The sequence below is a fragment of the Vibrio sabulosilitoris genome, from assembly GCF_055391395.1.
The window spans coordinates 1-57671 of the sequence record NZ_AP029601.1 but is presented as its reverse complement, the minus strand read 5'-3'; the positions used below and the strand labels follow the sequence as shown (position 1 = coordinate 57671).

At 44.7% G+C, this 57671-nt stretch carries 54 protein-coding genes and 1 pseudogene (1 of these 55 running past the window's edge); 35 read left to right on the top strand and 20 right to left on the bottom strand.

Annotated elements, in window-relative coordinates:
• The 5 genes from ACZ5R2_RS23160 to ACZ5R2_RS23140 form a co-directional block, all read right to left on the bottom strand.
• Nucleotides 1-1443 carry the 5' portion of a ParB/RepB/Spo0J family partition protein gene (locus ACZ5R2_RS23160; RefSeq protein ID WP_464900556.1) on the bottom strand. Its footprint begins 381 nt before the window's first position, so the window shows 1443 of its 1824 coding nt (coding positions 1-1443); the start codon lies at nt 1441-1443; the stop codon falls past the left edge of the window.
• Between the two features lie 201 nt (nt 1444-1644).
• Nucleotides 1645-2031 carry a hypothetical protein gene (locus ACZ5R2_RS23155; protein ID WP_464900555.1) on the bottom strand — a complete coding sequence of 129 codons (387 nt, stop codon included), beginning with the start codon at nt 2029-2031 and terminating at the stop codon, nt 1645-1647.
• Between the two features lie 108 nt (nt 2032-2139).
• Nucleotides 2140-2340, bottom strand: coding sequence for a hypothetical protein (locus tag ACZ5R2_RS23150; RefSeq protein WP_464900554.1), 201 nt, complete (start codon nt 2338-2340; stop codon nt 2140-2142).
• A gap of 49 nt (nt 2341-2389) precedes the next feature.
• Nucleotides 2390-4303 (bottom strand): ATP-binding protein, encoded by a 1914-nt coding sequence (locus tag ACZ5R2_RS23145; protein ID WP_464900553.1) that lies wholly within the window; start codon nt 4301-4303, stop codon nt 2390-2392.
• A 383-nt stretch (nt 4304-4686) separates the two neighbouring features.
• The gene (locus tag ACZ5R2_RS23140) at nt 4687-9726 is read right to left on the bottom strand and encodes a DEAD/DEAH box helicase family protein (protein WP_464900552.1); all 5040 of its coding nucleotides are present in this window, start codon (nt 9724-9726) and stop codon (nt 4687-4689) included.
• A 360-nt stretch (nt 9727-10086) separates the two neighbouring features.
• On the opposite strand from ACZ5R2_RS23140, the gene ACZ5R2_RS23135 reads away from it, so the two are divergent.
• The 3 genes from ACZ5R2_RS23135 (at nt 10087) to ACZ5R2_RS23125 (ending at nt 12564) form a co-directional block, all read left to right on the top strand.
• A complete protein-coding gene (locus tag ACZ5R2_RS23135; protein WP_464900551.1) occupies nt 10087-10437 on the top strand; it encodes a DUF4165 domain-containing protein in 351 nt (116 codons plus the stop codon).
• A 30-nt stretch (nt 10438-10467) separates the two neighbouring features.
• Nucleotides 10468-11034: an Ig-like domain repeat protein gene (locus tag ACZ5R2_RS23130; protein ID WP_464902406.1), complete on the top strand. Its 567-nt coding sequence runs from the start codon at nt 10468-10470 to the stop codon at nt 11032-11034.
• 183 nt (nt 11035-11217) lie between these two features.
• Nucleotides 11218-12564 (top strand): Ig-like domain-containing protein, encoded by a 1347-nt coding sequence (locus ACZ5R2_RS23125; protein WP_464900550.1) that lies wholly within the window; start codon nt 11218-11220, stop codon nt 12562-12564.
• Between the two features lie 367 nt (nt 12565-12931).
• Here ACZ5R2_RS23125 and ACZ5R2_RS23120 read toward each other — a convergent pair whose 3' ends face one another.
• Nucleotides 12932-14806, bottom strand: coding sequence for a hypothetical protein (locus ACZ5R2_RS23120; RefSeq protein WP_464900549.1), 1875 nt, complete (start codon nt 14804-14806; stop codon nt 12932-12934).
• Nucleotides 14807-15139: 333 nt separating this feature from the next.
• On the opposite strand from ACZ5R2_RS23120, the gene ACZ5R2_RS23115 reads away from it, so the two are divergent.
• On the top strand, nt 15140-15313 hold the full coding sequence (locus tag ACZ5R2_RS23115) for a hypothetical protein (protein WP_464900548.1): 174 nt from the start codon (nt 15140-15142) through the stop codon (nt 15311-15313).
• Here the strand turns inward: ACZ5R2_RS23115 and ACZ5R2_RS23110 are convergent.
• Nucleotides 15289-15516, bottom strand: coding sequence for a hypothetical protein (locus ACZ5R2_RS23110; RefSeq protein WP_464900547.1), 228 nt, complete (start codon nt 15514-15516; stop codon nt 15289-15291). The two genes, ACZ5R2_RS23115 and ACZ5R2_RS23110, sit on opposite strands and share 25 nt — an antisense overlap.
• Nucleotides 15517-15836: 320 nt before the next feature.
• On the opposite strand from ACZ5R2_RS23110, the gene ACZ5R2_RS23105 reads away from it, so the two are divergent.
• Nucleotides 15837-16031, top strand: coding sequence for a hypothetical protein (locus ACZ5R2_RS23105; RefSeq protein WP_464900546.1), 195 nt, complete (start codon nt 15837-15839; stop codon nt 16029-16031).
• A 760-nt stretch (nt 16032-16791) separates the two neighbouring features.
• Here ACZ5R2_RS23105 and ACZ5R2_RS23100 read toward each other — a convergent pair.
• The gene (locus ACZ5R2_RS23100; protein WP_464900545.1) at nt 16792-17931 is read right to left on the bottom strand and encodes a hypothetical protein; all 1140 of its coding nucleotides are present in this window, start codon (nt 17929-17931) and stop codon (nt 16792-16794) included.
• A 606-nt stretch (nt 17932-18537) separates the two neighbouring features.
• Here ACZ5R2_RS23100 and ACZ5R2_RS23095 point away from each other — a divergent pair.
• The 3 genes from ACZ5R2_RS23095 to ACZ5R2_RS23085 all read left to right on the top strand — a co-directional run bounded on the left by ACZ5R2_RS23095 (nt 18538) and on the right by ACZ5R2_RS23085 (nt 19916).
• The gene (locus ACZ5R2_RS23095) at nt 18538-19086 is read left to right on the top strand and encodes a hypothetical protein (RefSeq protein WP_464900544.1); all 549 of its coding nucleotides are present in this window, start codon (nt 18538-18540) and stop codon (nt 19084-19086) included.
• A gap of 6 nt (nt 19087-19092) precedes the next feature.
• Nucleotides 19093-19344, top strand: coding sequence for a hypothetical protein (locus tag ACZ5R2_RS23090; protein WP_464900543.1), 252 nt, complete (start codon nt 19093-19095; stop codon nt 19342-19344).
• A gap of 308 nt (nt 19345-19652) precedes the next feature.
• Nucleotides 19653-19916: a hypothetical protein gene (locus ACZ5R2_RS23085; RefSeq protein ID WP_464900542.1), complete on the top strand. Its 264-nt coding sequence runs from the start codon at nt 19653-19655 to the stop codon at nt 19914-19916.
• 115 nt (nt 19917-20031) lie between these two features.
• Here the strand turns inward: ACZ5R2_RS23085 and ACZ5R2_RS23080 are convergent, their stop codons facing one another.
• Nucleotides 20032-20235 carry a hypothetical protein gene (locus tag ACZ5R2_RS23080; RefSeq protein WP_464900541.1) on the bottom strand — a complete coding sequence of 68 codons (204 nt, stop codon included), beginning with the start codon at nt 20233-20235 and terminating at the stop codon, nt 20032-20034.
• A 266-nt stretch (nt 20236-20501) separates the two neighbouring features.
• Here ACZ5R2_RS23080 and ACZ5R2_RS23075 point away from each other — a divergent pair, with 266 nt between their 5' ends.
• Complete coding sequence (locus ACZ5R2_RS23075) at nt 20502-21167, top strand: site-specific integrase (protein ID WP_464900540.1); 666 nt, start codon at nt 20502-20504, stop codon at nt 21165-21167.
• A gap of 55 nt (nt 21168-21222) precedes the next feature.
• On the opposite strand, the gene ACZ5R2_RS23070 is transcribed toward ACZ5R2_RS23075, so the two are convergent.
• Complete coding sequence (locus tag ACZ5R2_RS23070; RefSeq protein ID WP_464900539.1) at nt 21223-21351, bottom strand: hypothetical protein; 129 nt, start codon at nt 21349-21351, stop codon at nt 21223-21225.
• 293 nt (nt 21352-21644) lie between these two features.
• Here ACZ5R2_RS23070 and gmtY point away from each other — a divergent pair, with 293 nt between their 5' ends.
• The 10 genes from gmtY to copI all read left to right on the top strand — a co-directional run bounded on the left by gmtY (nt 21645) and on the right by copI (nt 36655).
• Nucleotides 21645-23102: a gamma-mobile-trio recombinase GmtY gene (gene gmtY, locus ACZ5R2_RS23065; RefSeq protein ID WP_464900538.1), complete on the top strand. Its 1458-nt coding sequence runs from the start codon at nt 21645-21647 to the stop codon at nt 23100-23102.
• Nucleotides 23102-25786: a gamma-mobile-trio integrase GmtZ gene (gene gmtZ / locus ACZ5R2_RS23060; protein WP_464900537.1), complete on the top strand. Its 2685-nt coding sequence runs from the start codon at nt 23102-23104 to the stop codon at nt 25784-25786. Before gmtY ends, gmtZ begins: the two co-directional genes overlap by 1 nt.
• Nucleotides 25786-26463: a gamma-mobile-trio protein GmtX gene (gmtX, locus tag ACZ5R2_RS23055; protein WP_464900536.1), complete on the top strand. Its 678-nt coding sequence runs from the start codon at nt 25786-25788 to the stop codon at nt 26461-26463. The genes gmtZ and gmtX overlap by 1 nt, the downstream gene beginning before the upstream one ends.
• Entirely contained in the window at nt 26463-26900 is a 438-nt protein-coding gene (locus tag ACZ5R2_RS23050; RefSeq protein ID WP_464900535.1) for a VPA1267 family protein, read from the top strand. Before gmtX ends, ACZ5R2_RS23050 begins: the two co-directional genes overlap by 1 nt.
• A complete protein-coding gene (locus tag ACZ5R2_RS23045; RefSeq protein WP_464900534.1) occupies nt 26897-29062 on the top strand; it encodes an AAA family ATPase in 2166 nt (721 codons plus the stop codon). The genes ACZ5R2_RS23050 and ACZ5R2_RS23045 overlap by 4 nt, the downstream gene beginning before the upstream one ends.
• Before the next feature lie 229 nt (nt 29063-29291).
• Nucleotides 29292-29681 (top strand): hypothetical protein, encoded by a 390-nt coding sequence (locus ACZ5R2_RS23040; protein ID WP_464900533.1) that lies wholly within the window; start codon nt 29292-29294, stop codon nt 29679-29681.
• Between the two features lie 150 nt (nt 29682-29831).
• Complete coding sequence (locus ACZ5R2_RS23035; RefSeq protein WP_464902405.1) at nt 29832-31178, top strand: TolC family protein; 1347 nt, start codon at nt 29832-29834, stop codon at nt 31176-31178.
• 15 nt (nt 31179-31193) lie between these two features.
• Nucleotides 31194-32906, top strand: a complete 1713-nt coding sequence (locus ACZ5R2_RS23030) for an efflux RND transporter periplasmic adaptor subunit (RefSeq protein WP_464900532.1) — start codon at nt 31194-31196, stop codon at nt 32904-32906.
• The gene (locus tag ACZ5R2_RS23025; protein WP_464900531.1) at nt 32903-36040 is read left to right on the top strand and encodes an efflux RND transporter permease subunit; all 3138 of its coding nucleotides are present in this window, start codon (nt 32903-32905) and stop codon (nt 36038-36040) included. Before ACZ5R2_RS23030 ends, ACZ5R2_RS23025 begins: the two co-directional genes overlap by 4 nt.
• A 63-nt stretch (nt 36041-36103) precedes the next feature.
• Entirely contained in the window at nt 36104-36655 is a 552-nt protein-coding gene (gene copI / locus ACZ5R2_RS23020; protein ID WP_464900530.1) for a copper-resistant cuproprotein CopI, read from the top strand.
• Nucleotides 36656-37078: 423 nt separating this feature from the next.
• Here the strand turns inward: copI and ACZ5R2_RS23015 are convergent, their stop codons facing one another.
• Entirely contained in the window at nt 37079-37378 is a 300-nt protein-coding gene (locus tag ACZ5R2_RS23015) for a hypothetical protein (protein WP_464900529.1), read from the bottom strand.
• The gene (locus ACZ5R2_RS23010) at nt 37375-37629 is read right to left on the bottom strand and encodes a DUF6471 domain-containing protein (protein WP_464900528.1); all 255 of its coding nucleotides are present in this window, start codon (nt 37627-37629) and stop codon (nt 37375-37377) included. The genes ACZ5R2_RS23015 and ACZ5R2_RS23010 overlap by 4 nt, the downstream gene beginning before the upstream one ends.
• 351 nt (nt 37630-37980) lie before the next feature.
• Here ACZ5R2_RS23010 and ACZ5R2_RS23005 point away from each other — a divergent pair, with 351 nt between their 5' ends.
• The 11 genes and pseudogenes from ACZ5R2_RS23005 to ACZ5R2_RS22955 form a co-directional block, all read left to right on the top strand.
• Entirely contained in the window at nt 37981-38244 is a 264-nt protein-coding gene (locus ACZ5R2_RS23005) for a hypothetical protein (protein ID WP_464900527.1), read from the top strand.
• 20 nt (nt 38245-38264) lie between these two features.
• The gene (locus ACZ5R2_RS23000; RefSeq protein WP_464900526.1) at nt 38265-38522 is read left to right on the top strand and encodes a hypothetical protein; all 258 of its coding nucleotides are present in this window, start codon (nt 38265-38267) and stop codon (nt 38520-38522) included.
• Between the two features lie 520 nt (nt 38523-39042).
• On the top strand, nt 39043-39261 hold the full coding sequence (locus ACZ5R2_RS22995) for a hypothetical protein (RefSeq protein WP_464900525.1): 219 nt from the start codon (nt 39043-39045) through the stop codon (nt 39259-39261).
• A 14-nt stretch (nt 39262-39275) separates the two neighbouring features.
• A complete protein-coding gene (locus ACZ5R2_RS22990; RefSeq protein ID WP_464900524.1) occupies nt 39276-40085 on the top strand; it encodes a hypothetical protein in 810 nt (269 codons plus the stop codon).
• A 53-nt stretch (nt 40086-40138) separates the two neighbouring features.
• Nucleotides 40139-40396: a hypothetical protein gene (locus tag ACZ5R2_RS22985; protein ID WP_464900523.1), complete on the top strand. Its 258-nt coding sequence runs from the start codon at nt 40139-40141 to the stop codon at nt 40394-40396.
• Between the two features lie 90 nt (nt 40397-40486).
• Nucleotides 40487-40744: a hypothetical protein gene (locus ACZ5R2_RS22980; RefSeq protein WP_464900523.1), complete on the top strand. Its 258-nt coding sequence runs from the start codon at nt 40487-40489 to the stop codon at nt 40742-40744.
• A 74-nt stretch (nt 40745-40818) separates the two neighbouring features.
• Nucleotides 40819-41256 carry a hypothetical protein gene (locus tag ACZ5R2_RS22975; protein WP_464900522.1) on the top strand — a complete coding sequence of 146 codons (438 nt, stop codon included), beginning with the start codon at nt 40819-40821 and terminating at the stop codon, nt 41254-41256.
• Nucleotides 41257-41306: 50 nt separating this feature from the next.
• Complete coding sequence (locus ACZ5R2_RS22970) at nt 41307-41627, top strand: hypothetical protein (protein WP_464900521.1); 321 nt, start codon at nt 41307-41309, stop codon at nt 41625-41627.
• A 49-nt stretch (nt 41628-41676) separates the two neighbouring features.
• Nucleotides 41677-42129: a hypothetical protein gene (locus ACZ5R2_RS22965; protein WP_464900520.1), complete on the top strand. Its 453-nt coding sequence runs from the start codon at nt 41677-41679 to the stop codon at nt 42127-42129.
• A 70-nt stretch (nt 42130-42199) separates the two neighbouring features.
• Complete coding sequence (locus ACZ5R2_RS22960) at nt 42200-42403, top strand: hypothetical protein (RefSeq protein ID WP_464900519.1); 204 nt, start codon at nt 42200-42202, stop codon at nt 42401-42403.
• A 383-nt stretch (nt 42404-42786) separates the two neighbouring features.
• Nucleotides 42787-43131: pseudogene (locus ACZ5R2_RS22955) on the top strand (transposase); the annotation flags it as partial.
• Between the two features lie 40 nt (nt 43132-43171).
• Here ACZ5R2_RS22955 and ACZ5R2_RS22950 read toward each other — a convergent pair.
• The 4 genes from ACZ5R2_RS22950 to ACZ5R2_RS22935 form a co-directional block, all read right to left on the bottom strand.
• Nucleotides 43172-44902, bottom strand: coding sequence for a DUF2326 domain-containing protein (locus tag ACZ5R2_RS22950; RefSeq protein ID WP_464900518.1), 1731 nt, complete (start codon nt 44900-44902; stop codon nt 43172-43174).
• Nucleotides 44868-45110, bottom strand: coding sequence for an ABC-three component system middle component 6 (locus tag ACZ5R2_RS22945; protein WP_464900517.1), 243 nt, complete (start codon nt 45108-45110; stop codon nt 44868-44870). The genes ACZ5R2_RS22950 and ACZ5R2_RS22945 overlap by 35 nt, the downstream gene beginning before the upstream one ends.
• Complete coding sequence (locus ACZ5R2_RS22940; protein ID WP_464900516.1) at nt 45107-46123, bottom strand: SMEK domain-containing protein; 1017 nt, start codon at nt 46121-46123, stop codon at nt 45107-45109. The genes ACZ5R2_RS22945 and ACZ5R2_RS22940 overlap by 4 nt, the downstream gene beginning before the upstream one ends.
• Before the next feature lie 356 nt (nt 46124-46479).
• Nucleotides 46480-46824 carry a helix-turn-helix domain-containing protein gene (locus ACZ5R2_RS22935; protein ID WP_464900515.1) on the bottom strand — a complete coding sequence of 115 codons (345 nt, stop codon included), beginning with the start codon at nt 46822-46824 and terminating at the stop codon, nt 46480-46482.
• 105 nt (nt 46825-46929) lie between these two features.
• Between ACZ5R2_RS22935 and ACZ5R2_RS22930 the strand changes: the two genes are divergently transcribed.
• The 5 genes from ACZ5R2_RS22930 to ACZ5R2_RS22910 all read left to right on the top strand — a co-directional run bounded on the left by ACZ5R2_RS22930 (nt 46930) and on the right by ACZ5R2_RS22910 (nt 51748).
• On the top strand, nt 46930-47454 hold the full coding sequence (locus tag ACZ5R2_RS22930; RefSeq protein WP_464900514.1) for a hypothetical protein: 525 nt from the start codon (nt 46930-46932) through the stop codon (nt 47452-47454).
• Nucleotides 47448-48833 (top strand): DEAD/DEAH box helicase, encoded by a 1386-nt coding sequence (locus tag ACZ5R2_RS22925; RefSeq protein ID WP_464900513.1) that lies wholly within the window; start codon nt 47448-47450, stop codon nt 48831-48833. Before ACZ5R2_RS22930 ends, ACZ5R2_RS22925 begins: the two co-directional genes overlap by 7 nt.
• A gap of 308 nt (nt 48834-49141) precedes the next feature.
• Nucleotides 49142-50676 (top strand): IS3 family transposase gene (locus ACZ5R2_RS22920; protein WP_464900512.1). Its coding sequence is split into 2 segments (ribosomal slippage): nt 49142-49595 and nt 49595-50676, totalling 1536 coding nucleotides; the frame shifts between segments, so codons are not numbered across the junction.
• A gap of 54 nt (nt 50677-50730) precedes the next feature.
• Entirely contained in the window at nt 50731-50991 is a 261-nt protein-coding gene (locus ACZ5R2_RS22915) for a hypothetical protein (RefSeq protein WP_464900511.1), read from the top strand.
• A gap of 130 nt (nt 50992-51121) precedes the next feature.
• Nucleotides 51122-51748 (top strand): hypothetical protein, encoded by a 627-nt coding sequence (locus ACZ5R2_RS22910; protein WP_464900510.1) that lies wholly within the window; start codon nt 51122-51124, stop codon nt 51746-51748.
• A gap of 241 nt (nt 51749-51989) precedes the next feature.
• Here the strand turns inward: ACZ5R2_RS22910 and ACZ5R2_RS22905 are convergent, their stop codons facing one another.
• From ACZ5R2_RS22905 to ACZ5R2_RS22890, 4 genes are read right to left on the bottom strand one after another with little or no spacing between them, the layout of a single operon-like run.
• Nucleotides 51990-52448, bottom strand: a complete 459-nt coding sequence (locus tag ACZ5R2_RS22905) for a hypothetical protein (protein WP_464900509.1) — start codon at nt 52446-52448, stop codon at nt 51990-51992.
• Nucleotides 52449-52450: 2 nt separating this feature from the next.
• Nucleotides 52451-54511: a hypothetical protein gene (locus ACZ5R2_RS22900; protein ID WP_464900508.1), complete on the bottom strand. Its 2061-nt coding sequence runs from the start codon at nt 54509-54511 to the stop codon at nt 52451-52453.
• The gene (locus ACZ5R2_RS22895; RefSeq protein ID WP_464900507.1) at nt 54511-56247 is read right to left on the bottom strand and encodes a hypothetical protein; all 1737 of its coding nucleotides are present in this window, start codon (nt 56245-56247) and stop codon (nt 54511-54513) included. The genes ACZ5R2_RS22900 and ACZ5R2_RS22895 overlap by 1 nt, the downstream gene beginning before the upstream one ends.
• Nucleotides 56240-57559 (bottom strand): tyrosine-type recombinase/integrase, encoded by a 1320-nt coding sequence (locus tag ACZ5R2_RS22890; protein WP_464900506.1) that lies wholly within the window; start codon nt 57557-57559, stop codon nt 56240-56242. The genes ACZ5R2_RS22895 and ACZ5R2_RS22890 overlap by 8 nt, the downstream gene beginning before the upstream one ends.
• Nucleotides 57560-57671 lie beyond the last annotated feature (112 nt).

Below are 57671 nucleotides of genomic sequence, written 5' to 3'. Positions count from 1 at the left end.
AACTAATTTCTTTAGAAGCTCTGACAAATCCTGAGCAGACAGTTTTACCAATTCTTCAATAGGTTGCTTGATCTGGTTCGCATAACGCAACGATTGTGAGAGCGATTTTACCAACAGAGCTTGCATGAATATGGGCTGTGTTGACACTGCACTGGCTGCTACTTCTTGAGCCATATTCGCATAAGTGCGTTGTAGTTTTTTCGACAACTTAGCTTTTGGCGCAGAAGTCAATTTTGAGGCTTTTGTAGTGTTTTTCTTAGGTTTAGTACTAGTGGTAGTAGTCTTACCTTCTGCTGATGCCGAACTATCAACAGATGCCGAGTTATCAACATCGTTAGTTTCGGGCTTAGGGTTTTGGGCAACCAGATGAGCTGTTTGCATCTCGCGGTAACATGAAGTGTCCAGACAAAGATTTGGAACAGCACTGCCGTATCGCTCTTGGTCGATGGAAACGATGACAACGCAGTGCTCACAGCTTGCACATGATTTAGCTTGTTCCTCACCAAGAGAATCAGTTGAAACAAGCTTACAGTCATTAATGTTCTTTTCTTCGCTAGTAAGAACCGTACCGTAGGTGACTTTAAGCTCTGGTATGCGAACCTCGTTCAGCCATTCCTTTTGCTTTTCCAAAAAACACTGAGGATTTGAACAATGCTCGTCTTCGCCGCCTAAATCAAATGCCGAAAATTGCTGATTTGAATTGAATGGACAATTTGCGCAACCTGCTTTATCAGTATCGAATTTCGCCGTCTTAAGATTAAGCTCAAAGCTCTTAGCTTGAGACTTTAAGAAGGAGACTGTGTATTTCCGTGGATCGGCCTCGATTGCCTTCAAAATGTTTAGCTGAATAGCTTTAGGGAATTGAGAGAGAATGACGCAATGCCCCTTTAGAACTGGACGCTCAGGATCATCAAGCGCGTCTATCAGCTCAGGTTCACAGCGACCGATTTGGAGTAGTTCTCGATACACTGACTCGGACTTGTTCAATTTGATCGCTGCTGTTGCATGATCGCCATTAAAGATGGAAAGGAATCGTTTAGCGTGTTCAACTTCATCTGCAATGGATAGGTCGGAGCGGTCTAAGTTCTCCGATAAAGCCATAGCCAAAGCATCTTGGTCAGAAACCTGACCCTTATTCAGTGCGGGGATCATGAGGTTGTGTTTCTTAGCAATCTCCCAACGACCATAACCTGCAATCAACTCGTAGACACCTTCGCGGTTAGACTCGCGAACTACGACAGCAGACAAAAAGCCATGTTCAAGTACCGACTTCTCGGTATCTTCTTGTGTTGATAGTGGACGGTTTTTTCGGTAGTTACCTGCGAAGTCGCCAACTTGCAACTCAATGATAGAGTCATGTGATAGGGTAAGTAGAACGCCATCTTGCTCAGTATCAGTGATGTCTGTTTTATATTCTTGCTGAGATTCATTAATTAAAAACATACTAGTTATCCTTCGGTCAGTGATACAGCTTTTCAATGCTGCTTTATGTTTCGTAGGTACATAGTAACGAGCAGTGACAATAAACAAGTGATCGTGATTTTGGTGAAGAAAGGGGCAGGGTGGGCTAGGTTGCTTCGAAATAGGAGAAGGTTACAACGGCAAATAGACTGATCTTGCCGTTGGTTATGTTGAGGTGACTGGCTATAACAACTGACTGATGAAGTAGCTTTGGCGCTTTAAAGTTCTAGCTTGGCTAATCTGATGCTTGAGCACAGTTGTATTGAAAACAAGGCTTTGATCATCTACTCGAATATCCTCAGGAAGAATGACCTTGATAGATTGAGTCAGCTCTAAGCTATCTCCGTTGATCTGAATACCAATCACTCCTTTAGTAAACTCGAGCAAAGAATGGTCAGCAATCGCTGATAGGCACAATGACCTGGAGTAAGGACATACCTGGTCTACTATGGCTATGTTAGTTAGATGCTGACCTAACTCTTCTGCCGTGCTGTCTGTGCTTACACGAACCTCATAACTTTGAGCGTAGGTTGGCAACGCTATCAGTAACAACGATAGTAAAATACGCATAAAAAAGTCTCCCAGTTCCTATCATTGAACTAAGAGACTAACATACGCTTTTTAGGTACACCGAAGATTCGATTAATCAAACTTGATGACTTGGAGATATTCAGTAGTTCACTTCTCCTTCAAGTGCTCGCGGATGGCTATCAAAAGATGCTCTGCGCTGATGCTCTCGCCTGCTATTGTACCAATTGCGATAAGGAGATCTTTCTCCGAGTTCTTCTTTATAGCATCAACTACCACTTCGGCGAGAGCCGGTGCGATTTGACTATCCAGTTCACGTGACTTTTGAATGAGTTGGTCTAATTTTTTCATAATTTCCTCAAGAAGCACCTCGAAAGGGGCAGATGTTGAATGACAATGCTTATGCCGCAGCTGGTTGGACGATAACTGGTAATCCATTTTCAATAGTAAAAGTGAGACCGTCCATACGTTCGCGCATGCTGTTATGACTAAGACCATTTAGTGCTTTAGTGATCTGCTTGAGAACGGCTTCCTCAGGTGTCGCAGATAAGCGTACAGCCAACCACTCATCCCAATCTAGTTGTGAATAAATTTCTATATTATTACCCCATTCATCACTGATGTAGATCATATCGTCAAGTTCAATAGGCTCAGTTTTCTCAGGGACAGCCATGGTAAAATCGTTTTCACCACGCAGACCAATCGAGATCGGCGTTCGTGTTGATGAACCGCTCCACAACATTTCTTTCTCATCATTCTGTTCGTCACTAGTTGTGAGAGCATCCGATTGGTGTTTGTACACGTTGATGCTTACCTCTTTATAAAAGCTTGCTGCGATACTCCAATCGGTATCCTGATAGACTTCGCGATTAGTTTCCTCGGATGAGAATTCAACTTCAATGCTCGTTAGATCAATCACATAATCAGTAAGCCAATGGTTTGCAGGAAGGGAAAGGTTGATTGCAAAAACCTCACGCTCGTCCGTCTGAGCAATGAAATATGCTGTGGTCAGAGAAGTTGGTTGGTCATCAACCAAAAGCAATAGAGTATTTCCTTCTGATATCTTCTTGTGTGTTAACTGCACTTCATCCTGAATTGTGTCATCTGAAAAATAATTTTCTAGCGGGAACTCGCAGTTACAGACTGGTCGAGAATCAAGTGGCTTCACATGAAGTTGCGGAAAGTAGTCAATTGAATTTATAACATCGGTCTCAACATGCTGACAAATCTGTTCATAATTTTTGTTCAAAAATTGCCGGTCTTGTACAGTCAAATCCTTTCCAACCAGGCTTAGACAAGTATCCTTCAATTTGGTAATACTGTACTCGCTCGTCGCCTTAACGAGGGACACACAAACTTTTTCTTTCCAGTCAGCGTGTATGTGAGTCCGGTCAGGATGTCGCGCCTTCACATCAGAGTTAAGATGCACGATCACCTTGTTGTCTATTAGGTTTGGAATCCCAGCTGTGATGGCGGCGAAGTGTCTAAAATCGTTAGTATAGTCTTTACTGAAATCGTGTAGATAAATTGGCAGCGATTGTAAATATACGAGTAAATTCGTGCGAGTAGTAAACCCAGTCGTATTGTAAACCTTCTTTGGATGGTAGATTGAACCGAACTCAAACTCAATTTTGTCGTGTGTTAAAGAGAGCTTTGAACCAATCGCGGTTGCTTCCGGCCGCATTACTTTATCAACAATAGTCGCTTCACCATTATCACTACTATCGTTGGATTGGTAGCTAACAGTGATATCCATTGGACAGCCCGATGCGTATCCTGAAATGATACTCAAAGCGTCTTGTACAGTTTCAATTTTGGGATGGTGGATCGTAATTCTCGTACCCGGCTCTGTGAAGTCGCTAACCACAACAGGTGCACCCAATCCGGTTAGAATAGCCTCCTTATCAAACAGAATAGAACGGCTGTTTGATTCAACCTGAGTTTTCAAGCCAAAGTAGAGTACAGAGAAGAAGCCACACCCAAACGCATTTTCACGTTTAATTGTATCTTCTGACCATCCGCTGTTACTAAAAGTGAACAGTTTAGAAAAATCTTCGATTCCTGTACCATTGTCCTGGATGATCAACTTGGTCGGCTTATTAATGCCTTTAGTTACTATTTCAGATTCTATTTTGATGCTCACCTTTGTGGCGTTCGCGCGTCGAGCGTTCTGAATAAGTTCTCCAAGGCATGTGCTTGAATGAGCGAAGATGTGATCGATATTGCGCAGTGTTCCTTCACTGCATACTCTCGCAGTGACTACCTCTGTCTCTATGTCTGCTACATGGTCATTGAGATTTGCTGGCTTGTTCATGGGCGATTCCGTCCTCTGTCTTGTTAGTTTGGAGTAGCTATTATCGGCTATGAAGCACCAGAACAAGTGATCAGGCTTTTGGTGAAGCAATGCGTTGTATTCGAGGGTGAAGTGGCGGATCAAGCATTGCGTTATCTTACCGTTGACTATGATTGATCAAGACTGAGTAATGCTGGTTTCTGGCTTCTTCCAAAGTTTGGTTTCAGTGGTATCTGTTTGGAGATCAGACATACAGTTAAACCAAACTTTGGAAGAAGCATTAAACTAGTGCTTTTCAAATTAACAAGAGTGATCTGATTGGAAGAAGGGTAGGGACTAGTGACAGAGAAAAGCCGCTGATTTCTCAACGGCTAAAATGAAGTTAGAATGGTTATAGAGCTAAATTAGGCTGCTTTTTTTGCGGCATTCTCCGCAGCTTCGAACTCGCGCGTTAATGCGATTTTATCTAATTCCAACTGCTTTAATCGACTGATATCGAACTCACGCTTGCTAACTAAATCGAGTGACTTATTTTGCTCTGTCAAGGTTGAGATACGCTTGCGCATTTCTTGGACACGAAACGGCAAGTTTTTTACTGTGGCAATAATGCTTGGCAACAATTTAGCCTTAGCGAGATCGCCTTTATCAATAAGGTATTGTGACCCTGTTTCGACCCCGACCAGTTTAACGCTACCGCCAAATATCGAGGCGACAGCAACAATGTCGAAGTTTCCAAGTTTGGCAATGACAGCCTCTTGTTCACGGCTTGAGTGTTTTGACACTCGGCGGAAATCGGCAAACTGATTGAATAACACGTTGCCAACCTGCTGATTGATTTCAGTAAGAGCAACGTCACCAATCGTAAGCGCGATACCAGAAGACGCCTGAGCTTTGAAGTTGTCAAAGTCCTTAGTACAGTCGTCAATTGCGTTTTCAAGGTTTTTGATGATCTCTTGGTTTTTCTCAATCTGACGAACAGCATTGTTTTTTGTACGCATGCTATTACGATACAGCACGTCTTGTTCAAATAGCTCTTTCTCAACGGCCATCAATTTGAGCAGAGAATTATTGCCGGAGACCTGCGCTTTAAGCTCAGCGAACGTTAGTACATCTTTATCCATAGTGAGCGAACGGCTTAGATCACTACCGCTCGTGAACTGTCTGATCATTGATGCTTTTGATTCCAAAATTTGAAATAACCAACTATCTGTTGAACGCTCCAAACCGTAGTAGTAAAGGCTCAGCTCGAACGGGTTGATGTCTTGTTGTCCTGATTCTACTCGATTTCGATAGATCACATTGCCTACACGCTCAGCACGACCGCGCAACTGTTCTAGGTCGGATGGTTTGAAAGGAGCGACGAGGACGTGTGTTGCCACAAGGCGATCTTGCACGTTGGCACCCGTACTCATTTTTTCAGCGCTGGTAAGCACGACTCTTACGATGCCTTGGCGCATACGTTCATATAAAGCCATTTTCTTAGCGTCTGTATCAAACTCTTGAGCAATCGCGATTTCACAAGGTTCTATGCCCTGAGATACAAGCTCAGCAATGATGTGGCGATAAAGGTTTACCGAAATTCCGCGTGATTCATGTTGTTTTTTATCAAGCTCTAATCGCGCTTGATCATCCCCCTGAATAGCTCGCTGCCTCAGTTCATGACAATAATCTTCCTCGGCGTCTTTCTTAGGGCAAGGCGTACCCAGATCGACATACAACAACTGCACACCTTTTTCAGACTGAAACTCGTTATAGTGCTTTACTGTGTTTTGAATCATCGCGTGTACTTTTGAGCTTAACGTAGTCTCAGAATGCACATTGACCAGTTGAGGTGAAACACTCGCTTTTTTGGCGTCCGAGATCACTAGGAGAGCGTTGTCATTGATTATTGGGGATTTTTTAAAATTTTTAGTGCGCTCAACAAGTGATTCCATGAAATGGAGAGTTTCTTTATCGATCTGAGTAATAACGCTGATCGGCGCTCCGGTTCTCAGCTTCGGCCTTGCGGGATACTCCTTGCCATCCGGCGATTTGATGGTAGGAAGTAAATGCTCAAGTTCAGCACTCGTAATAGTCATACTGAAGCACCCAAAAATCGCGGTTAGCTGCTCTAAGTTGTTGAATGAGCGTATACGATTAACTAGACCTACCGAACCATCAGCTTTGAGTTCATACTCTGCTGAATTGGAAATGAACGTAGATGCGAAATCATCGAGACAGCCAATTTCCGCCGAAGACAGCAACTTAGGAGCCAACATCCGCAACCATCCATAGCTTTCAACGATAGAATTAGAGATCGCGGTGCCAGTAGACATTAGCACGCCGGGGTTTTTGCGTGTTTCTATCAGATATTGCACTTTGATCTGCACATCCATTGAGCGCTGAGATGCAGTAGTTGAGCCTATTCCTTTACACGATCTAAGCTTGGCTGTGTGATACCCCATGTTCTTAGCTCTGTGTGCTTCATCTACAAGTAGCGAGTCGAAATTCAAGGACGCAAAACAGATAGAACGTTCAATATCATTCATCTTGGAGAGTCGCTTAAGTTCCTCTTTAAAGCTCAACTTCGAGTTCTCGAGGTCACGAACAGTAAAGCGCTCCGTAGCCTTTGTCAGTGCATCCTCGATTTCGTTAAGTCTCTTGCTAAACATTGTCTCTTGAGCCTCGATAGGAGCATTGATTTTCTTAAACGTGCTCTCTGGAATGATTACGTAGTTAATCCCGCCTGTCTTGATTCTCTCGAGTGTATCAATCCTTTGCTTGGGACTTAGGCTAGTAGCATCAAGCACGAGCAGTTTATCTCTATCGGACGGGTAAAGAGAAAGCCACTCACTAGCAATCTGGCCTGTAAGGTGCGCAGGGCAGACCAAACAACAGCGTTGTCTCAAGCCTAGCCTTACCCCCATGTTACACGCGATAGCCATTACCGCAGTTTTGCCAGCTCCAACCGCGGCATTGAGCAAAAAGCCACTATCATTTTGAGTTAGAAATCTGCGAACAGCCGCAATTTGGTGAGGATAAGGCGTAAAGTGAGGGGCTAGATCTGGGAAGTATCCATGCTTGAACTTGGCCTTAAACGAGGCAAAACGGTTTACTTTCTCATTATAGTTTTGCTCGATAATGGCTGAATTGTCAGATGTCGAGATAAACGACAGCCATGCTAGTTCAATCTCCTTGATAGCAGTTTTAAGCAAAGCGGTAGCTTCATTGTCAACACCAATGACCTTGCCCTTGCAGTCACGCAGCTTAACGATAACTTCGCCGTAGTTCATCAGCTTACCTAGCACCTGCTTTGGGTTGTGTGTTGGCGTGCCGTAGGTTGCAATCACCTCAGCATCGGATGGCATAGGAAACTTAACTGTAGTTCGACCCAAGGAACGAGAGATTTCTACTGATTGTCGTGCAACTTTGTATGTATCAGAAATGAACCTCTCCACTAAATCTGTAGGTATCCAATGTGCTGAGATCGAAGCTGTTATGTCTGCAAACTCGACTGGCTTCGGCATAGCCGTTAGTAGGGCGGCCACGTTTGACGCCATACGTGGATCTGAAATCTCGTGAGAACGTGCGATCTTAATCTTCTCCACAAGGTCGCCGGATAGGTAGTCCTCAGCAAGTAGAAACTGTTTCGATGTTGGATCAAAGAACACACTTGAACCCAGAAGTTCGGCGCGTGCGTTTCTTTCTGGTTGCCCCGTAAGTTTTGCGATCAGTTTAAAGTCTATCTTACTCGAATAGGCCAATGAAAGCGCTAATGCATCCTCAGTTGACTTTGCTGTGGTCGGCAAGCTCCAAGGGAGAAACGCGCGCTCAAAAAATATCTTAGCTTTTTCGCACACGTCAGGTTTTTGCTCAACACCCATTTCTTTAGCCTTTGCGCGGCTTATACCTGCTTTGTAGTCTTTTTCTAGTGCATAGAGTGTCGACATGCGTGCATCGCGCCCGAAAGCTAACGTGTTAGCTCGATTAGACAAGTAACCGTACTTTTTCACATAAGCGTCGTATATTTGGTTAAGCTCAGCGCGAGTCTTATCTAGCTCATTTTGTGGGCTGCTAGTGGAGGCCTCAAGCGCCATAAGGCTATTGGCTACCTCGGCAATCTCGATCATTCCGCTGACACGCTTAAATTTCATTGCTTTGTGTGAAGTCTCTACAAGCTCAAACCCATTCAGACCTCTAAAAACGATAGAGTGGTCATCAGATAGGCCAAATGTAAACGGCTCGATGTCAGCTGTGATCGATAAACCAGATTCTTGTTTAAGTCGCTCGTCCTCGTGCACATAAGGCACGTATTGAGCTATATCTTTGAACAGTGATGAACAAGCAGAATAAACGGCAGTGCTAAGATCGCTCTTGTCGTCAGGTTGCGACCATAAGACTTGATTTCGACCAAACAAAAAACCTTCGGTCGGCACTGCTAGATTTAAAAATCTCTCGGTACCAAGCGCGGCGTTGGAGGTATAGAAGCTAGTCCCAAGGGTTTGTTGCTCGACGCCGATCCAGTCAAGGTTCGGTTCTGCTTCGTTACATGCCTCAAACAAGAGCACGTCAACAGACATCTTTGTGTTTGTCTTACTTTCAAACAGCTGATAAGGAATGCGCACCCCGCCGACGAAGTTAGCAAGCTCTGATATTTTACGGCGTGTAGACTCGTCTTCTGAGTCCATTACAGAGCACGGGAGCACTGCATAATATAGGCCACCTTGACGCAGCAATTTTAGACTTTTTAGAATAAAAAGCTCATGTAGTTTCACGTTGTTGACATTCATGCCAGTTCTATCGCTTGTGCGAATAGCGTTAAATGGTGGATTGCTCACAATAAGATCTTGTGTTGGCAATTTAACGTCCTGAAACTCTTTGTTAAGCAAGGTTGCCGCTGGGTATAGCTTCTCGCACGCCTCAAAGCTCACAGAGTCAAGTTCAACCATCGTCAAGTCGATAACATCGCGCATGGCTCCAGGCATCGGGGCAACAAACCTACCTACACCACATGATGGCTCTAGCACACGTGCGTGACTGAAACCAATTGATTCAAGAGCGTCCCACAGCGGTGTGGTGATACATGCGTCAGTGTGGTAAGAAGTAAGCGAAGCGAGTTTTGCTGCTTCTAGCTCTTCCTTAGTTAAAAGAGCCTCGAGTTTTTTCCGGCGCTTATCCTGCGCCTTATTCTCTCTATCGAATACTGAGCGGATAGGGCCGAATCCACTAAAGCGATAGATATCATCAAGGTTTGGCGTCTGGTCCGTTGATTTAATTGCCTCGACTGCCGCTATCGTTTCATCGATGGCGGCTACACCGCTTGAAAGTTCGATCCCTTCGCGTGAGTGGAAGTCGCGATACTCAGCGATGGACAAAGCAGTTGTTGATACCTCGTTAGGCACCTGCTTTTGTTCCTGCGCGAGCGCTGCATTAACAGAGGTAGATAATAGATTGAAATCGAACATTCGAGACCCCAAGAGGTTGTGTTAATTAAGTATGTTCATTCTATCCGTAGCAGCCTTAAAACAAGTGATCATGCATTGGGTGAGAGTGTAACTACGCCATCTGGCGAAAACACTTGATCGTGTAGAAGAAAAGTATTCAAAGAGAATGTGCTTAATGCTGATCATGAAGATAGTGAAGCTCAAGTTGTCTGACTTACAGTGACTTCGTGATCAAAAAATCTGTTGACTACTTCGCAAATAGGAAAGGAAATTGGTTAACAAATATCATGAATAATGTACACTTATTGAGCAACCTCCGCACTATACATCGCTAGACTGCGATCCTAGCACCCAGGTAACCAACAAAGTTGAGCATATTCAATGAAACTAATCTCTCATTGCATCGCATTGTGCATGTCGGTGGTGGCGGCCAGTACAAGTGCCAATCTCGAACTCATTGAGTTTATCGACACGAAAGGCGAAAGCGTAGAACTAGTGCCTCCACGTGGATCTTTCTACACGAACAATGTGAGCGAATTAACCCTCCATATATCTGCCGGTGTAGAAGAGAGCATAGAAGTAAGCTTTCTGTACAATAACCATGATTATCAGGTAGAAAATCTTGGTGTTGTAGGCTCAACAGACTTGATCGAGGTAAATGGCCTTTCATTCTATGGTAAGTCAATTTCACTAAGTTCGACGAATAACTTCCAGGGCGAGAGCAGGATTTAGGTTGTCAAAAGGGACCTAGAGGGCTCGGTCATCGACAGAGCGAATTATGATTACAGCCGGGATGTTTCAAATATAACGATACTTGACACTGACATTACTCATGTTTCCAGGTATTCGAGCAGCTCAGAGGGAATAGAGCATTTTGCAGCAACAGGTAACAATATCTCGATCAAGCTTAATGATATTAGGAAAGGGACTTTCGATGGAGCTGCCGAACTATCGCACGCTATATACTGGATAGAAAGTAGTGATGGCGAACGACAAGAAGTCAAAGTGCCGCTCAGCTTCCCTTACAGTCACAATTACACAGCAAACTTGACTCTACCCACAACAATCGCCGCTGGGGAAGATTTAGTTCCTCCTTCAGCTTCAGGTCTATACACGATTGGCTTTGACGTCTATGACAAAGCAAATAACTACGATACGATTTCTCGAAAAAGTCATATAGATAACTATTGCCCTCCAGATGATTTTTCTTTTTATATAGCGCCAAACGGTACGGGTGTTCAAAGCGACTGGATTCCTTATACACCTGGTATGAACGCTGGACCCAACCCTCTTCACATAATCATTGGCCGCAATAAAACTGACTTTTAAAATGGTGATAGAGCACCTTATGGGTGGGCACTAAATAACTATGCTGGGGCGCACACTGATACTGAAATAACAACTGGTGTAAGTAACGTAAACTACCCTGGTGGATTTCCCAGAAGAAGGTTTCTCACTAGGTCAGGACTGTATTGTCATGAATTTAAAGTAACCGACAAATTAGACTTAGATATGTCTGCTAGCCAAATATCTCCAAGACTTGATCGAATATTGATACAACTCGATGATTCAAACCAATACTACGAATTCGATGATATTACTTTCAAAGTGCCCTCAGGGAGATACATAAAAAGAGTAAGTTTGTATTTTGATCCGCGATTGTATTATCAGTATGTAAGGGTATCTGTAGATGGGAAAGTAGGGGATTGCGAAATATCCTATAGTCAGAACAGTTGTCATGTTGACATTGAGGTACTAAAAGATAGCAAACCTGCCGGCAGTGTAATGCTATATGTTTACGCTTCCACAAGTGGAGGGTCTTATATGGAGCTACATAGAGCTAGAGTGTTGCACGATAATACACCTATAATGGTCCGGAGTTATTCTAAGGTAGACGATAGACTCAAACTACATATCTATGACCCTGATGCTGATAAGAATTACGACACGCCAGGTGCTACAACGGTATATGGCGCGTGGGGATTAGATAGAGTCCTACTAAACCACCACAATTATACCACTGATACCTCTTATGCTGATACGCTTGATGGTGCAACAATAGAAGCAATTGATGAGTGGAATAAGTATGTCTATTTTGATCTCTCAGGAATGGAAGATGGTTTCTATGAGTCATGGGTAACGGTTTACGATACATTTGGTAATGTAAGTGGGGCTCCCTCAACGACATTTGGTATAGATAACACGCCGCCGAAAATAGGTTTCGAGCTTTTTGAGGGCGATTTTTCAGAGCCAATTGCTGATATACGGGACATTAAGATAACGCTACAGGACAAGAGTAAAGCCTACGTAACAGAGGCATCAATCACCGCAGCAAACAATGATAAGACATGGCTGAGCACCATAGACCACGGTAACTTTACCACAGTTGGCTTAACAATCTTGGCGCCAGCTGAGTCGTATAATCTTCATGTCACGGCACAGGATGTACATGGCAATGTATCGAGCAATACAGTCAAATTTAGTCTGAAACAAAGGGAGAACACCATAGAGGTGAGTCAACGTGCATTTCTGACGGTAGACGAAGTATTGCTTGATACCCTTGATCAACCTTTTTTCAAGATCAGCTCTGACGATATACTTGTAACCGAGTACGGAACGACAGCGCGAGGTGTTCAAAAGGCCACTCTAACGAGTAATGCATCTGCAGGATTTCCTATCAAAGTTGTAGGCATGGGTGCAGAATACATTGTCAACCCAGGAGAGGTTAAGTCAATCGACCTTGACTTAGGGCAATTAGGCAGCAAATTAGAGCTATTTGCATATCCGGCAGAAACAGGCAAATCAGGTAACGCCACAATACAATTGGATATACCTAAACTAACGAGTAGCTTTGATTGAATTAGATGACAGTTAGGACTCTCATTGTGTGCCAATTACTTCGGCACCTTTGATATGCGTGGGTATGATGTATCTGTAAAGCCATCTTACCCAACAACTCTTAGAGTTAGCCGTAGATATTCCGTGTCCTAAGTTTCAGCCGTTGAGCTCACACCGGTACCGTGTATCCTGACAATCACTGCGGGGCAAAATGCCGACAGGTTAATGTGTACACTGCATCTCCAGTACCGCGTCGGGAACTGCCACCAATGTAGGGCTTGTAGACTTGGTGGGGCTGCACAAATGGAAATTTGCTCCGGCATGGCTACGATTGCCCTTAGGGTGGAGGGATTCGTTCGCTCTTTATTCGTGCAAACCAGATAGAGATTTAGAAATCAGGATGTTGATAAACAGGGGTAGGGCGGCGTGTGCCGCCTTGTTTATACTCAACCACTGTGAGCTCATACTTTCGTAACATTGCCCCCACCTTATAACGGATATCACCGTCAAATAAGTCTTGAGCAACGTTAATGGCGTCGGTGATCGTAAATTGCGATAGTCCTTCGTCTTTCAGCCGCTTCATTATTTCTGGGTACTTGTTGCGCTTGAAAGCTGTGTTACCTGTATGTTTGTTTGATAGTGAGTATATGCGCTGGCGTTTGCCATCTATGACAGCAGAAGTAACAGGCTTAAAATTTCGGTTCTTAAGTACAGTTCGCGCCTGAGTTACTGTGGTATAAGCTCCATTGGAATGTTCGATAAATTGGACCAGGCTAAATTCAGACAATTGAGATGCCGAAAGGCTCATGAGAACCTCGGTAAATCGGTCTTTGGGTACAGAGTTCTCGTCAATCTCTTCGGATGCAAAGCTGTAATAGGTAGATCTACCTACAGTAGCTACCTTTGTAATGTCGTCAGACTCATGGATGATACGAGAGATCATGGTCCGGTAGTTTCCCATATCAAAGAGATTGACCGCATCTTTGACTCGCCAAGAGCCAGAGAGGTTCTCGCGCATGACTGACTCGACTTTTGCGCGCACGGAGGCGTTGATATTCTCGTAGTTGTCTCTAGGCATTGTGGCCAGTTGAAAGAGATAGTCACCTTTGACATTTGTGTGCAAAGTAGGCTCAAAGAGGCTGCTAGAGAGGATTGTTTTTGCTTGTCTTTGTGATAGACGCCAGCCCTCGACATTTATCAGGTCGTTTGCAGTGTAGCGTTTGATATCCAATGCTTTTAAACGATCAAGAAAGTCATCTTTTTTCGATTCAAAATCGTTAAACTTAAATGCGATTTTTCTATCTAAGCGCTCCATGAATTCATGATAGAAAACACTCCCTAACGGTACGATATCGGAAGTGTCAGAGTTAAAGATGCAGGTATTGAACATACGTTTAGACTCAGCGTCAACACGCTGAAGGAAAGTAGTGAGGCTCAGATTAAACTCTTGAGCTTCACTGTCAAAATCTACATCATCATGAGTGCGCTCTACCTCAACGCGCCAACTTGAAACCATTTGAAAATAAGCGCCAAGGACGAACTGCTGAACAAATGCATGATCTTTGGTTTGCAGGTTTTCAGTTCCTACGGCGGCATAGAAGGCAGTTAAATTGAATAGGCCAAGATAGTTATGAAAAGTGCGTTTTGATGGGATGAAAAACTCACCTCGGATCTCTTTATAAAGATGTAGACCAACTTCTTTAACAACATTGTTTCTATTACGGTACAGATAAAGTCCACGGACGCCACGAGATTTGGTAGATCGAAGGGGTGACAGAAAGCAATTTGAATTTACTCTGTGTACATTGAGCATTATGTGGTTAAAACGGGACCAAAATTCATCGCTCCTAACGTACTCTATCGCTTGTTGTAGCTCTGAATTCGAAATAGATTGCTTTCGCAATAGTTGATGAAAAGCGAGATTTACAGCTTTTTCAATCTGACTCTGAGCATGATCCGTACTGAAATAAAAATCCTCAATAAACTGACTACCATTAGTTCCAATGAAAACTCGGAACGACTCTGGTGTGATGTACACACAGCGAATACCACTCGTGCCGGGGTCGGTGGTGTCAAAGAAGCGCGCGCTACGGATTTGGTGTTTATCTCGAAGCTTATCTGCTTTGGCAAGAAAGATGGCATCCTTTTTCAAAGCATTTTCATATTTCTCAGAGTAGTCTTGGAAGACGGTTTTTTTCCCTTCGACAGTCACGGAACGATAAGCACGATATAGCCCGCTTGGTTTGTGGAAAGTGACGCCCATAACATATGAATCCCAGAATATCTTCGTGCTTGAATATTAAACTAGTGTCCCGTAAGAGGAAATATCTACCATCTATCTTGTCGTGCAAATGCTGTCATTTCACTCAATTAGGCATTTAATATGGATACTAATGGCTTGTTCGAGTGAAAACTGTAGCTCGAGCGCCAATCGCTTCGTCGTCTGCAGGTAGCGCAGCACTACTATGCCTTATCATCCCGGCGCTACTTTGGTGGTTATGCGGCTGAGTTTATATCTCATGCTAGTGGGGCCAGCAAACTCATCCAGAATGCAAAGGTGGTGATTATCGTGGTCTTGATAGTGGGAACGGACAAGATGACGATATGGGCCCGCCTAACTGCTGGTGGCTCACAATCCCCTACCGGTTGCCCATACTGCACCTGTGTCAACGGCGATCATGGTTACGGCAGATACCACCGGAATGCCGGGCCGCCAGAAGCCACCGTGTCGGGGGACGGCGGTGATCACATTGCCTGGCAGTGGCGTTGAAGTGTGGCCTGATGGTCAGATCTTAATAAGGGAACTGTGGGAATGGTGACTTTCCCACCAATTACACTGATCTGTATTGGTCGATTTCCATTTAACCAGGAGACAGCTTCGATTGGATCATAATCTCCGCCCAACAATATGGCCATCTCACCGGCATCGAGTAGTTCCGCCATTTCTTCTGCAGTTAATAGTGTGCTTTTCATCGCTGATCCGTTTGAAACATTTAGCCACAGTATAGGTCACCAACGTGGCAACGAGTTCGCCCTTATTTGTCGAGAGCAGATTCCGTTAGTATTCCGTCGCCGCGCCAGACGACGGGGACGGTGAGTGTTTTTATTCCATGTTAGACTGTTCTTGATATACTCCACTAGCAAAAAGATCAGGTTTACTACTAGTCACCAACTCTGTCATTTAAGCGGTTAGCGAGCATGGATCGTTCCTAATCGAAGGTGATGGTGGTAATGACTTTCCGGTGGCCACGCTTGTGTACCGCGGCGAGATGACATGTAGATGGGAGCGAGATTTGTCTCTTGCTGACGATGGGCTAGCACTGAGACAGGAGCCAGAGTCTGAAAGCGATCGCCAGTTTAGTGAATATCTAGCCGAGCACTATTTGCCACACTTTGACAATGATGCTGACCTAGCCATCACTCGATCTTGCGTTGGAGAACAAGAAGAGCAGCTCATCTTGTACATGAAACGGCTCGTTCTAAAGTAAGTTATCTGTTCATAATATGCATTGGTTTACTCGGAGTGTGAACTAGAGCGAGTAATTCAATGCATATCCCAGACCATGATTTGGTATTGGATTTGCAAACACCCTCAAGATAACCTCAGCGTTTTCGAATTATACCCATGATCACTCGAACTGTTGGTTTTGATAGGCGGCGCTGCGCCCAACCAAACTACATTTAAAGATAAAATGCCGTGCACGAGGCAACTCATAACGACTGGAGCCGCTCTATACAAAGGAAATGAACAAACTGCTTAGTAATATACATTCACTAACTCGATCTACAGAAAAATGAGCTAACAACGCTTCGTAATATACCTGCCCTGACTCGACTTGCAGTCAATTTGCTCAACAACACGTCGTAACATACATCCCACAACTCGACCTACAGGCAAATCACAAAAAACTGATCGTATACAGTCAATTGTGAGTGGCTTAGGTTTCCGGGTATTTGGGCCATGCTGCCTCTTGGTAACGTCACGGCTAATGCATTCGCATCACATTCTTTCGGCAATAACTCAGTTTCGGATAGTACATAGGATCTCTCGACCTTTAACGATAACCAACGAAATGATCGAGACAGGGAAATGTAAATTTAGATTAGTTTCAGTAAGTTAATAGATCTCGACAGGTAGGAATTCTTGCGACTTGAAACACTGGAAATATAGATTTGATTACTCGGTCCCACGATGCTGATCATCCCTATCACTGCAAAGTAGCAAGTAGATAAAAAGAAAAGGTGTTATCAGGTTCGATCACCGATGATACGTGTGTAACGCGCCAACCTTTCTCTATCGGGTTTTGGGAGGATACGGCCGACAGCGTTTAAGCGTTTTTCAAAATCGAGCAGGATTGCTATATTTTTTTGCGCCCATTTACCCTCAGCATCACTACCCACTAGAACTCGCGGTCTTGGAACTAACTTACGCTTCACTTCACTCAGTGGGATTTGGGCTATCTCAGTTGCCGCCTTGAGTGAGAAAAACACATTCAAGCGAGTGAATTTTTGACCTTGTTTGGACCGTTTATCTTTATCATGGAGCACATGAAATTCAGTCATTTTGGTTAGCTCGTCAGATAGCTTGAAATTTCGGCTGTAGTCGGCGATACCCTTATAATCGGTACCAGACAGGGCATTACACTGCTGTAGGTCCATCTGTAGTACCCAACCATCATTGATTGCATGCTGAGAGGTCGCAATCATTTTTAGCAAGGTGTAGAGCTTAGATCCAGCCTTGGACAAGCCTCGTGTAGTCTTGGTTTCAATACGGGTGAACATCCTCTGCAGAAATAGCATATGCAAGGCGAGTTTCTCATGCAGGACAAACGTAGCTGAACTGCATTGCCAAACGGCTTCTTCACGCTTATCGCTGCTGTCTCGCTTGATGAGCTTTTCCGTGATGTTGCGAACTGTTTCGCCATCATCCGTTGTCTTACCTATCAGCTGGGTGTGAAAAGTAATATCAGACACAGGGCGACTGAGCCTAATATCAGCTGAACGATGCTTTTGATCAAAATTAATGTTAGCCAAGGTTTCATCGAAGAGCGTTAACGCATCAAGTGTGAACGTGCGATAACCGTTAGAAGGCGTTAGGCCAAATTTTTTAATGTAATCCGCAGCATTAACCCTAACCGTCCTGTAATGCTCAGGTATTGATACCCTACCATCAGACAGATCTTTAAGAAAATCTTCATTTGAAATGAGTTCGGATGGGTAAACATCAAGTTGTTGAGTTATAACCTCAAATACTCGCCACGATGTCGGACTCATCTGCATTAGGCTAGAAATTACATCGTTAGACAACCGGAAGTGTGAGTGACGCTCTTTATCAAAATTGGTCTTGAATGGGCGCAGGGTTAATGCACTAAGAGATAAATTGTCCATATTTATGATTCAGGTTGGTTGATTGCATTCGTAATATACATAAGTTACTCGGAGTTCCGAAGATAGGCAACGTGATACATGGCATTGCTCGGAGTTTAGCCTCGGATCATACATAGAATCACTCGGGCAAGTTTGATCGATTCTTCGAATGATACATGCGATCTCTTCGTAATATACCTATGATAACTTCGGGTTCTGCATAGTGAAACTTCGTAATATTCATAAAGCTACTCGCCCATGAGTAAGATTATTAATAAAAAACAGTAAGTTAGAATTAAAAACCTACTTCTATAAAGGAAAGGGAAAGGTAAGAGATCAATTAAACTCTGTATATAAGATCAAAGATAAGATCCATGTAAGATCCATGGCGGTGCCATATTTTGATTTAATGGTTGGTGGAGGGTTGTAGTCAGTACACTACGATGTGCTCAACACATGTACCAAGCCGTAGAACTGGATGAAGATGCATGAAACAGCCTGCCGAGCAATTCAGGCTTTACCCAAAACGTACCAGTCTCGCGAATCCTGAAGGGTGATATCACCAGCATGATCGGGTTTGAGGGGTTTCTGATTGGCAAGGTGAAAAGGCCAAGCTAAGCTCCACAAATGGAAGTGGTCCTCGTTGGCGACTACCTCGACGCAACCGCAGAGACAGTTCGCATAAATACCAAGGTACAGTGCGCTGACCGCAAAGCACTCGAAGAACTCAAAAAGATCCGAGCTGCGAACCTCGAACTGATTAGCAGCCTGCAAGACTCTATCGACACCATTGTAAGCCATCGCGGGACGTACCAAGGTCTACAGGCGACCGACTGTGGCTCTCAGGAAAATCGCGAGCGTATGCTTTATATCAGCTTAGCCAAGCCACTGGCCAGCAAGCTCAAGGTAGGCCCTATCGATAACGACTTACTCCCATACACCCACCCGCAAAATCTCGGTCACTATCTTGATGATAACGTGGACCTCGGTCGTTGGCGCAAGATGTATCAGCACCGTCAAGAACACGAAGAGAAAACAGGCTGGCTTTACCGGTGGTTTACCGCTGAGAATACCCAAATACCCTGCCTAGGCGCTGGTTACAATAAAGACCGATCCGAATGCGCTAAGTTGCAAGCGGCAGACTGGACAGCCGAGCGACCCACCTACCGATTGTAAACAGAATTGGAGCACGCTCGCATCAAGGGCATTCCGCTTCAGTGCATCGATAGCACAACTGGCAAAGCTGCTGGTCACCGACTGCTTGGCAACATTGTGCACGTTCCTACTTTCACGGCCATGGCCGGGTGGCTGTTGCGCCAGCTCAATTCCGTGGCCACCCCAAAGGCCGCTCAAGCCAAACCAACAGCCAGTCCGACTGTAACATCAGCAAAAACCCCCAAGGCTGGCGAACAGATAGAGATGCTTGCAGCTTAGCCATACATTAGGCGCTCTGAACGTTTAGTGAGAAGTCCTGGCGGTGCGCCTAAAGTCGCCACCAGGACATTGGCAATCAGAACCCATCGGATTCCGTTAGCTTAGCGTCGACCCTCCAGACGACGGAAACGGGTGAACTGACGACAATGACACCATGTATTATCAGGTGTATTTGTTACATATAAGCGCGCAAATATTGACCATGTTTGATCTCTGTCCAATCCCCAATGACAGGTCATTAGAATCTCCTTTAAAAGAGGAAAATCGCCTGTAAGATGTCTCTGTTACTGAATATTAAGGAGACCATTATGGGCATCAGTGAAGAAATAAGTTGTGAAATCTGTGGGAAGCTTGTGGCACTCAATGACACCGAGATCATCGATGACGACAAGCACGCTTGTGGTGAGTGTACAGAGGCCGCAAAAAGTTGCACTTCGTGCCCTGGTAAGTTTTCAGTAGTCGATGAAGACGGTCGTTGTGAGACATGCGCTGACAATGTTTCAACCAACCTTTCAGAGACACGACTTGAGCAGTATGATCGCTTTCAAGAAGAAGCCCCTGAGCATTTTTGATTGCGTGTATTCAGTCGAAAGAGCAGCCTAGCTGCAGGATAGGAAATCGACAAGGTCTGTGTTAGCTACCTCTTCTGTCAAAAAAAGGGTGAGATTATCCTCACCCATCCTTGAATTATTCAGCCTCGGTATAAGACCAACCATCGTCACCGTAATGCCAGACCGTGCCGTTGCTGAGCGCGTTCAATTGGGCAATCGATGCCTGACCATCAGGGATCAGCTCATCCAAATAACTGCGGGCATCGCCCCATTCTTGATCCGCCAGCGCATTCAGAATACGAGTGTCCACCACATTATTGTTAATACTTTGAGTATTCATAGTTCGTTTTCCTTTCGTTTAAGTTTCGATCATCGTGGTGTTGGCCAACGAAAACCACCCTACCGAAAATCGAAAAACCCGGCCAAATTCCGGGTCGCATATTCCTTTCGCTATTGTGATGCGCATCACATTAAGGTGGTTTCGCGCCCGCTTATCCGCCCTAGGCGCTTTCCGTGAAAGTATTTAGCTGTATGGCCTACACTAAGCAGGCAGGAAGTTAATTGCTATTGTCTGTATTTTCCCTAAATCACATAAGGACACAGACAATGAGCAAAGCCGATGCTATTAAACCAAAAACTATCAAGAGGGTTTTGCGTTCATGCCGCTTAATGCTGCACGGCCAGGGCAAAGCCTGTGCAATAGCCCTCAGTCATGCGGCTTTACGCGTTACTGAAATAGCATTGCTTGATGTGAAAACAGTTCTATCGCCGTCTGGTCAAATCCGAGAAGAAGTCCACTTACCTTCCCGCATATGCAAGAATTACCGGAGTCGCACGATCTGGCTGTCGAATCCCATAACTCGAATGATCATTCAGGAGTGGATCGAGTATCGCAAACTAAAGCGGTGGGAAGTTGTTGATAGCGACAGTTTTCAAGGTTTAGTTCCTTTGAGTAAATTCATACTGAACAATAGAGGTAGGGGCTACTCCTTGCAGCCTAAGACACGCAGATTGGACTCAGGCGAGCTGAAAACGTATTGGTGCTGTGATGCTCTAGAGCAAGCCATAAGGACTGTGTATCGTCGTTGTGGGCTGTATCAGTGCTCTTCGCACAGCGGTAGAAAATCGCTGGTCACGAACAGCGTCATATCTGGCGTTTCACTGGAACAAATGGCGCGTGTGCTTGGTCATTCTGACAGTTCTACTACAATTAAATATGTAGTCATCCAGCAAAGACGTATCCGTGAAATGAATTCAATTGATTGGCTTTAGGTCAAACAAAAAAACTCCCCGACTTGGAGAGTTTTTAAGCAAAAATCTTAAACAGCTAAGCAGGAGTAATGTGGTAGGTTTTAACCTTACCCTCTTTTTTTGCCTGCGTGTAAGCTGCCTTGATTTTCTTCATGGCTTCGACTTTAGCGGCTTTCGCTTTTGTAACTTGGGGTTTTGATCTCATAACCTAAGCCCTCGTCTCCTAACTCTGTTGTTATGGTAAAGTTTAACTCTTCTGCGTAGATCTTGGCAAGTCTGTCGTAAAAACGTCTGAGCTTATTGCTTTCAGCTACGCAAATATAAGCCTCTGCATTACTGTTTCGATAGTGAAAATCAAGCAAATCCTTAATGTTATATATAGTAACTAAAAGGGTGTATATTGTGTATTAAGGCAGAGAAATCTGCCTTTTTATTGCACAATTAACAGTACAGGTATATAGTCAATTGTGTGTACTATATGTATAAGGAAAGCATGATTTGTCATCAGTAAAAGTCAGAGCAACGATTGTTGAGGACAATACGGGCATCAAAAGCCAACTGCCTATCTTGCTAACTGAGCAAGGAGAGCTGAGTACGGTCACAGACTACCTACTCAAGCTAGAGGCGGACGGTGTGAGCAACTCCGTCATGAATGGATTTATTCAAGCGGTGTCCTTGTTGCTGGATTATATGGAAGCCAATAGAGGGTTGTTTGACGATCCGAAGTTGCTCTTTCAGACCTTTTCTAAGCGGTTGTATACAGGAACGATTGGTGAAGATGGACTTGACCCATCAGGTTTGTATTGGGTGCCCAGTTCGACCAGTAATGTCAATAAACACATTCACCGACTGACGGCATTCACCGATTGGTTGGCAAATAAGCAAGGCACTGTGCCAATGAACCCCTTGCGTGATGCCACGCCGCATGAGCAGCGTTTGAACTACGCTGCATGGTATAGAAAAAACCAAAATGATTTCCTTAGTCATATCGAAGATAAGACCGTCAATAAAACTATCCGCAAGGCACGAACCATTAAAGGTCGTACACCGCTCACCAAAGCCGAAGATGATGCTATCGCCTTTCCTGGAAAGCATTGGGAAGATTTTTATATGAACGGCATTGGTGGTGCAAGTGACCCACGAGTGGCTCTCAGGGACAAATTAATACTCCTGCTCATGCACGGTGGCGGGTTACGCGAAAGTGAAGCTTTAACCCTTTGGGTGACAGATGTGTTTGAAGATCCCTATAACCCAGATAGCGCAATCGTTCGAATTTACAATGAAGTCGATGGCAAAGCGCCAAGTGACCCTGAAGTACGTTCTAAAAATCAGAATAGAGAGTCGTACTTAAAAGAAAAGTATGCGCGTATCCCTCGCCAACGCATGAAAGGCACCGCACATCTCGGTTGGAAGAACCGTGTGGTTGACCATAAAGACAACTACATACAGGTTCAGTGGTTTCCCACCGACTATGGCAAAGTGTTTATGTCACTGTGGAAAAACTATCAAAAGTACCGCGCCAGCATCGACTGTCACCATCCTTATGCGTTTATTTCTTTTCATCACAGTGCCTTCGGCAACCCTTACACCATCAACGCTTTCCATGACAACTACGCCAATGGTTTGAAGCGCATAGGTTTAGAACCAAACAAGGCAGAAGGTAAAGACCCTCACGGGCATCGTCATAATTACGGTAGACGACTAGAGGATTCAGGACTGACCCCTTTGGTGATTCGTAAATGCTTGCACCACAAATCCCTAGACTCACAAACTGTTTACACAGGCAAAGGTCAGCAGGAAATCTCTGAGGAACTGACCCAAGCAACGTTGCAACTGGCAAACCCTGAATCCAAAGTCAAAGCACTCGACTGGAAAGCTCTGGTTGAACATGGTTTTGACGACATCGACCCGCAGGGCTACTTCACAGGCAAACATCCAAAATTGAGAGGTAAGTAATGAATAAAAAAGGCAAAAAGTACGACGGACGCTTATCGGATTTAACTTTCTCTTGGATGTTGACCACACTTGGTGCTGAGTGGCAACAATGGCAAGAGTTAGCAGCGGAGTGGATGGCAGAACAAACCACCGCGATTACCGCTAAACAAACCGCTACGGCTCGATTCTTCGAATCCTATCTTGCTGAATATGCCCCCTATGCCATCGGCAATATAGATACGTTTTTTAAGGGCTACCAAGGGCACAAATGCTCTAGTGAAGAGTTGGAAGCACTGGTTAGAGAAACACAAAATACCGAACGTGCAATCCAGTCGGGAGTGAACATCCCTTGTGACTTCATCGACTTTGTTATCAAGAAAGTGTTCTCCGAAGAAAATGACAATGGCAACCTTGTGCCACTGGTTCAAAACCCGCTGAGCAAAATCAAACGTCAGGATAGTGTGACTGAAACCGTTCGCAATCCCTTGCCATATCGCTACATTCAGGACTTACGTCAAATCCTTTGTCCGTTGCCTGACAAAACTGAACTGGCCGTCATTGAGCAAAACCTCAAGGACGATGAAACCTTGCTGCCTTCCTATCACTACCGCCATTTCAAACACTGGACTTGGGCGCAGAAGCAGACAGGGCAAGGACAAACGCACGGCGGTGATTGGTTTGATGTCGAGCCAGAGTTGATTGATAAAACCGACCCCGACTGTGTGTGGCGCAGCAAAGAGGTATTACGCAAACCCAAGGGAGGCAAAACAGCAGTGCCTACCGTTATCCACCAAATTTGGTCGCCCGTCAAAGCGATGGTGATTTTCATGAAACTCCACCTGCCACTGCGTACCTATCAGGTGCGTATGCTAGACAGCGGAGAAGCGGATACTTGGCGATACGAAAAGGGTCAGTGGGTAGCAAACACCAAACATGATTTTGCACTTGGTAGCGAAAAACGCCCCTTCGGAAAAGGCATCTTCCGCCGCATTCACGACACCATGACAGGGTTGAATTCAACAGGTCTATACATCAACACCAACAAGACCGCTGACCAGAACAAAGACGAACTAGAACGTGGCTACATCATCCCTTGGCAAAATGAAGAAGCTCTGTACTGGCTGGAAAAACTGCGTAACTGGCAAGAAAAATACAACCCAATTGCAAAACCCACTGACTGCACCACGCTGCTCAAAAAGCACACTAACGCTAAGAAATCGAACAAACAGCTAGAAAGTATGGGCGAAATTGCTTTTCTGTTTCGTAATGCATCAGCAAAAGGTGAGGATAAACATAAGCCAATTCAAGATGCCAGTAGACTCAAAGCATTCTGGTATCAACTTCTCCTTGAGTTAGAAAACCAACTCGCAGAACGTGGTAATACCCTAGATAACGGTGAACGATTAAAATTAGTAGTGGATTACCCTGAGGGGACACAAGAAGGTGCTAAGTTAGCTACACTCTTTCCCTTGCACAGTTTGCGTGTCTCACTCATCACGGCGTATACGATGGATACGCAATTGCCATTGCCTGTGATTTCTAAATTACTGGCGGGACATACGCGCCTGTTGATGACCATCTACTACAACAAAATCACCCCGTCCGTGATGGCAGAAAAAATGCGTGAAGCCGAAGCTCAACTGGAAGCGAAATCCCCTCAATCAACACGCAACTTCCTCAAAGATGCCTCAATGGAGCAAATTCAATGCAAGATGGTGTATCACAATGATGACAGCATTCAGGCGGCACTGGTTAACCGTAATCCGATTGGTTGGGAAGAGCGCTCTTGTGGGATGTGCTTGGTCGGGGGTAACACCGTGAAATCGGATGAAGTCAGTACCCTTGGTGGTTGCTGGAACGGTGGCGAGTTGATTAGAGATGCACAAATCGCTGCCAACCGCATTTACGACAGCGTGCCTCATGGCTCTGAAAACTGCCCTCGCTGCCGCTGGTTTATTACTGAAGCACGATACCTGCCTGCGCTCAATGCCCACTTCAATCAACTGAGTTATAAAGCACATCAAGCGGCCAATCTCTCTGTGGAAATTGAGGGTGAGTTAGAAGCCCTCAAAGACGAACAATTCTTTTGTGAAGAACTGGGAAAGCCGTTCATCAAACACGATGAACTGCAAGCCTTGCAGCGTCGCTATGAAAAACAGCAAGTTGAAGCTGATGAATACACTAAAGATTGGATAGTGTGTTTTGAGCTGATTCAGAAAATCATTCGTGTCGAAGAAGCCAGAAATGAGGATGACACCAAAGATAAACTGATTGCGGTTGGCTCTGAGCAAGATGTCAGCCATGCCTTGAAGTTTATCGAAACCGACTCTGAATTACTGCATCTATCGCTGCTTTGTGATGATGCTGAGTTCTACCCTGATTTACAGGACGAACTGCGCAAAACCCCTGCTATTCAAAAGCGCTCGATGCAACTCAGTCGAGTGCTGATGAAAAAAGGCTTTGAGCCGATTTTCATGGAAATGGACGACAAGCAACAACTCATCGCCGCCAATGCCATGCTGCGCCAAATGGCAAAAATCGCCGACCCTGACGATAAACTTGAAGGCTACCGCAAGGTGGCAAACTACATCGAAGCGGGTGAATACCTGACTGATAACAAGCTGTTCTCTGAGGGTATTCATGCGCTGACTGATAAAGCCATTAATCTTGATGGTATCGCATTACCGAACTTATTGGAGGACTAATGGAACTTGATATTGATGTCATTCTAGCTGACTTAAAAGAAGGCAAAGTGCCTCGCACGCAGCAAAACCTCGATAAGCTTAACGACACACTGAAAGCGTATGCGGAATCAGGTCAGCGTGACTTCTCCATTACACAAATTGGACGGGTATCTGCCGAAAATGGCGGATTGGCGTATGAGGCTTTGCGTGCTACTCGTAACAAGCACTACCGAACGCTCATCGAAGCATGGGCGACAAAGTACAATACCAATACCAAAAAACCACTATCCAACACCTCACGGTCTAAATCCATCCCTGCGGATAATAAACTGTTAGAGCGCATCCCAGACCCTGCGGTACGCGCCTTGTTTGGTCAAATCATTGCCGAGCGTAACCGCTACCGCAAAGAGGTGAATTTGCTCAAGCAACACGCCAATATCACCATCGACAAGCGCCCTGTACGCCAGTTTGATACCACCGCAGAGCCAAGCGTGGAAGCGCTGCCATCCCTCTCAGGGGTACTCACCGAATCAGAGAAAAGAGCCTTAGCGTATGCCGTTTCTGATGAATGCATGGAAAAAAATGACTGGCAAACTACTCAGGCGGGGCAAGTCAAAGACATGGAATACAACAGCGAAGTGTTCCCTAGGGGATTTGTCACAGGGCTTCGTAAGCTATTGGGTGAGGTAGATGACTAATGGCAAGTGGGCAGCAGAAAGCGCAACAAAACCTTGAGGCATTTGAGGTCTGGAAAACCACACAGACGGACGATGACTTTAAGCAAATCGTGTTCAGAGGCCAGCTTAATCGCATCGAAGTGGCAAAGGGTATCGGTTGTGGCAAATCAGCTTTAAACCAAAATCCTGCTCTCAAGAAAGCACTCAAAACCTTAGAAGATGAACTGCGCGGTAAAGGTGTCCTGCCACCGTTGACCGATGCTGCCAAGAAGAATGCGGACAAGCCCAAAGCCTACGACAACACAGCGAATCGCAAGCTGCTCGATTCAAAGCGGGTGTCGTCATTAGAAGCTGAGAACATAGAATTGAAAGCCAAGGTCAAAGAGCTTGAAAAGCGACTTGATCGCTTTGGTGAGCTATCTGAAACCTTATCCGAAATGGGGTTGATGCCACGATGAATACCGCTTTGCATGAAGACCAAATGCGTGTCACCAGTATCCCTTATCGCTCGACCAAGTTGGTGATCTTCAGCGGTGTACCGCTGGCGAAAGACTCATACAAAACCAATAGTGGGAAGTATTACGTCACCATCAAAGCCGACCCCGATAGCATCCCTGTGCTTCCAACGCTAGGTCAGCATTGGTCTGTCAAAGGTGCTCGCCAGATAGAAGATATGGAGATGAGTGATTATGTGATGCAGCAGCACACTTATGAATCCCCCAAGCATATTGAATGCACTTTACCCGAAACAGGTGAGCAACTGATACGCTTTATCGCCAGAGAAAGTGACTTCAAGGGTATTGGCGAAAGCAAAGCTAGGGCGCTCTGGCAGCTCTTGGGTAAAGACTTCCATGCAACACTAAAAAATGACACCCCAGAGGCCAGAGAGCGTCTGACATCGATTCTGAGTGAAGATTCAGTGGAAGCGCTCTTTAAGGGGTACGCCAAATATAAAAATCTGGCACATTGCAACTGGATGAGCGAACACAACATCCCCGCCAGTGTGCAGCAGCGACTGCTCAAGCATCACGGTGAAGCCTCTATAGCGGTAATTAAGGATAATCCTTATGCTTTGATGGGCTTTGGTCTTTCGTTCAGTGCTATTGAAGATATTATCCAGGTAACGGATTTTAAGAGCGATGTTGCGAAGGATGACCCAAGCAGGCTCAGCGCTGCTCTGGAAATGGCGATTCGCAAGGAAATTAAAAAAGGTCACACCTATACCACTCATGCCAATGTGCGGCCTTACCTCAATAAACTATTGAAAGACAAGACGCTAGTCACTCAGGCGTTCCAATCAGGTCATGAGAAAGCTCAGTATATTTTAAATCCCAACACAGGAGCTTACCATCCAACGGCGCAACTTCTGATGGAAAGTGTCGTTGCCAAACGGCTAAATACACTGATTAAGCGAAATGACTTGTTTGATGAAAACGCCAATGCTGCGTATTGCTCTGCGGCTGCGGAGCTTCCCTACGAATTAACTCCTAAGCAAATCGAAGCCGTCACAACGTGTCTGGATAATTCGGTAAGCTGTATTACGGGCGGTGCAGGAACAGGCAAGACAACGGTACTCAGAACGGCTCTCAGGGCATATCATCAACTTGGATTTGAAATACACGCCGTTGCGCTCAGCGGTCGTGCTGCAATGAGACTTCATGAGTCCATCGGTTTTGTTACCTCAACCATTGCCAAATTGCTGCGTGAAGACCCCATAGAACCGAGTGTCGAGAAAACAAATCACCTACTGGTGATTGATGAGGCAAGCATGATTGACTTGCCAACCATGTATCGTCTTGTGAATCACATTCACCCCTCTGTGCGATTGATATTCACTGGCGACCCCGACCAACTTCCACCAATCGGCTGCGGCAAGGTGTTGGCAGACATCGTTGAAGCAAAAACGGTGGCTAATACGATGCTAGATATCGTCAAGAGACAAGAAGGCTCAACAGGTATCCCCGAATACTCAAAGCTCATTAATCAAGGTGTGGTGCCTGACCAATTAAGTACAGGTGCAATACACTTTCACGAAACCAGTAAAACAGACATTGCCAAAGTCTGTTGCGAGCTTTACCGACAGAGTCCCGAAAACAGTCGCGTCATGGCTCCAACCAAGGCACTCGTATCAGAAATAAATAAACTCACCCAACAAGCCGTTAACCCAGATAGCACTAGCCTTGAGTTCGAAATCAATGGTGATAAGTTCTTTTTGCCACTTCGCATGAATGATGCGGTGTTATTCACGCAGAATCATTACGATAAAGGCATTCAGAACGGCTCACTTGGTATGCTAACCAACGCCAAACCTTCTGGTGATAGTTACGGTGAAGTGACGCTAGATACAGGTGAAAAGGTCGAGATAACACAATCTGTTCTCGACTGCATGGAGTTGGGTTACGCAATCACCCTACATAAAGCTCAAGGGTCACAGTTTCCACGCATCATCATCGCTCTGCAAAACGGAAGAATAGTAGATAGAGCATGGCTCTATACGGCAATCACGAGAGCTGAAAGTGAAATCCATATCGTTGGTAGTAGTGATGACATGAAGCAGATCACCGAGGCACCTAGTCACTCTCATAAGCGGAATAGCTATCTGAAAGAGCTACTGGGTTAGCAGTTTCAAACTCGTTTTTGCCCCATTTCTTTTTAGAGCTCTATTAGTCCGCATACTGAGCTATCTATTTTGGGCTAATTTTTCTAATGCTAAGTTTTCTCACCTAGTACTGTTGTGTATTAGCGTTGAAACCATCTAAGCTTATGTTTGAAGGTATTTAGTGTGAAACCCTTGACCTTACCCTAGGGGCAGGGTTTATATTAAAAACCGAATCGACATCGGACATGTTATGAAGAATCAATGGCAGACAATTTGGGTTACCCTTATCAGCATTTTTGCAATGCTGATGTCTGCGTATGCGTCGAGTTCTCCAGAGATGACATTCCACCTGATGGAGACGTCACACTCGGTGACAGAGCAGCAAGAATTGACCGATTGTCACTCGATGAGTTCAGGCATGCATCATTCCACAGAGCAAGCTAGTGATGTTGATGAGCACTGTAACTCAGGTAGTGGTGTCCATATGTGTTGCACCGCAGCGTGCAGCAGTGTGCATTTCCCTTTAACGCCAACCAGTGAACTTGCCTCAACAGAGTCCTCGCTGGCTCCTTACACACATCTCACCATAGGCCAAAAAGTCGTGCGTCAACAGACGCTGTTACGGCCACCTTCAGCATAATTTCTCCTATCAAAAATTTGTTGAGCTCGAAAGAGTTCGCTTAACAATATTTGACGCTCCAAGAAAGGCAAGAAACTGACCTGCGTGTTCCTTTTCGCTCCGTTCTTGTAGTGTTTCCAAAAGGAATAAATTGTGAAAAATCAATTAGCAATGGGTGTGATAGCCATTAGTGTATTCACCCCTTATGCGGCTATCGCGAATGATTCGAACGTGGCCCCTATGTCCGCGAAAGAGCAAGCGGATGCGAAAGCTCAGTTAGATATACTTGTTCAACTGGCGTTAGATAACGACCATGGACGAAAGCAATACTTCGCCCAATCTCAAGCAATGAGAGAGACAGGTGTCGCGCAATCCACCCTGATGGATCCAAAACTCAAAGTAGGTTTTGGGGGCCTTCCAGTCGACAGTTTTAAGTTTGACGATGACCCAATGACCAACATCTCAGTCGGTTTGATGCAACAGTTCGAGCGTGGGTCGACGCTAGACCTAAGACAAAAACAAGCCAATCAAAAAGCGGATGGTATTGGGCTACAGGTAAATAGTCGCGAGCTAGATGTTACTCAGAGCATGTCCCAGCTTTGGCTCGAGCTCGGTTATCAGCAATATGCCGAACAAACCCTCAAAGCCAATCGATCATTGTTGGTTGAGCTAGAGCAATTCATACAAACCAATTACGGCTTAGGCAAAAGCGAAGCACAAGACGTGCTCAATGCGCAGCTGAAAATCAGTCAGTTGGATGAAAAGCTTCAAGGTAATGCACAGATGCAAAGGCGTCTACTATCTCAACTTTCCGAGTGGTTGGGAGATGATTGGGTGACTCAAAACAAAGAGCTAAAAGCGAGTAATCAGTTGACTTGGCCGATGCTCGATAGTTATCTCGCCGATCACATTGACTCTCATCAGCACTATCAGAAACTTAACCAACATCCAGTGGTGAAAATGGTTGATGCCAGCATTGCTGCTACAGAGACTCAAGTCGAGTTGGCAGAGCAGGCCTACACTCCCCAGTTTGGTGTAGAGGTGATGTACGCCTATCGTCAAGCCGACAATATGTCAGGCCCAGCTTCAGACCTAGTGAGTGCTTATCTCACAATGGATATCCCACTGTTTACCGATAATCGTCAAGACCGAGAACTGTCAGCGGCCCAATACCAAGTCGGTGCAGCCCGCTCGCAAAAAGATGTGGTGTTGGCACAACTGAATGCTCGAGTTAATGCGCTAATTGTTGATCGTGTGAATTTAGAGCAGCGACTAGAGCGATACCAATCAACGCTATTAAATCAGTCCCAAGCGAGAACTCAGGCCGTTGAGCGCGGTTATCAGAACAATACCGCACAATACAGTGACGTGATTCAAGCATCGATGGATGAACTGACTTTGCAGCTTGAATATCAACGACTCACTACTGATTTAAGCGTCGTTAATAGCTCGCTGGCTGCTTTATTAGGTGGCTTTGAATACCAAGTAGCATCACCACAACTAAAAGTTGAAGAGTAAAAAGGCAAAAAGAAAATGAATAAAACTCATCAAATTGCACTTCTAGCCCTAGTTATTGGCGGCGCTCTTGGCTATTCCGCAAGTCATTGGTTCTCAATGTCTGGACACGATATGTCGGACATGAGCAAGCCGGCTCAAGAAAGTAACGAACCTCTTTATTGGGTTGCGCCAATGGACCCTAACTATCAACGCGATCAGCCAGGCAAATCGCCAATGGGGATGGACCTGATTCCGGTGTACGCAGAAGATCTAGCAGGCGGCAATGATAAACCCGGTACAGTCACCATTGACCCAGCGGTGGAGAACAATCTGGGTGTGAAAACGGCATTGGTACAAAAAGAGGCATTGTCTCCAAGAATAGAGACCGTAGGTTATGTCGCCTTCGATGAGAGTCTGCTTTGGCAAACCAATGTGCGGGTTGCAGGTTGGGTTGAAAAGCTCAATGTGAATGCGGTGGGCGATCATGTTAAACGAGGCGACACGCTGTTTACCCTCTATTCTCCTGAGTTAGTCAAAGCGCAAGAAGAGCTCCTCAACGCTTATCGCAGTGGGCGTAAAGGACTAGTCCAAGGCGCGTCAGAGCGCTTAATGACGTTAGGCGTTGATAAAGGCCAGATTGATAGCATCAAACGTCGTGGACGTGTGGTGCAAAATATTGCGGTCAAAGCCCCGGCCGATGGCGTGATAGCGAGTTTAAATGTTCGCGAGGGTGGTTATCTTTCACCTGCGCAAGCAGCGATCAGTGCAGGGCCTTTGGCAGAGGTATGGGTGGATGCTGAAGTCTTTGAACGTCAGTCTCACTGGATTGAATCCGGTAGTCTCGCGACCATGACACTTGATGCGATTCCGGGCAAGGAGTGGCAGGGGGAAGTCGATTATGTCTACCCGATATTAGACCCGAAAACTCGTACGCTTCGAGTTCGACTTAAATTTGATAACCCGATGGGTGAGCTTAAACCCAACATGTTCGCCAACATCGCTTTGCGGCCACAAACATCAGAGCAGGTGTTGACGATTCCACGCTCATCGGTGATTCGTTCTGGTGGAATGACACGAGTCGTGTTGTCAGAGGGAGAAGGCAAGTATCGCTCTGCTCGCATTGAGGTGGGCCGTGAAGCGGGCGAGCGTATTGAGGTAACGCAAGGGTTATCGCTAGAGGACAAAGTCGTCACATCAGCACACTTTATGCTTGATTCAGAGTCATCTCAAAGTGCAGACCTTGAACGCATCAATGGTGTAGAGGCGCCCGCAGAGACGGTTTGGGCTAAAGGAGAGATCACTGACGTCATGCCAGGTCATGCCATGTTAACGATTAACCACCAACCTGTTCCGGAGTGGGATTGGCCGGGAATGGTGATGAACTTTAATCTGGCAGAGGATGTGACTTCAGACGGGCTTGAGTCAGGGCAAGCGATAGAGTTTGAGATGAAAAAAACACCAGATGGCATGTATGAAATTGTTGAACTGAAAGTGGATCAAACGCCTGTCATCAACCAAGTATGGGTACGTGGAGACATTACGATGCTGATGGCAGATTTTGGCATGATTACTCTGTCTCACGATGCTGTTGATTTTTGGGGCTGGCCGGCTGGAGAAATGAACTTTACCGCTGACTCAAGTGTTGACCTTGCAGGTTACGCTGAAGCACAAAGCGTCGAATTTTTGGTAGAGAAGCAAGGCTCAGATTATGTGTTGAAAGCTCTTAAGAAAGGTGAGGGTGAACAATGATTGGTGCCATTATTCGTTGGTCTATCCGCAACCGTTTTTTGGTCATGCTTGCCACATTATGCTTGGTCCTCGGTGGGCTCTACAGCGTTAAGAATACCCCGGTTGACGCCATACCAGACCTGTCAGATGTACAGGTGATCATTAAGACCAGCTATCCAGGGCAAGCGCCGCAGGTCGTGGAAGACCAGGTGACTTATCCCCTTACCACAGCAATGTTGGCAGTGCCGGGTGCTGAAACGGTACGAGGCTTCTCGTTCTTTGGTGATTCGTACGTGTACATCATTTTCAATGATGATACAGATATGTATTGGGCACGCTCACGCGTATTAGAGTATTTGAGTCAAGTAGCACCTAACCTTCCGCCGAGTGCGAAGCCAACGTTGGGGCCTGATGCGACGGGTGTCGGCTGGGTCTTTAACTACATCTTGCAAGATACAACCGGACAGCACGACTTAGCTGAACTAAGAAGTATTCAAGACTGGTTCTTGAAGTATGAGCTACAAACCGTTGATGGCGTATCGGAAGTCGCCACTGTGGGAGGGATGGTTAAGCAATACCAAGTTCAAATTGACCCAGCTAAGTTACGTGCATACGACCTAACGCTACAACAAGTCAATATGGCGATCAAAAATGGCAACCAGGAGACAGGTGCATCGGTGATTGAAAATGCCGAAGCCGAGCATATGGTTCGTACAACGGGTTACCTAACTGGCGTTGAAGATATCCAATCACTGCCATTGAAAGTCACCGAAAATGGTACGCCACTACTATTAGGTGATATTGCGGACATCAACTTGGGGCCACAAATGCGTCGAGGCATCTCCGAATTTAATGGAGAAGGTGAGGCCGTTGGTGGGGTTGTCGTGATGCGTTTTGGAGAAAACGCAAGCGAAGTGATCGAGAAGGTGAAAAACAAACTGGAAGATCTACAGAGAAGCTTGCCAGAGGGCGTGGAGATTGTCACAACCTATGACCGTTCAACGCTAATCGATGCTGCAGTCGAAAACTTATGGAAGAAACTGGCTGAAGAGTTCATCGTGGTCGCGATCGTGTGTGCTCTGTTCCTATTTCATATTCGCTCTTCCTTAGTAATTGCGTTGAGCCTGCCCGTTGGAATCTTATCGGCCTTTATCGTCATGCACTGGCAAGGTATCAATGCCAACATCATGTCATTAGGGGGGATCGCCATCGCGATTGGTGCGATGGTGGATGGGGCCATTGTAATGATTGAGAACGTGCACAAGCATATTGAGCGCACACCTCTCAATGATAACAACCGTTGGCAAGTCATTACCAAAGCGGCAGAAGAGGTGGGCGCGCCCTTGTTCTTTTCACTGCTTATCATTACGTTAAGTTTTGTGCCTGTGTTTGCGCTAGAAGGTCAAGAGGGCAAGATGTTCTCTCCACTGGCGTTTACCAAAACTTATGCGATGGCCGCCGCTGCGGGTCTTGCAATTACGCTCGTTCCGGTTCTGATGGGCTATTTCATTCGAGGTAATGTATTACCGGAACATAAAAACCCCGTTAATCGAGGCTTAATCTCCCTGTACAAGCCTATGCTTAACGCAAGCTTGAAATATCCGAAAACCATTATTGTGTTGGCACTTGCCCTGATGACCTCTGCCTACTACCCAGCATCTAAGTTAGGTAGTGAGTTTATCCCTCCTTTAGATGAGGGAGACTTGATGTACATGCCAACCACCTACCCAGGTGTCTCTATCGGTAAAGCGAGAGAGCTTTTACAGCAAACGAATAAGCTGATTAAGACTGTACCGGAAGTTGAGACCGTTTGGGGGAAAGTGGGTCGTGCTGAGACCGCGACTGACCCTGCGCCGCTGACGATGATTGAAACAGTCATTCAATTAAAACCGCGCGAAGAGTGGCGTGAAGGTGTGACAACCGACTCGCTACGTAGAGAGTTTGATCGCCTGATCCAGTTCCCTGGTTTAACTAACGCATGGGTCATGCCGATTAAAACGCGTATTGATATGCTGGCGACTGGGATAAAAACACCGATAGGTATCAAAATTGCTGGCCCTGCTCTAGAGGTCATTGAAGGTATCGGGGCACAACTTGAGCCACTACTCAATACTATAGAAGGTACCGCTTCGGTGTATGCAGAGCGAGTCGCTGGTGGGCGTTATGTGACGATTGATATTAATCGACGTGCTGCGGCTCGCTACGGCCTCAACATCAGCGATGTGCAGCAGGTCATCTCTACCGCAATTGGCGGTATGAATGTGGGTGAGACCATTGAAGGCTTAGAACGTTACCCAATCAATGTTCGCTACCCTCAAAGCTACCGTGATTCGGTGACTAAGCTGCAGAACTTACCTCTGGTTACCCCGAATGGCGCGCGTATCGCCTTGGCGGATGTGGCCGATGTTCGCTACGAAGATGGCCCGCCGATGATCAAGACTGAAAATGCGCGCCCGAATGGTTGGGTGTTTGTGGATATCGATGGTCGTGACTTGGGCTCATATGTAGAAGAAGCGCAGCGCTTGGTGGCTGAAGAGTTGGCCCTACCCGCAGGTTATTCCCTTAACTGGTCTGGTCAATATGAATATATGGAGCGAGCAAAAGAGCGCTTGAGTATCGTGGTTCCAATCACAATCGCGATCATTATGCTGCTGCTTTACTTTAGCTTCCGAAGAGTCGGCGAGGTGATGATCATCATGCTTACACTTCCTCTCGCAATGGTTGGCGGGCTGTGGTTAATGCATCACCTTAACTACAACTTCTCTATTGCCGTCGGGGTTGGCTTCATAGCGCTCGCAGGGGTAGCGGTTGAAATCGGGGTTATCATGTTGGTCTACCTTAATCAAGCATGGCATTACAAAAAGCTCGAGGCTTCAGAGAAGGGCAAGTCGCTAAACCAGCAATCACTCATTGAAGCAATCCGCGAAGGCGCGGGCTTACGTGTGAGGCCCGTAATGATGACAGTACTCACCGTGATCATCGGTCTCATTCCAATCATGTATGGCGAGGGCACCGGTTCAGAAGTAATGCAGCGAATTGCTGCCCCCATGATCGGAGGAATGGCGTCAGCGCTAGTGCTAACACTGGTAGTGATTCCAGCGATTTTTAAACTTTGGAAACAGCGTGAAATCACGCAATCTTCAAACGCAGATTAACTTAAATTCGCGACAGTCACTGTTGATGACTGTCGCTACACAACAAGCAAAAAGGACATAATTATGAAAACGACTCTAATCGCACTCGCTCTAACTGTTGTGGCTGGAAGCGCAATGGCAAGCTCGGAACATATGGATCACAGCAAGATGGACCACTCAAACATGGACCATTCCGCTATGAATCATGCGGAAATGGACCACAGTAAAATGGATCACTCGAATATGAGCATGGAGGGTATGTCTGCTGTGGGAATGCCCGCGGCAGGAGCCAAGCCAGACAAAGTGGTGCATGTTGTGCTAAGTGACGATATGACGATGGAGTTTAAGCGCGATGTGAAAATTGAGCCTAACGATGTGGTTCAGTTTGTTGTAATGAACACGGGCAAAATGAACCATGAGTTTGTGATTGGCTCGCCAAAAGAACAGCTTGAACACCGCGAAATGATGAAGACTATGTCAGGCGACCACATGCATGATAGTGGAAACTCTGTCACTGTTGAGCCCGGTAAAGCGAAGCAAATTCTGTGGCATTTCCACGGTGAAAAAGAGGTTGAGTTTGCCTGTAATATCCCTGGTCATGCCGAGGCGGGAATGCTCAAAAAAATTGAGCTTTAGGTTGGGAGTTAAAGCATAGTTTCTCTATATCAAACGTGTAAAGTTGTTCACGACATAGACAATTGTTGAGGACAGCTTTACCCAAGAAAAACTAATTCCTAACTCTTTAATTAAGTAGTTACCGTAACTCATTTATGTCCAAAAACGTGTTTCAGCGGATGGTCAAGAAAAATCATAAATGCCTAGCGAGTAGTGAGCTGTGCGAGCGTCAGGAGTGGCTTTATTATTTTACTTTACCATCATTCCCTTAAATACCCTTTTGGCTGGGTGATGGTCTTCACGCAGTGAGACCATCGCCTTGCTAAGCCTTCAGGGATAAAAAAGCGTACACACCATTATACATAGTATGTACACTTCATAGATCCAAAAGAAGCATTGACAGTAAAGGGTTGTCACTCACTCACACGCAAATAGACATATTTTTTACTGTATACTCCCTAAGGTATGGCCTAACTCTCTCATTCCAGTCACCGAAATGGAATCGCTTGGGCGTTCGAAGAAATGTTCTGATTCAAAGTTGTCTTTCAAATCGAACTTCACTTCGTAGCTGTCTGGACGGTACTCAATGCCAAGCTCGACAGCTTTTTCGTGAATAATCTCCTCAGTGCGCGATGCATCAACTCTGTTAAATACCATTACATATTCGTGACTTTCAATTGTGAACTCAATGAGTTGGCACGAAATCTCGCCAAAGTCAAAATCCTGTAGAGTCCAATTGCTCAAGATCCCGCTCCATCATCGTTCTGACGTATCACTTTCATTAGATCCCAGTACCAAGTCGTTCTGTGATTTCCGTTACTAATTGCATTACGAAGTCCTTGCGCAGTAATAGGTCTTCCCCTCTCGGTCAGTCGTGCTGCCACTTCAATAGCATTTAACCCATGAGCTGCCATCTCTGATTTAATTTTTCGCTTTATCTCTTCATTGGCCTCTTCATTAAGCTGCTTTTCCTTATCTGAAATTTGCTTCCCCAAACATCACCCCATTGAATTATTCAAATAATCTAAAGGGATTATAATTCTTATAGGTAACACTTGCAATATAATCTATATGGGTTATATTAATAATCAGGTTAAGCAAACGAAGACGTAAACAAGGAGGTTTCTATGTCAAATAGAGATGGTAAAGGAGCGAAGAAACGCAAAGGCCAAAAGGTTTCTCATTCAAAGCGCGGTGACGTTTGTCCTCGATGCCGCGAAAACAGGCTGAAAGCAATGTACCCATCGTGTCCACCTAAGCCTCACATGAAAGACTATGCATTTTGTGAGAATCCACGATGTCGTTTTAGCAATTTCTAATCAGCAACCAAAAACACGGAAAGAATCATGGAAACAATGACAAAAACTTACGCATCAGAGTCGGAAATCATCAGCCAACTTGAAGAAGCTGGCGCAGCCTGGTTTGACGGCGGGTATACCGACGACATCGAAATTAAAGACTCAGTGGTACTATTTTACTTCCAAGGTGCGTGCTATTCCGTCAGAAGAGATTGGCTGCAGTTTGCAAAGCATGGTGCTGAAGAAGGTGTGTACACGAACATTGAGTGCCAAACACTCGGTAAAAAAGTAGAAATTCATATCGTTGGATAAATCAGGACGGAAACACAGTCATGGAACTTTTAATCTCACTTTGCGACCTAGAGCTTCAACTGATGGTGGAAGAGGCAAAAGAGCGCTGCAACTCAGGCTACGTGCGTAATGATGGACTAGATGAAATGGCTATGGAAATTGGCTCTACCTTGGGTAGTGAAAATATTCGCTTATCCACAACGACACACTGTGTCTTGAGCCATATAGAGACACTAAGCCAACATGTTTACGATGCGTTCGTGTACGCATATAACGGCTCTTTGAGAGCCAACCACTAGCGATAACGGAAAGAAACAAGGAAAAATCATGAAACTAAGTTGGGTGAATAAGTGGAATAATTTGATGGAGATCGTAGCCCCTTCATCAGTTTTTGTATGGAGTGCGCTGTGTCTGATTTTTCAATCTCATGCTAAACCAATTACTTCGCTTTATTTGTTGTTGTTTTTAGTTACGTGGGTAGTAACAGATTTCATAAATACAAACGCAAATGGGGCGTGATTAGCAGCGTTATTCGATGATCTCCCACTGGTGGGGCATCCGATAAACCGACCACCACAAACAGAACGGAAAGAATCATAAGAAGATGGAGCCCAACTATGGCGTTACTTACAAAATTCGAAACCTCGCAAGTCCTTAAGTTTGCTTATAACGATAAGCAAATAGCTATCCAAAACATGAAGCGCTCCATTAGCCTTTACTGGAGTGTTCGCAACAAATCGGCAATTGCTCGTAGTCGGCTAAAGTCTGCAATCGCTGTAATTCGCAATTTATCGAACTAAGAAAGACAGGGAAAATGGAATGGAATTAAGTCAGATTTTTGCAGTAACTATTTTGATTAGTGATGAGTTCGAGGACACGTACCATGTACATCGGCCCGATGGTACCCCACCAACTTATGAGGACCTTGCTGATCGCGTTTTGCCTGTTATCCGCTCGCGAGTACATCCAGCATCAGACTTTGAAATCATCAACGTGATTGATGTGCAAAGCAGTCTAAATCACTTCAACAACATGTAACGGAAAGGTGAGCTATGCCAAAGATTAAGACCCACCATTTTAAAGTCAGCAATAAAGCTGGACAAGAGATTGAGTTCGATTCAGACGTGACGGTCGATAATAACGGTGTGTTCGCGGTTGTTATTCCTAACCTTTACCAGATTGACATTGAAGCTAACCTTCAAGAAGGTTGCGTGTTGCGCCGCCCTAGAAAGTATTTGCGCGTAGAAAGTAAGTCTTTGGACGATGCAGTCGAAAGCGTTTATGAAGGGCTAAAAAGCCTTCTTAATACCGAGGAGACACACGAGCTGGTGATCCGCTACAAGTACGTTACGCAGTGCCACTACGCCAAGCATGTTGAAAATGGCAAACTGTACTCCAACTGCGGCTTGGGCATGGCAGAGAACGGACAAACAAGCGATTTTGGTGGTCGTATTGTAAATTGGGTAGAAAATGGAGCTGAGCGCAATGTAACGCCCCGCCACTCGCCCGAACCTTACACTATCAGCATCCAAGCGCAGGTCTTGCGTAAAACAACGTATACAAGCAAGAGTCACCAGCGAGCGGAGTACTTCCATGCATATCAATCTTATGACGGTTCAATGCATGGTGAAAAGCCCGAGCTTGGGGAGTTCGGAACGAAGCTTAATGGATTTAACAAAACCAATCTATCTCAGCGCGATGAAGAAATTCCCTACACAGAGGATGCGGCTAAATTCTTTCACGACGCCATGCTCGCGATCTGCGGCATCAGTGACAAGCTGTCCACGTTCTTTGCTGACAAAGAGAATGTGATCCATGCGATTGAGAACCAGGCGACGATGTTGCCGTTTCATCAAGAGTAAAAATGGCTCAACAAGCAATGCAACGGAAAGACATAACAGGGAGAGCTTTGCTCATGAAAGTAAAATTAGTATCAGATAAAGTCGGCGGTTACACAGTGTTCATTGATGACACTAAGTTTGGCTCTTTCGACCAAATCAATGGAAATTCGGAGCCGTTCTGCTATTTCCCTCAGCTGACCGACCGCATGACTGGGGATCACTTTGTCGCAGTAGGCAATGAACTGAATAAGCTAAATCAAAAATTCAAGCTGCCGAGTGATGATGAAATTGATGAGCAATATGATCAAGCTCATCCGATCATTATCGATTAGTTAGCTTAACCGCTGCGTCTGCTTCTATCAGGGACGCATCATTAAGCCAATTACGGACAACGGAAAGACATAACAGGGAGAGCTTTGCTCATGAAAGTAAAATTAGTATCAGATAAAGTCGGCGGTTACACAGTGTTCATTGATGACACTAAGTTTGGCTCTTTCGACCAAATCAATGGAAATTCGGAGCCGTTCTGCTATTTCCCTCAGCTGACCGACCGCATGACTGGGGATCACTTTGTCGCAGTAGGCAATGAACTGAATAAGCTAAATCAAAAATTCAAGCTGCCGAGTGATGATGAAATTGATGAGCAATATGATCAAGCTCATCCGATCATTATCGATTAGTTAGCTTAACCGCTGCGTCTGCTTCTATCAGGGACGCATCATTAAGCCAATTACGGACAACGGAAAGATGAGCTATGCCAAAGATTAAGACCCACCATTTTAAAGTCAGCAATAAAGCTGGACAAGAAATTGAGTTCGATTCAGACGTAACGGTCGATAATAACGGTGTGTTCGCGGTTGTTATCCCTGAGCTTTACCAGATTGACATTGAAGCTAATCTTCAAAAAGGTTGCGTGTTGCGCCGCCCAAGAAAGTATTTGCGCGTAGAAAGTAAGTCTTTGGACGATGCAGTCGAAAGCGTTTATGAAGGGCTAAAGAGCCTCCTTAATACCGAGGTGACACACGAGCTGGTTATCCGCTACAAGTACGTTACGGAGTGCCACTACGCCAAGCATGTTGAAAATGGCAAACTGTACTCCAACTGCGGTTTGGGCATGGCAGAGAACGGACAAACAAGCGATTTTGGCGGTCGTATTGTAAATTGGTTGAAAATGGAGCTGAGCGCAATGTAACGCCCCACCACTCGCCCGAACCTTACACTATCAGCATCCAAGCGCAAGTCTTGCGTAAAACAACGTATGCAAGCAAGAGTCACCAGCGAGTGGAGTACTTCGCTACATATCGATCTTATGACGGTTCGATGCATGGTGAAAAGTCTGAGCTGGGTGAGTTCGGAACGAAGCTTAATGGATTTAACAAAACCAATCTATCTCAGCGCGATGAAGAAATTCCCTACACAGAGGATGCGGCTAAATTCTTTCACGACGCCATGCTTGCGATCTGCGGCATCAGTGACAAGCTGTCCACGTTCTTTGCAGATAAAGAGAATGTGATCCATGCGATCGAGAACCAGGCGACGATGCTGCCGTTTCATCAAGAGTAAAAATGGCTCAACAACCAATGCAACGGAAACAAATCATGGAAACACCACTATGAGCATTGAATCTGTTAAAGCCGCTATCGCGGTACTGACTGGCGAACCAAATAAGCCAAAGGGTCGTTACTGTCAGTTATGCGAAGGTGAAAAGGCCGTTGGCAAGTACTACGTCGACCCGAGTGAAAGCGAAAATCACGGTTGGTGGCGAGTTTGTTCCGAGTGCGCTGATATGGTTTCCAATGTGGGCGCCGATGTCCGATATTACAAATATTCACGAGAGCACAAGAACGGTCACAACCCTAAGAGCAAACCTCTTCCACAGCACGTTCAATGTTGTGAGCACGAATGGGATAAATGGTCAAATGTTGGTGAACTCGATAAGTACCGTGGGGACATATTCGATTGGATGCAGTGCACTAAATGTGGCGTTTATGGCAAACGTTTTGGTCTAGGTCAGTCTGGTGTTATTGACATGATGATGGAAATTGATCTCAGTTGTTGTAGGTAAAGAGCTTAATTCAAGCCTAACGCGTGTAAAACCACCCACAGACCGAACGACAGATAAGGAAGCTTAGTTCATGGATAAATTGACCCTTAAACGAGTAATAGGCCATCACATGATTACCTTTAATAAGTGCAAAGATGACTTGAACCAAATGTTCAAGAGCCTACCAGAAGAGGGTGAAATCCATCGGGTGGATTTGCACAACATCTGTAATCGCATAGAACGGCAACGGAAGGCACTTGAGGCGTTGGAAACGCAGCTTAAAGCCCACCTTTAAAACTCGACGGAAAGAACGAGGAGCCTCAGCAATGGCAACGCATTTAGTACCAGACACAAATTACCAACACAGGTGGTTTCTGAAATAAATCTGGAAAGGTTGATAGGAAGAGCCTTTCTAGCCTTTCCAGAAAAATCGACTTTTGGAACTAATTTTCCCAAAAAAGTTAAATTCAATATACCACTTTCCAGAAAATTAACCACATTCAATCTCGGTTTATACCGACCCTAAATCACTTATGCCCCTTTCCGAGCTATAAACTAATCACGCAGCTTGCGTCACGCACACTGCGTGATGAACTCACTTTCTGCCCCAAATCTTTTTAGCTCCTTAGAACTACTTTCCTAAAGTACGCAGTAATTGACCCAATATACCTAATCTGCGCTGCAAAGGCTTTTGCGATAAAACTGTCCACATTTTATCCTGAAATCGTGCTGCGTTCTTGGCGGAACAAACAGGCAAATCTGTCCGTTTACTTTAAGTATCCAGAGTACATTCGAAAAGCTATCTACACGACGAATGCTATCGAGGTGGTACACCGTCAGTTCCGTAAACTGACCAAAACTAAGGGTGGGTTCCCGAACGAAAATAGCTTGCTAAAACTGCTGTACGCAGAGTTATTGAATGCTTCTAAGAAATGGACAATGCCAATCCAGAACTGGAATATGACATTGTCCCAACTGGCGATTCACTTTGATGGGCGCTTGGATGATGTCTTAGATATCTAGCCAAAATTAGCTGACACAGATTTTTGAACGCCCTCTTTGCTTATCCGAAGTACTCACCAAAGAGAGTATGTTCAGGTTTATCATCGAATAGTTCTAGCACAGTTCCATCTAGTAGCGCTTGCTTATCTTCAATAGTAAGAATGTCACCCTCTTGGTCAGTAGAGATAAGTTTTTCATAGACGTCTTTGTTGATATTCACAAAATACTGAAGCCCATGCTTTTTACACATTTCCAGCGCAATCTTAAACATCATCTTAGTTTGACGTAGGTCTACCCCACCAAATAGCGCGCTATCATGAGCCATGAAACCTAATAAATTTTTGTTTAGTTCAAATAACAACATGTCATAACAGAATATTTTCACTTCACCTACGCCTTGAGATGAATCTTTTTGAATATATGGCTCTATGTCAAAGAGGTACTTTGCTTCACCGCTATTCTTCTGAATTCGTATCGCGCCACCATGATCATCATAGAATCGTCGAACCAATGTACGGAACTTTTTCTCTATCCCTTGAATATGAGCGCTTTGAGCATCAATGTACTCTATAGCTTTGAGATTTAAAGCGGCCTTTTTACTTTCTAATGCGAGTTTTTGTTTCTCTAGCTCAGCAAAAGTATTTTGGTAACTTGATAGGTCTGCGATTTTATTTTCTGTCGTACGGATATGCTCAACGATTGAGTTAAACTCTTCAAGTGCACCTTTCGAATCCAAGTCTTTAAGAATGCTATCTCGGCGCTCTTCTTTTTCTGTTAACAAAGCCTCTAGATGCTCACGCTTATCATTGAGCATTTTTACCTGAGACATCAAACGTTCTCGACGAGCACTATGAATACGTACATGAAAATCTTGTGCTTGCTGAAGCTGTACCTGTACTGAATCTGGGAAGTGGAACTCAGCTTCAGTGAATATCTGTTCCACTCTATCTAGATCTACTGATTTTACTTCCTGGCTTTCATCGAGCGCCCGCTCTTTGTTCCTAACGTCACGTTCAATTTTAAACACTTCATTTCGGAACTTATTCATTTCATCAGTCAGTAAATCAGCATCACGCTTCAACTCATTGTAATTTGGAGCAATATCAAAGTTGGCTTTACTTTCAAGCAAACGTTCTAATTTATCTTCTAGGTCTCGCAACTCACTTTCATTAGCAGTTAAGTTTGCTTTCTGAAGCGAATCTTTTGTTTTCTTGATTTGATCCAAGTCTTCACGAACACTTTTAAACTGTTTAGCTAGAGAAACATCTAACCCAAGAAGCGATAGGTTTGCAATTCGTTGGTAAAAGTCTTCAGCAGACCTTCCTTGCTGCATCAATGCATCAGAGTAATAGTTACGACCAGGGAGGTATCTTCTAGCAAAACAATTTAATGTTTGTTTAAAAGACACATCATTGATTGCCCCCATTAATATTTTCTCAGAGAGCTTGTTCGAAAACGTCTTACACTTTCCTATTTTTTCCTCATTTAAATAGTAGATACCATCCTTAAAGTGGACGGTAGAGGTGTAAGGTACTGTTCCAACCTCAAAGTCTAATGAAAATGTTCCGTATTCAGACAAATAGCTCTGTAGCGTTTTATCACTTGGGTATTTTGAATCTAATTGCCCACCAAGCAACAAGTGGACTAATTGAAGAGATGTACTCTTCCCGATTCCATTACAGGTACGGGTTGATAGTGAGCTAGTTTGTAGACCTGCGACAATATTCATCCCCTCATTAAAATTGATGGTTTTAAAATTAGGATTGCTTGAATACAGCTTTAAAAGTTTCATTTTCTAGCTCCAGCTTTCCCATAATGAATAGGAAGTCTAAACAATATTGTAGTTTTTCAATGGAAATTTCTATTGGATACACACGGTTAAGCTCATCCAAAAGGACGTCAAAATCAACCCCATCAGTCCCCTGTAAAACCTCAACCACATAGGCTGAGATACAATACAAAGAATCAACTGGTTTTAAGACTTTGGTTGGCAAAATCATTGTTTCATTCCAATATCACATTCTTCAAAAAAGTAAGCAATGATAACCCAAGCCATGGACGTTTCTTGGTAGCTAACCTTGTACGTTTCATCTTCAATCTTGTGGCAAAGCTCTCCAAGTATCGCAGAAAAGTCCAACTTATAATCTTTACTCGCTAGGTGGTGAAGCTCGTCGGTTTTCTTTCTAGCTAACTCTCTAGGAGCGGCACCAACCTTAGAAAGAGATTGTTTAATAATATTAGTGTATAAACCGTCAACAATCAGTACTCGCAACTCTGTTAAGACCGCACCTTCAATGTGTTCATATACAGGCAGAGAAGCCTCACTCCCCATAAGTAACTGATTAGAAACGCGGCGATTCAAATTGTTTATCCCAATTTTCTTTTCTAGGCCTACATTGTTGAAGTCAACCGAGTAATCCACGTTCTTAGAGTTACTGTCCTTAACTAGTAGGTCGAATACGATTTGCAACGTCATTTCATCAGTGTACTTTTCACTGATATCCTTGAAGAACTCTTCATAGATAGCTCGTAACCTACCATCTTTTAAGATCTTAATATCATTAAGCAAATCTGTATGATCTTTCAGATGATCTCGAATGTCTTCAATACCATACTTGTTCTTGTATGACTCAATTGTTGCTCTTTGGAGGTTTTTAGGCTTGTCAAGTAAGAAGAAGATATCAAACTCATACTGCTTGTAATGTGGGTTATATGACTCCAATATCTTGAGGCTGTTATCAATTTTATCTTTACCCGTTGATGTCGTCACTTGAATCATGTGTTTTGATTTGTGATCAACTAGGTCTATGTATGCCTCGTTAGAACTAGCCGAATTCGCATTATTGAAGTCTTTACCTTGGTAAAGAAAGTTGAACACATTACAGTAAAAATCTTCCGCATGAATGTTTAATGCATAGATGTTCATTGACTGATGCAACTTCATGTCACACATCAATATTGATAGTGTTCGAGATATCTTATTGATAACTTCAATGCGCTCGTCTTGAGTCATAACCTGCTACTTAACCAAAATATAATCTATAGGAGATTTGCCTTTCTCTTTCACTCCATTCTATGAAAACCAACGATTTGGTACAATATAGTGAGAGGATTATTGAGAGAAGTGTTCTGATCTGCATCACTCAGACTGGGTGCTTAGCAAAGCGACTTTCCATATCAGAGTTAATTCAGCAATTACTAAATTAGCAATGTGACTGACACGGTTTTGTCCAGAGGTGTTCTGGAACGGCATCAAACATGCACTGTGCATGAAACACGCCCTTGTAGGGCGATGTGTGATGAGATGACCTGACCTGGGAGAACAAGTGCACGTTATTACACCACCGCACCAACTCTAATAGAAACCACTTAACGAGGATTTGAACTGCTATCTTCACCCGATTCGTCAATCAATAGAGTTGTCATTGCAAGAACTTTCTTCTTATCAGCTAGAGAAAGCTTATTCAGATTAACAGCCAACTCAGCAGAAATCTCATCTTCACAAAAGAAGTAGCTCAAGGGCACACCAAGTTCATCTGCTAATGCCTTTAGTGTCCCTATATCAGGGGTATGCTTGCCCTTTTCGTACTGGTTCATTCTGGGGCTTGCGGAGCTTTCATCCATGCCTATACGCTCACCCAAAGCCTTTTGGGAAATTTTTGCTTTCTTTCGAGCTTGTTTAAGACGCTCTGGGATTGGGCTAATGAACGACACTGACTATTCATACATCTGATCTCAAGGTAACTAAGATTTTCTTAGTTTTACTAATTTCTGTATACTAAGCAATCCTTAGTTTTTTTGACTTTGTATGAGTTGTAAATGAAACGTTCTACTAAAATCAGTGCCATGATGCACAAGTTGTTGATTGAACAAGAAATGGATGGCTTTTCAGTTGTTGAGTTAAGAGATGCCTTTGTTTCTACTGATAATGGTAGAACTGACCCAGACGAAGCTAGACGGATGGTATATCGCCAGATCAAGCGCTTTACTGACAACAATTGGCTTGTAAGTGAGGGTAAAGGACGAAAGAAAAGGTACTTCCAGACTGGCCAGTTTAAAAACCTACAAGTCGAGCCAAAGGTTCAGACGACTCGGATTAGCTCACCTTCTGGTAATGATTACTCAGTATTGTTCTGCGAGCACGGCCAGTACAAAGCAGAGCTAGAAATTGTTCTCAGTGAAATAGATGAGTATCAATCAGTCATCCGTCGTTTCCAGGAGCTAGAAACAAAGCTAAGCCCTTTACTCGAACAAGCAAAAGAGCGCTCGGCGCATTTGCTTGGTAAAGTAAACGCGCTTACCCATGCTATCAACAGTCTTTCTGAGGAAGCAGCCTCATGCTGAGGTACTGGCAAGCCGAGTGTTCCGACAAAGCGCTAGAAAAGTACTCCACCGTACACAACCACTTTTTTTGCCAAGCGACCCCCGGCGCCGGAAAAACAGTGCTAGCTGCCAACATAGCTTCAAGGTTGTTGCAAAATGACATGATAGACCTCGTACTGTGTTTCTCTCCGTCGTTGGCTGTAGCCGAAGGGATTAAAAAGACATTTTCGAAAACTCTAAAGTGCTCTTTTAGTGGTGGGTTGGGCGCTATTGGCCGTTCACTCACCTATCAGTCGATTCAATTTCTTGATGATGAATTTTGGGAGAGCCTGAGTAACTTCCGAGTATTTGTTGTGTTTGATGAAATCCACCATTGCTCTGGCTCCGAGACCGGTATTGCGAATGTTTGGGGAGAACAAATACTGACAAAAATCCAAGGATTAGCAACGTACACTCTCGCAATGTCTGGTACTCCTTGGCGCTCAGACTCCTTACCAATCGTTATGGCTCAATACAGTGATCCTGATGGTAAGCTTCTGGTTGACTACCAATACAGCTTAAAACAAGCCATTGCCGATAACGTTTGTCGGAGCCCTAAGGTAGTTCTCGTCGATAACGAACATTTGACAGTAACAAATGACGGCGAAAAACAATCTTTTTCGTCAATTCTTGAAATGCTTAAGCAAACTAAGGCCTCTTATCAAAGTGTTTTACACAATCAAGAAGCAATGGAACACCTACTTGGCCTAGGGTGCAAAAAGCTCGAGGAGATACGCCGTTTAACTCATGATGCCGGTGGTTTGGTTGTTGCTTCTTCGGTTGAGCATGCGCAAAAAATAAAAAAAATTCTTTCGGAAAAATACGCTCAAACCGTTTCTATCGTAAGCTACCGACATGACGAACCTTTAGCCGAAATAGACCGTTTTCGTAATGACAACACACAATGGATCGTTAGTGTCGGGATGATTAGTGAGGGTACAGATATCCCTCGTCTTCAGGTTTGTTGTCATATGAGCTCAGTCAAAACAGAATTGTACTTTAGACAAGTACTTGGCCGGATTCTCCGGGTTAATGGAATAGAAAACCAACATGCATGGCTATTCACTTTTGCGGAACAAAGTTTAATAGAGTTTTCGGAACAGATTGAACAAGACATACCGGCATCATGTATGTTCGCGAGCGTGGAAACACCGATAGTATGTGATACCAATAACAAAACTGATAACTTGAGTACCCTGTCATTGCATGAAGAAAGACAAAGTAACTACTCACAGGTTGGCTGGGGATCTAAAAATCAAAATCCACGCGAATCATTGGTACCAAACTTCGCTTTGAACGAGATAAAACTAGGTTATTTCAGGCAGCGTGTGATAGCCGCCTTCACGGCAAGGCAAGACTAGTTTGAGGCTACCAAGCCACCAACTGTTCAACATATCATTTCCTAGGAACTCTCATCGTTCGATAACTGCGTTGTTCGTCGCAAAACTCTGGCCTCTTGTGTGCGTGAGTCAAATTATTGTCTTTAGTTATTGAACGCCTATTGACGTTATAACTAGAAACAAAGGTTAGCAGAAATGAAAAAACATTTTACAAGCATATTATTGGACGTGACCAATATCTATCCTTTTGCAGATGGCAAACTTTCCCCCTCTGGCAGGATAGTTGTCACTGTTAAAATTTAACCAGTTTGGGCGGAAGTGAGTGAACCTTGTCTCGTATTCCAGCAGAAAGAAAAGAAGCCATATTGAAGAAGCTACTGCCTCCCTATTCAATGTCAGTGAGTGAACTATCAAAAGAAGAAGGCATTAGCACCGCAACCCTGTATCATTGGCGAAAGCAACTTAGAAGTTCAGGAGCCGCAGTGCCAAATAGCAACACTTCATCAGAGCATTGGTCTGCTCAAACTAAACTCGCCATCGTGGCCGAGACTTACTCGATGACCGAGAGTGAACTCGGCCAATATTGTCGTGAAAAAGGCTTGTTCCCTGAAGAAGTCCAAGGCTGGCGCAGTGAATGTATGCAAGGGTTTATGTCGAGTAAAGAGCGTGAAGCCGAAGCAAAGAAGCAAGCTAAAGCCGATAAGCTTGAAATCAAAGAGCTTAAGAAGGAGTTACGCCACAAAGAGAAGGCACTGGCCGAAACTGCCGCTCTGTTGGTTCTGCGAAAAAAGCTGAGAGCCTTTTACGGGGAAGAGCCAGAGGACGACTAACCTCAGCCGATGAAAGGCACTACCTGATTGCTCTAATCCATGATGCGAAACAAAGTGGTTGCCGATTAGAGCAGGCATGTCATGAGGCTCAAATTGACTTGAGAACCTATCGTCGCTGGTATCGACAAGGTGAAGTTCAGGTGGACAAAAGACCGACTTGCGCTCGCCCGGAGCCTGCTAACAAGCTATCTCAGCAAGAGCGAGATGCCATTATCGAAGTGTGTAACCGCCCCGAGTTCGCGAGCTTACCTCCGACTCAGATCGTACCAACCTTGCTTGATAAAGGTGAGTATATCGCTTCAGAGTCGAGCTACTATCGGATACTGAAAGCGCAAGGACAGCTCCACAATCGAGGGCGTCAACGGAGCCGACAAAAGCAAGCAAAGCCAACAAGTTACACGGCTACAGACTCGAACCAAGTGTACACATGGGATATAACCTACTTGCCGTCAAAGGTTCGAGGCCAGCACTTTTATCTTTACGCTATCGAGGACATATACAGCCGAAAAATCGTCGGTTACGAGGTGTATGAACAAGAGTGCGGTACGCTAGCCTCGCAGTTACTTCAGCGCACTGTGATGCGCGAACAGTGCTTTAATCAGCCACTGGTTCTTCACTCAGATAATGGCGCGCCGATGAAGTCACTGACGTTCAGAGCAAAAATGGATGAGTTAGGCATAACCTCATCATATAGCCGACCAAGGGTCAGTGATGACAATCCTTATGTTGAATCACTGTTCCGAACAGTAAAGTACATGCCTAATTGGCCAAAGAAGGGCTTTGAAGACCTAGAAGCTAGTCGAGGTTGGGTGGAGTCCTTCGTGCGTTGGTACAACACCGAGCACAAGCACAGCAAGCTGAACTATGTCACGCCTTCGCAGCGTCACAATGGTAAAGACAAAGAGATCTTGGAGAGCCGAGCAAAGGTGCTGCTTGCAGCAAAACAGCGAACTCCTGCACGATGGCCTGGCGATATTAGGAACTGTGATCCGGTTGGTAAAGTTCACCTAAATCCAGAAAGAGAAGCCGCTTAATAAGTAAGCAAATGATGACAACTACCTTGAAAAACGCCGCTTTCTATCGAGTCTATGATGGACCTGGCCCTATCACTTGACCCTTTGAAACTAGCTGAAGAGCAAGAGCGTCTTAAGCTTATTTTGTTGAAGTCTGAAAGTGAAATACTAGAACTAGAGGCAATGGGATATAAACCCACTCGCCAACAGCTTTGCACTCTATACGGTACGCTAAAAGAGCTTTACTCCAATCAGCACATAAGTATGCTACAAGCATATTCTGCCCTTTCCCTACCAGGCCTAGATCAATTTGATAACGACGTTACTATTCACTAGTTTTCGGTGAACATTAAAGTTAGAAACTCGACAAGAAAGACTAAAACTATGCGTGATAGGTGATAAAATGAAAAGAATGATATGTAGCAGTTTTACGTATGACAAGCGTTAAGTTTCAAGGAGATTTTGATTGAGTGCCATAATAGAAATAACAAGCCTATTTTCGGATGGGAGGTTTGTCCTTTCGTTGTTTACGGTAGCTTTTACGGTAGTTTATGTATTTACAGCAAAAAAATTCTTGTTACGTACCATAGAGCGGAGAAGAGACAGGAAGGTTAAGCTTTGGGAAACCTTGTCTGCAGGATTTTATAACGGGTCTTTGGATACCGTCGATGATGTTGTGAATATCTACAAAGGTATCAACGAACTTGGTGGGGACGATGCTAGCTATAGAGCTGGTCTCTCAAAACATCTCAGAGAATACCTAGTAAACGTTGTTTCGTCTCAGAGTTTATCAACTGAAAGCATATCGAGCATAAAAGATAAAGTTACTGAAATAATCAAGGCAATAGAAACAGAAAGCCCATTTAGTGATGTCCCCACTGCCGAAAGAAATTTAATAATTGATGTGCAAAAATTCATTGAGCACTCTGACAAAGAATCAGCAAGCGAGAAACTGTCAGATTTAGCTGGCTTAATTGAAGTAAGGCAAGATTCTCTTGATAGAGTACAGGCTTCGAATAAGTGGTCGGTGCCGCTAGCAATAATAGGTCTGGTGCTAACGATTGTGTTCGGGGTTATATCTCTTCTCAAGTAAAACTTAACAAGCTGCGCAAGCTGTACACTTTTTCCGCTGCGCTTCAAAATTGCCCCTTCACTGGGCGTGCGAAATTCGGCTCACGATCTGTGCGTTTTCGATACTAAGAGTAATCCGTTATTTACTTATTTAGCAAAACCTGTAAAGCACCTTTGTCCAGAAGTGAGTCACGAAGGGCAGTAATCACAAAGCGTTGGTTGGTAAGCCCACTCAACTATCATTCAAGTGGGCAACGGTAGAACTACTTAATTGGCACTACAGTACTTCTTTTTAGCTTGGCAAGCTTCTCCCGAAGCTCCGCATTCTCGTATTCAAGTTCATCAATATGAGCAAGTGCCTTAACTAACTTATCATTCAGGTGGTGCTGTGCAGCCGCAAACAGGGCCAACTTCTCTCGCTCCGCCTCATATTTGTCTTTGAAGTTACTTTTAATACGCTTTTGTTCTTTGAGCTTACCCCGCACCGCTTGTATTTCTGGCTGAACGTATTCGCCTTTTCCTTCTGCAATATCAACTTTGGTCTGCTTCACCTTCTCAACAAACTCGGGGTAGTAATAACCACTGCCATTACCGAGTTTTGCTTCTTCCTCTACCGCTCTCACGCTCAATTTGCGGCTTTTGGGGATGTGCTTCGGCTTACCATTGGCTATTCGGTCTAACGCTGCCTCGAGGGCGACTAATGTGTTTTCGCGCTTGCTCATGCTTAAATCTCCGTGATATTAAGTTCAGCTTCAAAAGGAGTAAATTCCATTTTAAAGTCACGCATAACGTTTTCTGCCGCTCTAATTTGAGTAATGTAATGGCTTCTATCCGTGACCGTAATATCGTCTCCTGTTGTCATATAGGCCGATAGACTACGATGCCTCTTTTGCCACCACTTTGCTTGTTGCTCATCAATAATGCTGCTTCCAGACGAACAATCGACGCAAAATTGCGGTGCAACAACACCATCCATATCGCAATCATAGCCACTCTTGCAGTAGCTATGTAGTGAACCATGGAGCGTGAGTTTTCCGTCTTTTACCGCTTTATAAATGGTGTCCCAAGAGCTGTAGATTGTTGGGACATCACCTCGCATCATCATGATGGCTTTGCCATGTGCGCCCGATAATGTTTCATTAGAATGCCACTGTTTGAAGATTTTATTGGTAGTAGATTCAGCGTTAATCTCATCAAGTGTTTGCTGGATTTTTGGATCGACTGTTAAATCACGAAGGCTAGCCAACTGCCCCCCATTCGTGTACCACTCTGTCATCGCCAAATACAGATGTTTGAATTGCTGCTTGAGTGCAACCAGAGAGCTTAACCGATTTTTAATGCAGTAGAACGCGAGGCTCCGTCTGAATTGGTGAGTGCTCATAGGCCAAGGTTGACCAACCACAACTTGGTTTTCAATTTTGACCTGTGAGCGAGGGTTCGACTCCACGCAATCTTGGTAATCGTCATCAGTAATAACAAAATCAAACTGTTTACAAAATTGTTTTAATCGCCTATTCCAATCCGCAATTAATTTTGGCGCATGAGAGCGGTGAGTTTGGTTCACCCAAAGAGAATTTGCATATTTCTCATCGGGGTATTGGACTTTTTCTCGCCATCTTTTTGTGATGATGGACATCAAATCAATCGCGGTTTTTGAAACGGCTGCCGTGACCCAAGTCTCTCGTTTTTCACCTAGTTTAAATGTATGAGATTGCAGAAGGTGAAGCTCTCGGCCACTCAGTGAGTCTAGGTAATAACTGTTCGGAGTGAGTTTATCGAGTTCGCTATCACGCATACCACTAAAGCCGCCACACACAATGTAACTCGCCGTGATGAGCAGGCCTAAGTATCGCTTAAAATCATTGCCATTCTTCAAAGGGATGTTGGGTAGCTTTGTTGTCAGTGGCGCAATCAGCTCATTTGGTTGCTTGGGTTGGTTGTCGGCAATAACGCTGGAAAACTTTTGATTATCAATACTTCCATCGGAATTCATGAATCTGAATACACCGCCAGCTTTCACCTTATCTTCTACGATTTGCTTCCCTTGCATGTAGTTATCTTGGAGGTCACGTTCAGTATTGGCAATGAGCGTGGCGTTAGGGAGCGCTTCTTCAATAAGCGCCATTGCCTTGCCATAGATGGCGTGACAAAGACGCTCAGGAATAACTAATGTTTGTTGCCGCTCTAGATCATTTAAGCGCCTAGCTTCTTTATTTGATTCGATTGGAGTAAAGCCCAACGCTATCTTATGCCAAGGGGTATATTGAATGGCTTTGTTGATGGTTGTGAATGTTTTCTCAAGTGTGCCAACGCTCAAATCACGTTCGATAAGGTACTCATCGAGCTTCTGACGCATATTAGTCGATGAAAGGGCAGAGAGTGTGTGCGCATTTTCTTGAGCGAGAAATTGGTAGGTTGTCATAGCGTTCCTAAGTCGACCGTGAACGGTTGAAAACTTTGCAGACTTCCTTTCTTGTGGAGAGAGATTAAATAACCAACCGTAAGTGAAGAGCTTCAACTCTCGCTGTAGTTCTGGGTGGGCATCTATTGTCGAAAATGTAAGATTGTTCCTTTCTTTTTTGCGTGAAAAAGCAAAGCAACCCCAATTGTTTTGGCCGAAGGTGGCGGTGACGTTACCGTCCTTATCTCGGCAAACCACCACGGCATCCAATTCGTCGAACCGCTGCTCATGGTACAAGGTGATAATATCGGCAGGCTGGACTTTATGCTCAACAGGGAAGTCAGCACGATACAAGTGGTCAGTATTGAATTTATCGTTGCTCATTAGGATGCCTCCTGTGATGGAATGAGGCTAAGTACTGATTCGGCATCATCCCAATTCGGGTGTAAGCCCTCATCGTCCAATTTTTCTTCTGCCGCTCTAAGCAAAGAGGTCTTAATGTTTGGTAGAATCTTGGTATCAATAAACACAATAATGTCTTCAAAGTTTTGCTTGTAGTGTTGAGCATCAAGGTGGCGATATAGGGATTCTTCAATACAGCTTTTGAAGCTTATTAGGCACCAAATATCTGAGAGAGATTGAACAATGACCTGGCCTGGACAGCCGAAACAACCAAGTAAGTCGGCACACGCCAATCTCTCACCGTCTTTAATCAATCCATGTTTGAGGGCTTTTCTTGTGTACTTTTCTGACTTTTCACCAAAAGGCTCAGAGCAACTTCCTCCGTTCGGAGTGCGACTCAAGTTAGGAAGGTTAATTTTGTTTTCTGCCTCGATAACCAACATATCAATGCCTAAACTTTCTTTGGCTTCATTTGTGCTTTCACCTTGCTTAATCTCTTGCTCTCTCAAGGACATCGCATCTTGCATCATCCCATTATTGGTAGTTCGGTTACCCTTGCTGTAGCTTCTCTTTCTCGTGTTAGAAGTGTTGTTGAGCATAATGTCGTTCACCAACTCACCTTGATGGTAAGTCGTGATTTGTGTGCCTGTTTTTCGAAAGCGACTGATGACAGGGCGCAAGCGACGACCCGCTTGGTCGGTAAAAGTAAAGTGCTTTTCGACCCACTCTAAGAAAGCCTGCAAGGTGGCGCCCTTGAGCGGCGCGCGTTGTTTTGAGGTGACCGTTTGCAATAATGTCGCGTTGGGGTCTGTGGAAATCAGGCGTGAGGCTTCGAGCAACGTATCAAAGAAGCTCATTGCGTACTTAGGAATATCCAGTTCATGACCGCCCATCTCAACGTGGATGGTTTTAAATGCTCGGCGCTTAAATGCGGGCATGGTGTACCAAATTTCACCGACTGATGTAGAGGCGTTATTTGGTTGCTGTAGGTGGAATAAATCACTTGTATTAGCGTAGGTGTAGTAAGCCAGTAGGTACGTTCCAGCACACATCATTTTGCTGATGCCACCACATAGTTTGTACTGCTCTCTCTTCCAGTTAAACGTCATGGTTGAGGTGCCCTTATAGGCATCTATATGCTTCTCAGGGCCCTCAATAAACTGCTTGGCAGTTTGCTTAAATAGACTGCGCAAAAAAGGCAGTAATTGCTTGAGGTCACTGCGAGTATAAGCTTCAAAGGGCTCCTCATCACTATTATCCGTGACGGTGATGTTGTCGAAATACGCACTTGGCAGGTCTAAGGAATCGCAAAATAAACGCAGCATTTGAGAGCGTTTGTTTTTGTAGGTAGAGCGCTTTATTTCTCCAAGTAACACGTCCTGATAAAGAGACTTAAAATAAGATTCCGTGGCGTGTTGTGTGAACGCCTCTTCATTATGCTCATCGCACCAACGAAGATATTGAGAGCATTCCCGGTAGGTGGTGTACAGTGAGGCGTGGCTTTTGCCTTCGCCCATGAAATCTTCAAAGCGAGACTTCATTTGAAGGATAAAGCCTTCCCTATTGGCATCTTCAAAGCGACCTCCCCGCTGTAATGAGGTTATTGAAGGAAACCCCTTGACCATAAAGCGATTAAAGTCGGCCAAACTGTTTTCTTCGTCATCTAATTGAATACAAAGCTCTGGCTTCCAGCCGCACAAATAAGCGACATTACTCATTTTCACCGCCTAACGCTTCATGCATGATGCCGTCTAAAATGCCGAATTTAACTTTGAAAGCTTCTTTGCGCTTCAAGTAGCGCAAGTATTTCCAAGTGGTGGATTCGTTTCTGTGCCCCATCCATCCCATCAGTAGTCCCAAACTTTCTGATGAAGATAGCCCTGCTTCAAGCATGTCATTGAGCCGATAGGTGCCATAAGTCGAACGCAAGTCATGAAAGCGGTGTGTGAATGTAGGATGGGTCTGTTTAATCTCGGCTCTAAGCTCTGTCCAGCGAGCCTCTATCGACTTAGCGGTTACGGGGTTGCCTTGCTCACTGACGAACAAAGGTTCGTGGCGCTCAGATAACTCCAATCGCTCAAGCGCCTCTTTCTTTAGGGTGTCAGCCATTTCTGGTAGTGCTTCAAGTTTTTGGTCAAGCTTGTTTGCACGTTTGATTCTTCGCTCTGAAACGCGATATTCATTCAATGTCGATAATAACTCGGCAGAGATTTCTACTTGGCGAGATTTGAGGTATTTGGTCATCACACCTGTTGCTTTAGGTGATAGCGACAACTCAAAACGGTGCTTACTTTCAGCAACAGGCGTCGCTGTCTCGATAGCTTTAGTGGATAAAGTGGCTATCTCTTGGATACGCATTCCCGTATCAAGAGAAATAAGCACCTGTAAGCGCAGCTCCTCTGAAGCCTTGGGTAGATATTGAGTGAGAATACTCAGTGACTCTTGGCTCAGTGGAGTGAGAGGCCGGATGTTGCTACTGTCGGCATCTTTGGGGACTTTAATGCGTAGGTCACTTGTTTCTACGGTAAAAGTGGGTGAAACGTGAGCTAACATTCCCGAGCTCTGAACAGAAACAAATTCCATTTTGAATGGCGCTTCTTTCTCGTTCTTTATCTTTAGATAACCGTCATGCATCAACCACTTATAGTAATTGACGATTTGGTTCATGCGAACGCTGGCAGTGCTATGCGCCAAGTCACCCTTTTTAATCTGCTTTAGTAGGTGAGAGCGAAATAGATAAGTCGGTTTTAGTCTTTTGACGGGAGGGAATGTATCCCACGCTAAGTTCTCATCTTCAAGGAATTGATAATAGGCATAAAGAGCTTGGGAGCAGGGACTAAGGTCTTTAGCATCCTTAACCGTTTTTTGGTAAAAGAGGTAACTATTGGCTTCATGGTTGAATGAACCATCACCATTGAACAGAGTTGGGAGAGAGCCAATATTCCCTTTCTCAGGAGAGCATTGGTAGGTGTTGTCACTGATTGATAGTTCTGTCTGTTTATAGACATTGCTTGATTGTATGAGGTACATAAATTCACCTAGAAAAACACTGACCATACATACAGCATAGTCAGTGATTGGTTTTTTTCCAGATTTATTTATGTGTGTAAGATGCTTTTCCTACATCAACCCGTCATGGTAA

Excerpts from the sequence above, each read along its gene's own strand:
- copI (WP_464900530.1), top strand. The coding sequence starts at position 36,104 with ATGAAAACGACTCTAATCGCACTCGCTCTAACTGTTGTGGCTGGAAGC.
- ACZ5R2_RS22995 (WP_464900525.1), top strand. The coding sequence starts at position 39,043 with ATGGAATTAAGTCAGATTTTTGCAGTAACTATTTTGATTAGTGATGAG.
- gmtX (WP_464900536.1), top strand. The coding sequence starts at position 25,786 with ATGGAACTTGATATTGATGTCATTCTAGCTGACTTAAAAGAAGGCAAA.
- ACZ5R2_RS22915 (WP_464900511.1), top strand. The coding sequence starts at position 50,731 with ATGATGGACCTGGCCCTATCACTTGACCCTTTGAAACTAGCTGAAGAG.
- ACZ5R2_RS22940 (WP_464900516.1), bottom strand. The coding sequence starts at position 46,123 with ATGACTCAAGACGAGCGCATTGAAGTTATCAATAAGATATCTCGAACA.
- ACZ5R2_RS23005 (WP_464900527.1), top strand. The coding sequence starts at position 37,981 with ATGGAAACAATGACAAAAACTTACGCATCAGAGTCGGAAATCATCAGC.
- ACZ5R2_RS22950 (WP_464900518.1), bottom strand. The coding sequence starts at position 44,902 with ATGAAACTTTTAAAGCTGTATTCAAGCAATCCTAATTTTAAAACCATC.
- ACZ5R2_RS23030 (WP_464900532.1), top strand. The coding sequence starts at position 31,194 with ATGAATAAAACTCATCAAATTGCACTTCTAGCCCTAGTTATTGGCGGC.
- ACZ5R2_RS23145 (WP_464900553.1), bottom strand. The coding sequence starts at position 4,303 with ATGAACAAGCCAGCAAATCTCAATGACCATGTAGCAGACATAGAGACA.
- ACZ5R2_RS22990 (WP_464900524.1), top strand. The coding sequence starts at position 39,276 with ATGCCAAAGATTAAGACCCACCATTTTAAAGTCAGCAATAAAGCTGGA.
- ACZ5R2_RS23140 (WP_464900552.1), bottom strand. The coding sequence starts at position 9,726 with ATGTTCGATTTCAATCTATTATCTACCTCTGTTAATGCAGCGCTCGCG.
- ACZ5R2_RS22900 (WP_464900508.1), bottom strand. The coding sequence starts at position 54,511 with ATGAGCAACGATAAATTCAATACTGACCACTTGTATCGTGCTGACTTC.
- ACZ5R2_RS23035 (WP_464902405.1), top strand. The coding sequence starts at position 29,832 with ATGGGTGTGATAGCCATTAGTGTATTCACCCCTTATGCGGCTATCGCG.
- ACZ5R2_RS22895 (WP_464900507.1), bottom strand. The coding sequence starts at position 56,247 with ATGAGTAATGTCGCTTATTTGTGCGGCTGGAAGCCAGAGCTTTGTATT.
- ACZ5R2_RS22930 (WP_464900514.1), top strand. The coding sequence starts at position 46,930 with ATGAAACGTTCTACTAAAATCAGTGCCATGATGCACAAGTTGTTGATT.
- ACZ5R2_RS23115 (WP_464900548.1), top strand. The coding sequence starts at position 15,140 with ATGACGATATGGGCCCGCCTAACTGCTGGTGGCTCACAATCCCCTACC.
- ACZ5R2_RS22975 (WP_464900522.1), top strand. The coding sequence starts at position 40,819 with ATGCCAAAGATTAAGACCCACCATTTTAAAGTCAGCAATAAAGCTGGA.
- ACZ5R2_RS22925 (WP_464900513.1), top strand. The coding sequence starts at position 47,448 with ATGCTGAGGTACTGGCAAGCCGAGTGTTCCGACAAAGCGCTAGAAAAG.
- ACZ5R2_RS22985 (WP_464900523.1), top strand. The coding sequence starts at position 40,139 with ATGAAAGTAAAATTAGTATCAGATAAAGTCGGCGGTTACACAGTGTTC.
- ACZ5R2_RS23125 (WP_464900550.1), top strand. The coding sequence starts at position 11,218 with ATGTCTGCTAGCCAAATATCTCCAAGACTTGATCGAATATTGATACAA.
- ACZ5R2_RS23050 (WP_464900535.1), top strand. The coding sequence starts at position 26,463 with ATGGCAAGTGGGCAGCAGAAAGCGCAACAAAACCTTGAGGCATTTGAG.
- ACZ5R2_RS22945 (WP_464900517.1), bottom strand. The coding sequence starts at position 45,110 with ATGATTTTGCCAACCAAAGTCTTAAAACCAGTTGATTCTTTGTATTGT.
- ACZ5R2_RS23120 (WP_464900549.1), bottom strand. The coding sequence starts at position 14,806 with ATGGGCGTCACTTTCCACAAACCAAGCGGGCTATATCGTGCTTATCGT.
- ACZ5R2_RS22965 (WP_464900520.1), top strand. The coding sequence starts at position 41,677 with ATGAGCATTGAATCTGTTAAAGCCGCTATCGCGGTACTGACTGGCGAA.
- ACZ5R2_RS23045 (WP_464900534.1), top strand. The coding sequence starts at position 26,897 with ATGAATACCGCTTTGCATGAAGACCAAATGCGTGTCACCAGTATCCCT.
- ACZ5R2_RS23025 (WP_464900531.1), top strand. The coding sequence starts at position 32,903 with ATGATTGGTGCCATTATTCGTTGGTCTATCCGCAACCGTTTTTTGGTC.
- ACZ5R2_RS23075 (WP_464900540.1), top strand. The coding sequence starts at position 20,502 with ATGAGCAAAGCCGATGCTATTAAACCAAAAACTATCAAGAGGGTTTTG.
- ACZ5R2_RS23135 (WP_464900551.1), top strand. The coding sequence starts at position 10,087 with ATGAAACTAATCTCTCATTGCATCGCATTGTGCATGTCGGTGGTGGCG.
- ACZ5R2_RS23000 (WP_464900526.1), top strand. The coding sequence starts at position 38,265 with ATGGAACTTTTAATCTCACTTTGCGACCTAGAGCTTCAACTGATGGTG.
- ACZ5R2_RS23095 (WP_464900544.1), top strand. The coding sequence starts at position 18,538 with ATGGAAGTGGTCCTCGTTGGCGACTACCTCGACGCAACCGCAGAGACA.
- ACZ5R2_RS23080 (WP_464900541.1), bottom strand. The coding sequence starts at position 20,235 with ATGAATACTCAAAGTATTAACAATAATGTGGTGGACACTCGTATTCTG.
- ACZ5R2_RS23085 (WP_464900542.1), top strand. The coding sequence starts at position 19,653 with ATGGGCATCAGTGAAGAAATAAGTTGTGAAATCTGTGGGAAGCTTGTG.
- ACZ5R2_RS22890 (WP_464900506.1), bottom strand. The coding sequence starts at position 57,559 with ATGTACCTCATACAATCAAGCAATGTCTATAAACAGACAGAACTATCA.
- ACZ5R2_RS23040 (WP_464900533.1), top strand. The coding sequence starts at position 29,292 with ATGAAGAATCAATGGCAGACAATTTGGGTTACCCTTATCAGCATTTTT.
- ACZ5R2_RS23070 (WP_464900539.1), bottom strand. The coding sequence starts at position 21,351 with ATGAGATCAAAACCCCAAGTTACAAAAGCGAAAGCCGCTAAAGTCGAA.
- ACZ5R2_RS23100 (WP_464900545.1), bottom strand. The coding sequence starts at position 17,931 with ATGGACAATTTATCTCTTAGTGCATTAACCCTGCGCCCATTCAAGACC.
- ACZ5R2_RS23110 (WP_464900547.1), bottom strand. The coding sequence starts at position 15,516 with ATGAAAAGCACACTATTAACTGCAGAAGAAATGGCGGAACTACTCGAT.
- ACZ5R2_RS23155 (WP_464900555.1), bottom strand. The coding sequence starts at position 2,031 with ATGCGTATTTTACTATCGTTGTTACTGATAGCGTTGCCAACCTACGCT.
- ACZ5R2_RS22960 (WP_464900519.1), top strand. The coding sequence starts at position 42,200 with ATGGATAAATTGACCCTTAAACGAGTAATAGGCCATCACATGATTACC.
- gmtZ (WP_464900537.1), top strand. The coding sequence starts at position 23,102 with ATGAATAAAAAAGGCAAAAAGTACGACGGACGCTTATCGGATTTAACT.
- ACZ5R2_RS22905 (WP_464900509.1), bottom strand. The coding sequence starts at position 52,448 with ATGAGCAAGCGCGAAAACACATTAGTCGCCCTCGAGGCAGCGTTAGAC.
- ACZ5R2_RS22980 (WP_464900523.1), top strand. The coding sequence starts at position 40,487 with ATGAAAGTAAAATTAGTATCAGATAAAGTCGGCGGTTACACAGTGTTC.
- ACZ5R2_RS23150 (WP_464900554.1), bottom strand. The coding sequence starts at position 2,340 with ATGAAAAAATTAGACCAACTCATTCAAAAGTCACGTGAACTGGATAGT.